The following is a 57671-nucleotide window of genomic DNA, read 5'->3' as shown; positions in this document are numbered from 1 at the left end:
TGCACCAAATCCCCCAATGATAACGGATAAAGCCAATGCTGATGAAACGACTTGCTTTTTCAATCTAACACTCCCCATTCCCCAAAAATTTTTGACACTTTTATACATTTCTGAAAAACAAAAATGATACCTGCCCAAAAATATTGAGAAACAGCTTTCTTACAATTTCATCCAAAAAAAGGACATCCTGTTAGATGCCCCCTTTTTCATTCATTATTGTTTTTTCATTTCAATTGCTAAATAATGAGATTGCTCTTTCGCTTGAATGTGAATATCTTCTTCAACCACTTCTGCTGCATCACGCATCACAAGTGTCTCACCATTTACAACGCCGCTTCCTTCAATTTGCACAAGATAAACTTGGCGTCCTTCACTAACAGGGAAGCTAATTTCTTTTCCTGCTTCTAAAGATAGAGAATATAAATTTGCATCTTGATGGATTGCAATTGGTGCATCACCATCAACTGGAGACACCATATGGAACCATGTATTTTCACGCCCGCTCCAATCAAATTTAAACTCACCGTAATTTGGTGTATGCCCAGCACGATCAGGTAAAATCCAAATTTGTAATAAACGCAATGTCTCATTTCCTAAATTGTGTTCACTATGAAATACACCTGTACCTGCACTCATATATTGAACATGTCCACGCTCAATTGTCCCTCGATTTCCCATGCTATCTTGGTGTGTTAATTCTCCATCTACAACGTAAGAAATAATCTCCATATCGCGATGCGGATGCATATCAAATCCTGTCTGTGCTGCTACTAAATCATCATTAATAACACGAAGCGCTCCAAATCTCATATTGTCTGGATTGTAATAATCCGCGAATGAAAAATGAAAATGTGTATTTAACCAGCCGTGATTTGCTCTTCCCATATTTTTATGATCAATTTTTTCAAACATATCCTTCACCTCATATTATCTCGAATTCGAGATATTTATTTAAAATTTTTTTATTGTAACTTTCGAAGTAATTCTAATAATTGCTTTTGCTCATTGCGATCTAGCTTACCAAATTGTTCTGCTTAAAATGTCTCTTGCGGCGGAAGAGCTTCTTCATATAAAGCTCTTCCCTTTTCTGTTAACGAAAGATATTTTGTAGTACCTTCCTGTTCCCGCCTAATCCACTCAAGCTGCTCCATCTTATTTAAGAGCTGCGTAATATTCCCTTTTGTAACAAATAGCTTCTTCCCAAGCTCCTGCTGTGTTAATCGATCTTGTCCTCCGATTTGAGCTAAAACATCAAACTGTGCAGCAGATAAACCCCATTGTTTCAAATGCTGATTTGTCTCGCGAACGCTTCTGTTATAAAAGCGCGATAAACGGAACCATAATAATAATCCAAGTCTTTCTTCTGCTTTCATTCCATCACCTTGCTTGATACACTTAGTTTAGAACTAAACTTTATAAAAGTCAATTACTTTATTTTAGTAAGTTATAAACTATGATATAGTGGTGTTCCCCCACTATATCCTAGTTTACATTCCTTCTCATATATTCATTCATTTTACGCTCCGCGAATGCACGAGCATCTTTCTCAATCCACCGTACCTCATACACTTCTTTTTCCACATACAATACGTTATTCTCATGCTGCATCGAATGCCGAAATTCATGTAGTAAAGTTTTGAGCACTTGCTCATATCGTTCCCACATGCAAACAAAAATTACTTGTTTTTCTTTATGATAAAAACCGTTCAAAGGAAATAAAAATTCTTCTTCCTCTTCTCCTAATTTTACAAGTACGTCATTTGTATCACACGTATCGCAAAAAATAACTGGGACTTCTCGTCTCTCAATCAGTGAAAACACATCCTTTTTCACCTGCTGAATATCCCACGGAAATTCTGAGTCCAGCACGTACCAATTCCCAGCTTGCTGATATACGTTTTGAAACTGGAGTTCCATTGCCCTCCATTCTCCTTTCCAAATTCCCTTTTTCTATATATATGCCACCATATAGGAAAAAATAAACACATATTGCAATATAAAGTGAAACTTTAATCAGTGGCGTTTTCTTCATCCCTACTGATGATTAGCCCTCATCAATCTGGCTTTTACGGGCCAAGTCACATTATATCTATGTAAATCCATTTTAATGTTTCGACATCTAACTCCCTGCTATGCAGAATAAAAAGTGACCTACACTCGTTTGCTCTTTCTGTTTTTACTTCGCATGTGGCAGAAAAAGGCCCTGACCGCTTCTAGGCATGGCCAGATGCTCTCTTCCACCTAAAAAGAGGGGTTTTTATGTTGGTTTTTCAATTTGTATAATATATATAAATCCATTTTAATGTTTCGACATCTAACTCCCTGCTATGCAGAATAAAAAGTGACCTACACTCGTTTGCTCCTTCTGTTTTTAATTCACATGTGGCAGAAAAAGGCCCTGACCGCTTCTAGGCATGGCCAGATGCTCTCTCCCACCTAAAAAGAGGGGTTTTATGTCGTCTTTTTAATTGATGTATATAGTAAAAAAATGTTCAAAAATAATGTTTGAAAAAGACTTGATTTATATCGTTTACTAGATTATAATAATTATAAATTAGTAAACGATATAATATAATAACTCAAAAGGGGATTGATCATATGAACACACAAGTAATCGTAGTATTAAACAAACAGGTAGCAGACTGGAACGTATTATTTACAAAACTACACAACTTCCATTGGTATGTAAAAGGACCTCAATTCTTTACACTTCATGAGAAATTCGAACAATTTTATACAGAAGCAGCTGGACATATCGATGAAATCGCAGAACGTATTTTAGCAATTGGTGGTAAACCAGTCGCAACAATGAAAGAATACTTAGAACTATCTTCTGTTCAGGAAGCATCTTACGGAGAGACTGCCGAAGGAATGGTTGAAGCAATTATGAAAGACTACGGAATGATGTTAGATGAATTGAAAAAAGGGATGGAGATCGCACAAGACGCTGACGATGAAATGACGTCTGATTTACTACTTGGCATCTACACAGAACTAGAGAAACACGCTTGGATGCTACGCGCATTCTTAAATCAATAAGAAAAACAAATATAAAGGCATCCCAAAACGAGAGGGATGCCTTTTTTTATATACGCTCTATTTTTCCAATTAAATACATAAAAATACGCATGTTCTTTTCTATGAAAAAGGACCATACACATTTTATTCGATTGCTTACTTATTGATTATGATAGCTGTTTCCACTTATTCCCCATTACAGGTCGTTTATAATTTTTCATGTTCGCCAATAATTCTTCAGCAGTAGTTGCTGAAACAATTAACCCTTTGTTTGATGGATTCATAAATCCTTCTTCTGCAGCACGATCTACCATTTGCAGAATTGGACTATAAAAATCTTTAATATTTAATATCCCAACAGGCTTGTCATGAATTCCAATTTGTGACCAACATACAACCTCGAATAACTCTTCAAATGTTCCATAGCCACCTGGTAAAGCGATAAAAGCATCAGCAAGTTCTCCCATTTTCGCTTTACGCTCATGCATTGTTTCCACTTCAATAAGTTCCGTTAACCCTTTATGAACAATCTCTCCGCGGAATAAGCCACGCGGCATAACACCTGTTACACGTCCGCCTAAACGCAGCACTTCATTAGCTATCTCACCCATTAAACCAACACATGAACCACCGTATACTAATTCACAATTATTTTGCACAAGTAATTCCCCAAGCTTAATTGCTTGTTCCTTAAATTCAGGTCGTTCTCCTAGATTCGAACCTGCAAACACACAAATCTTTCTCATATCCACACCCCAAAACTATATATTGTCATGATACAATGAACATTGTACAACATATTGAGGGGATGAGAAAGAAATGAATATTGTCGAATTTCAAAGATGGGTTGAGGAATTTTACGAAAAACGAAGCTGGTCACAGTATAACTCTTTTATTCGCTTAAATTTCCTAACGGAAGAAGTTGGAGAGGTTTCACGAGTTGTGCGTGCCATTGAAATTGGACGTGATCGCCCAGATGAACAAGCAAAGCAAACTGAAGAATTAAAAATTGAATTAAAAGAAGAACTTGGGGATGTACTTGCCAATCTCATTATTCTTTCTCAAAAATATGATTTAGACTTACAAGATATTATGGAAGCACATGTGGAGAAGCTGTCTAAACGTTTTGAAGAAAGTAAATGAGAATATTTATCAATTATGATATAATGTTTCTGACATAGTACAAAGGAGGATTTTAATGTTATCTACCAAATTACACGATGCGCTTAATGACCAAATGAACTTTGAATTTTACTCTGCCCATGTTTATATGGCGATGGCTGCTTACTGCACAGCAGAAAGCTACGATGGGTTCGCGAACTTTTTCCTTGTCCAAGCAGAAGAAGAGCGTTTCCACGCAATGAAACTTTACAATTACATTAATGACCGCGGAGAGCGCGCTATTATTACTGGATTCGAAAACCCGAACAATGAATACGAATCTGTTTTAAGCGCATTTGAAATCGCACTTGAGCATGAACGCGAAGTAACAAAGCGTATTTACAACTTATCCGATATCGCTTGGGATGAGCGTGAGCACGCGACAATTACATTCTTAAAATGGTTCGTTGACGAACAGGTTGAAGAAGAAGCTTCTTTCGATAGCATCATTCAAAAACTAAAACGTATTACAAGCGACTCTAACGCTCTATTTATGTTAGATGCGGAATTGGAAAAACGTACGTTTACTCCTCCTGCTGAGTAATATCCTTATCACCTTAACTAGTTTGTTAAGGTGATTTTTATTTTCCACTCTAAATCCCCTCTTACCTTAACACTGGATTAAAATCAGCTTAATTCTTCATGCATTCTACATAGGACTACCAATATAAATGCTATTATTTTTAAAGAAAAAACAAAAATAAGAGGAGAAAAAACTATGAATCAACGTGTAGAAGCAATTGATGCCGTTCGTGGCTTTGCTTTATTCGGTATTTTGCTCGTCAATATAACATTAATCCAATTTGGAATGTTTAGCGGCGAACAACCTACTTATGTTTTTGGAAAAATCGATGAGGGCGCCAACTGGTTTATACAATTTTTTGGAACCCATAATTTCATCTCCCTATTTTCTTTTTTATTTGGACTTAGTATCATAATGCTGCAAAAAAGTATTCTCGCAAAAGAAAAGCGTTTCTTTCCGCTTTATATCCGCCGCCTTAGTATTTTACTAATCCTTGGATATCTTCATGGTACTTTTGTTTGGGATGGAGATATATTATTTGCTTATGGAATTATAGGAATCCTGTTAATGATGTTTATAAATCGAAAACCAAAAACATTACTCATTTGGGCATCCATACTACTAGTACTAACAATGCTCATGTCTTATCCCGCCCAATCAGATGTAGATATGGCCAAAGACTTTGCACCTTATATTGCAAAAGAACAACATATTCATGAAACTGGTAGTTATATAGAACATGTAAAATTCCGTATGAATGAAGATCCTTTTGAATACATAGGAATTACTGGATTTTTCGGAACGTTTTTCATAACACTTTTCGCATTGATTTTCATGACTCCACTATTCCTACTAGGAATGTATGTTGGAAAAAAAGGGTGGCTTTTTGAAATAGATAAATATTTACCTTCTCTCAAAAAAATCTGGCTCATCAGTGGTATTTTCTCTTTCGCTGTAAAAATCTTAGAGTTATTAACAAAACAACCACTTCTTATTATGTTAAAAGACAGTGTTACACCAATAAGCATGACTCTTTTTTACGGAAGCTCGATTATTCTATTATTTCATTACAAAAAAGCATCACGTTTACTAACGTATATGGCTAATATGGGGAAAATGTCTGTTAGTAACTATTTAGCACAATCTATCATTGCGACAACAATTTTTTATGCGTATGGACTTGGCTTATATGGGAAAATAGGCTATTTCTGTGGAATTATATTAACAATTGTCATTTACGTCATCCAATTATACACTAGTACCTATTGGTTACAAAGGTATCGCATAGGTCCAGTTGAATACGTCTGGCGACTTGGCACTTATTTAAAAAGGCCTGCTTTTAAACGTAAGTTAAAGAAAGTAAGTTAAACAAAAAAAGCAATGAGCCCAAGCTCATTGCTTTTTTATTTTATAGCATAACCCCAACGATAACCGCTGATAATATACTTACTAACGTTGCACCGTATACAAGTTTTAATCCGAAAGAGGATACAACGTTTGCTTGTTTTCCATCGATACTCTTCGTTGCTCCTGCAATAATCCCAATAGAAGCGAAGTTCGCAAATGATACAAGGAAGATTGATAAAATACCTACTGTACGAGCTGATAAATCGCCAGCTACTTTTCCTAAATCAATCATCGCAACAAATTCGTTTGTTACTAATTTTGTTGCCATAATTTGTCCTGCTTGCAGCATTTCTGATGTTGGAATACCCATAATAAATGCTAATGGTGAGAAAATGTATCCTAAAATGCTTTGGAATGTAATTCCGAAAATAGAATCAAACACACCGTTAATTGCTGTAATCAATGCAACGAAACCAATCAACATTGCCGCTACTGTAACTGCAATAGAGAATCCAAGCATAATGTACTCGCCTAGCATTTCAAAGAACGTTTGCTTCTTATCGTCTTGTAATTCTAAAATGTCTTCTTCTTCACTAATATCATAAGGGTTAATAATATGAACGATAATGAACCCACTGAATAAGTTTAATACAAGTGCTGTTACTACATATTTTGGTTCAATCATCTTCATATAAGAACCGACAATTGACATCGATACCGTTGACATAGAAGATGCACAAAGTGTATATAAACGATTTCTTGGTAATTTGCTTAATTGATCTTTTACTGTAATAAATACTTCACCTTGACCAACAATTGCAGCTGCTACTGCATTATATGACTCTAATCTCCCTAAACCATTCACTTTACTTAATAAGAAACCGACTGCACGAATGATAATCGGTAAAACTTTAATATGTTGCAAAATCCCAATTAATACTGCTAAGAAAATAATTGGTAATAATACTGTTAAGAAGAATGGTGCTTGTCCATCATTTGCTAAGCCACCAAATACAAAGTTAACCCCAGCTCCTGCATAGTTTAAAATCGCACCAAATCCATCTGAAATTCCTTTTACTAACACATACCCAATCTTTGTATTTAATAAGAAGTAAGCCAATGCTAATTGAATAACAAGCATAATTGCAATTGGTTTATACTTAATTTTCTTTCGATCTGAACTTACAAGGTAACCTAGTACAAATACAACAAGTAAACCGACTAGAAACATAACTAGTTTCATGTGTGAATCCTCCACTTCTCATGAGTTATTTGTTGTCCAACGAATGACGTCTGACCATTATTGCTAAAAAAATAAGAACCTCGAACATACTATTTACTTTAAACTGGAATCTAAAATCAGTAAGCGTTTACATAAATTGCAATTTATAATTAGTGGTCTTTCCTTCTCTACTCGATTGAAAGTATGAAACTGATACCACCCACAAACAAATTGTAAGCGTTATCTAGATGAAATGCAACATAATTTTTTCAATAAATCATATGTTAATTTCTCCCTCAAATCTCTACCATTGATATTCTGGAATACAAAAAAGCAATAAGCCCTCGCTCATTACTTTTCATTTTTATAACATTATCCCAACAATAATTGCTGATAAAATACTAACTAACGTTGCACCATATACAAATCTTAGTCCGAATGAAGAAACAACGTTTGATTGATTTTCATCGATTCCCTTCATATAAATCCACTTTCATTTTTCGACATCTAAATTCCTGCGATGCAGAATAATAAGTAATCTACACTCGTTTACTCCTTCTGTTTTTACTTCGCATGTGGCAGAAAAAGGCCCTGACCGCTTCTATGCATGGCCAGGTGCCCTCTCCCTCCTAAAAAGAGGGGTTTTTATGTTGGTTTTTCAATTTGTATGATATATATAAATCCATTTTCATTTTTCGACATCTAAATTCCTGCGATGCAGATTAAAAAGTAACCTACACTCGTTTACTCCTTCTGTTTTTACTTCGCATGTGGCAGAAAAAGGCCCTGACCGCTTCTATGCATGGCCAGGTGCCCTCTCCCACCTAAAAAGAGAGGTTTATGTCAGTTTTTAATTGATGTATATATAAAAAAGAGCATCAGATTCGCTCTGATGCTCTCTCCTTATTATACAGCTTGTTCTTCTTTTTCTTTTATTACCACAGAATCTTCCCAGCACTCTGTATTCTTTAACCCTGGAATAGAGCTTGCACGGAATACTGGATCTTTTCCTTGCTTCTTTTGTTTTACATAGTCTGCCAAGGCAGCATATGCAAATTTACCAAGTAATGTAATTGCAATTAAGTTTGTGATTACCATTAACCCCATAAATAAGTCTGCCATATTCCAAACAACTTGAAGCGTTGCAACAGAGCCAAACATAACCATTCCGACTACTGCAATACGATAGACTGTTAGCCATGCCTTACTTTTCTTAATAAATTCAATATTCGTTTCACCATAGTAGTAGTTTCCTAGAAGTGAACTGAACGCAAATAAGAAAATAATAATTGCTAAGAAGCTGCTTGCCCATGGTCCAATTTGTGAGCTTAGCGCCTTTTGCGTTAATTCAATTCCTTCTAAATTCGTTGCCTTATATGCTCCAGAGCATAGTACGATAAATGCTGTTGATGTACATACTAAAAATGTGTCTACTAAAACTCCAATTGTTTGAATAAATCCTTGTTTAGCTGGGTGCGTTACATCCGCTGTCGCAGCCGCATTTGGCGCACTACCCATACCTGCTTCATTCGCAAATAATCCGCGCTGGATACCATACTTCATTGCCGCTCCAATACCGCCACCTACAGCTGCATCTAAACCAAACGCACCTTTAAAGATTTCTGTAAAGACATCTGGAAGTAAATAGAAATTTTTAATAACAACAAAGATAGCTACTGCAATGTAAATGATTGCCATTGGCGGAACAATCATTTCTGACATGCGTGCAATACTCTTAACACCGCCAAAAATAATAACCGCAATTAATCCAGCTAGTACAATCCCTACAATATAACGCTCTAAACCGAAAGCATTTTTAAATGCTAATGTAACTGTATTCGCCTGTACTGAGTTAAAAATTAAACCGTAACTAATTGTGATAAGAATAGAAAACCAAATTCCCATCCAGCGTTTATTTAAACCTTTTTCCATATAATAAGCAGGGCCACCACGGAATCCACTGCCATCTTTTGTTTTATAAATTTGTGCAAGTGTACTTTCTACAAAACTTGAAGATGCCCCAATAATAGCAATTACCCACATCCAAAATACTGCTCCAGGACCTCCCATAGAAATCGCTAATGCCACACCTGCTAAGTTACCAATCCCGATGCGGGCTGCGGAACTCATACAGAAAGCTTGGAAAGAAGATACACTACCCTTCTTACGCGTCTTTCCAGTTAAACCATCACCCATTAATCGTACCATTTCCCCTAAATGGCGAATTTGTACAAACTTCAATTTAAAAGAAAAATAAAGACCTAAGCCTATTAACATTGCAATCAGAATATAAGACCAAAGAATATTGTTCGTTACCCCAACGAACTTCTCTAAGATGTTAACCATATATTGAAATCCTCCCTTTCCTTTTCCATAAGTTGAATTATATTCAAAAAATACTCAAAAATCAACAATTTTCGACAGGATATAACTTCCATGCGTTAGATTTTATGACATGAACATGTAATATTCGAGAACAAACGACTTTTTTTATTTAAAAAATGATAAAACATGAATTTGTTTTCTAAACAAAGCAATTGACAAAAAACAAAACCTGTAACTATAATAGTTACATTAAGGTGATAAACAACTTGATGTAAAAATATCTATTCATTTTCAGACATACATTTTAATACTTATTTCATAAAATTTTTGGAGGGATTCCTTATGAAAATCGGAATTATCGGAGCAAGCGGAAAAGCTGGAAGTCGCATTTTAAAAGAAGCTTTAGATCGCGGACATGAAGTAACTGCAATCGTAAGAAACGCTACAAAAATTACAGAAGGCAATGTAAAAGTTTTAGAAAAAGACGTATTCGATCTTACTGCTAACAATCTTCAAGCATTTGATGTAGTTGTGAATGCATTTGGTGCTCCAGCAGGTCAAGAACACCTTCACGTAGATGCAGGTAACGTATTAAGTGAAGCAATGAAAGGCGCACCTCATACAAAATTACTTGTTGTTGGCGGTGCCGGGAGTTTATTTGTAGATGAGGAAAAAACAACACGCGTGTTCGACACGCCAGGTTTCCCAAAGGAGTACCTTGCGACTGCTCAAAACCAAGGAAAAAATCTAGAAATCTTACAACAAACAAATGATATTACTTGGACATTCATCAGCCCTTCTGCACTATTCGCATTAGGAAAACGTACCGGCTCTTACAAAATAGGTAAAGATCACCTTCTTGTTAACACAAAAGGTGATAGCTATGTAAGTTACGAAGACTTCGCTGTAGCTGCACTTGATGAAATTGAAAATCCAAAACACGTAAACGAACGCTTCACAGTTGTTTCTGAAGCTGAGTAATAAAGAAGCACTGGCGTTTGCCAGTGCTTCTTTATCTTTTATATGGTGTAGAAGGTTTATTCGGTTTCTGTGGTACACCAGCCTTTTTCCAGCTTACTGCTAATTCTGGGCTTGTTTTCTCTTCACTGCGTTCTAATAGAACTACCGCATCTTGAACTTTCGGTGTTCCCTTATACGAAATTCCTTGTAATTTCGTTAAGTTCCCCGATACTTTAAAGCTAAATTCACCAGCTGGCGTCTCTTTCGGAATTAAAATACGGAACTTTTCACCTACATTAAATTCCGTTTTTGCTTCACCTTTTTCATTTACAAACTTCACGCCTTGAGGTGCACCCGTTGCTTGTACTTTGTATGTGCCGCTTTTCGCGTTTGTTTGCACTGTATATAAGCCGGTTTCGAAGAACTCATCTTTTAGTACTGCCTCTTGTTTTTCTGACGGCGAAACACTCATCGTAATTTCCTGTACTTCTTCACTGCTATTCGCTTTTGCAACAATGTCTTTCGCTAATTTCTCTACATTTTTATTACGAAAATCTAATTCATTAATATCTATTTGTTTCAGCGCATTCCACACAGCAAGCTGCGTCGCATAATGCGCTTCTCTCCAATCAGAAACCCCTAATTCTTGCGGACTTTTTAGTGGGTACCCGTTTAATAACACGCGGTATACACCAATATCCACCTTACCTATCTCAGGTAAATCTTGACCACTTGGTGATTTCAAATCTACATTCAAGCAAAAGGCAATTTTTCCATCCGCTGTTTTGATAAGTTCTGTTCGGATTGGTCTCTTTTTTGCCTTACTATAGCTCCAATCCATTTCGTACTTTGTATGATCCATTACTTCTGCGAATGCTTTTTGAAGTGGAAATAATAAGTTCGTAAATACAAATAAAACACTCAAAAAAGCAACCAATAGTTTAAACGATTGTTTTATATTCATGTTTACAACCCCTTATAAAATAACAAATTTACTACTGTATAGTATTTAGTTAGAAAAATTTTTTATGCATGACATTCACTTAGATTCCTGCAAAATAAAAAAGCATAGGCTATGCCTACGCTTTTTGGCGTCAAAATTATTTAACTTTCTTGAAGAAGCAAATTCGAACGTACTAATGCTCCACGCACTTTGATTCCAATCCACGCCGCTAACGCAGCCTTTATCACACCTACAATTAAGAAAGGAACAAAACCACCCATGAAAGCTGCCTGCCAACCTAGGGAAGCCACATACTTTAGAAATACAGTCCCGATTGTTAATGTTACAAGCATTCCTAAAATATTTGCTAATAATGAATTCCAAAATGTAAGTTTCATCTTTTCTGTTAAAAGCCCAATTAAAAACGCTGTTGGAATAAATGCTAATAAAAATCCTCCTGTGGGACCAAATAAAACAGATAACCCTCCACTAAACCCTGCATAAACAGGAATTCCAGTAGCACCAATTAAAACATATAACAATACCGATAAAGTGCCATAGCGCGACCCTAAAATTGTAGCAGTGAGCCCAATTGCTAGCGTTTGTCCTGTTATCGGAACAAGCGGTAGTGGGATTGTAACTTGGGCTAAAATACCAATAATAGCAGCAAATAGTGCAGTAACAATTAACATGCGGAAATGATTTGTATTATGATTATTCATATATGCCTCCCTAAGAAAATTTAATATTATAAATTTAAGATATCCTATTTAATATACAGAGTAAATACGTTGTTTGAATATTTAGTTTTTAACAAACAAAAAGAAGAGCACAAATCTGCTTGCACTCTTCTCTTTCACTTGTTCCATATCCTCTTTTATTAATTTAAAAAAGGAAAAAACAAACACTTTTTGCTCATTTTTTCCTTTTTTCCTCTATAATTAAGTACATTTTAAGTAACCGTAAAATAAAATATATGCTTTCTTCCCTTGTCAGTACTAGGTTATGGACTAAAAGTCAAATAATTAGGGATCATTTTTATGTTAACCTGGGTGCATATAGTATATAATAAAGGATATATATTATATACACTTTCCGATAAAGGAACTTTCCATTATCCGGACAAGCCATGTATCGGACAAGTTCATAAATAATAGGTAAGAAATTATGGTTTTGGATTTATGATTGCCTTCTACTTGTAATCATAAATTTAAAAGCATTTTATTGCGTTTTGTGAAGCTTTGTATAAAGTTTTGCAAATTCTTGCTGCCTCTTACCTGCTACACGGGGATGTTTATTCCCAAAAAAAATAAGAGTATTGTTATCGTAAAGGAGAATTGGAGATGCCAGAAACTATCACTCAAACAAAGCCTGAACAAGAAACTTTACAAATTTCTGCTAGCCAAGGACAACTTGATGTACTTGATCAGTTGTTAAAACCTGAGGTACAAGAGTCATTAACTACACTAGTAGAACAGCTTCCAAAATTAACTGAGCTTGTTAACATTCTAACTAAGTCTTATGACTTTGCTCAAACTGTTGCTACTGACGAAGTATTAAAAAGCGACACTGTTGGTGCAATCCAAGAGATTGTAGAACCTGTAAAAGATACAGTGAAATGCGTGGCAGCAACTGCTATCGAAGCAAAAGATCGTGCAGAAGCAAGCACTGAAGTTATCGGTCTTTTCGGTCTGTTAAAATTACTAAAAGATCCACAAGCACAAAAAATGTTCCGCTTTGTAAACGCTTATCTTCAAATTAGTGCAGAACGCAATAATAAATAATTTATCTTATAACAACAATTAGTAAAGACGGGGGATATCATACTATGTCAAAACAAATTGTCATCTTAGGCGCTGGTTATGGCGGACTTCTAGCCGCTTTAAATGTACGTAAATATTACAGCAAATCAGAGGCACAAGTTACAGTGATCAACCAATACCCAACACACCAAATCATCACTGAACTACACCGCCTTGCAGCAGGTAACGTTTCTGAGCAAGCAGTTGCAATGCCACTTGAAAAACTTTTCAAAGGCAAAGACATCGATCTTAAAATTGCAACAGTTGAGTCATTCTCAGTTGATAGCAAAGAAATTAAACTAGCTGGTGGCACTACTTTATCTTACGATGCACTTGTAGTTGCTTTAGGAAGTAAAACTGCTTACTTCGGTATTCCAGGACTAGAAGAAAACAGCATGGTATTAAAATCTGCTGCTGATGCAAACAAAATCTACAAACACGTTGAAGACCGTATTCGTGAATACGCTAAAACGAAAAACGAAGCTGATGCTACAATCTTAATCGGCGGTGGCGGATTAACTGGCGTTGAGCTAGTTGGTGAGCTTGCTGACATTATGCCTAAACTTGCAAAAAGCCATGGCGTAAACCCTAAAGAAGTAAAATTACTTCTTGTTGAAGCAGGCCCAAAAATCCTTCCAGTATTACCTGACCATTTAATTGAACGTGCAACTACTAGCTTAGAAGCACGCGGTGTTACATTCTTAACAGGTCTTCCTGTAACAAACGTTGCTGGCAATGAAATCGACTTAAAAGACGGTCAAAAAATCGTTGCTAACACATTCGTTTGGACAGGCGGCGTACAAGGTAATCCATTAATCGGTGAATCAGGTCTTGAAGTAAACCGTGGTCGTGCAACAGTTGATGCATACCTACAATCTACTTCTCACAAAGACGTATTCGTTGCTGGAGACAGCGCTGTTGTCTTCGGTCCAGAAGGCCGTCCATACCCACCAACTGCACAGATCGCTTGGCAAATGGGTGAGTTAATTGGATACAACTTATACGCAGCACTAGAAGGCAAAGCATTCGAAGAGTTCGCACCAGTAAACTCTGGAACACTTGCAAGTCTAGGACGTAAAGATGCTGTTGCTACAATCGGAGCAAGCTCAACTCCACTTAAAGGCTTACCAGCATCATTAATGAAAGAAGCAAGTAACGTTCGTTACTTATCACACATTAAAGGATTATTCAGCTTAGCTTACTAATCCAAATGCTGGCCCAAATCATGTTTCACCATGATTTGGGCTTTTTTTATCCATAGTCATCTATATATTTTTATTCGGCATGAAAGCCAGATACACCTCTTCCATATTCTTATATATACTGACTTTATTATGACGAAATTGTGTATAGAATCTTCATCTTCAATTTCTAAGAAAATAATAAAAGCAAGGGAGAACTCCCTCGCTTTTACAAAGTTTACTCTATTCAAATGCAATCTATATAAATCCATTTTAATTTTTCGGCATCTAAACCCCTGCTATACAAAATAAAAAGTAGCCTACACTCGTTTGTTTTTTCTGCTTTTACTTCGCATGTGGCAGAAAAAGTGACCGCTTCTATACATGGCCAGATGCTCTCTCCCACCTAAAAAGAGGGGGTTTATGTTGGTTTTTTAATTGATGTATATATACATTTAAAACTTCACCTAGTTAAATATCAACTATAAAAAATTACTTTTCCTTCATTCTTGTAAAAATAACATCATACATATCATTCCCATAGTTTAAAGATCTTTTCACACGGGAAATTGTAGCTGTACTAGCTCCTGTCTCTTCTTCAATTTCATGATACGTATTGTTATTATAGAGCATTTTAGCCACTTTAAATCTTTGGAATATTGTCTTCATCTCATTCACTGTACATAAATCATCAAAAAAACTATAACACTCATCTACAGTTTCCAATGCTAAAATCACTTCAAAAAACTCATCTAGATCTTTTCCACGTAATTTATCTATTAGCATATGCCTACCTCCATTTTTATTAGAGTAGTCGCTGCGCCACAATAACCTTATTTCTTACATCAAAGTTTATTTTAGCTTCTACTAGGATTAAATATGTCCATTTCATATCCCTCTATATAAAATACATATACTCTAAATCTGTACGTAATCGACTCTCAAATATAAAATTTCTCACAAAATGAATAGCACTATTACATGTTTCTTTAAAGATCACACCCTTAAAATATATTAGAAAAATAATCCAATAAGGAAATTTATTTATTTTTAAACCTTATTAACACTTTAAAGGGCATAAGATATTATATCACTATTTTTTATTTTTGAGATAGGCACCACTATTACATATTCATGGCTATTTTTTGTCTAAAATATGTCCCCCCCCAAAAAAAAAACATGCTTTCAAATAAAAAAAGCTGGTATTTACCAGCTTTTTTATTTACATTTTTCACCAACAAATATGTTAACTAACTTTTCTTTGTTCTCCTAATTGACGCTTTCCATCCCCTATAAAACCAAAAATAACATGAAGGACTGGAACTACTAAACAAAATACAGTGAATGGCAAATATTGCAATGTAGAAACACCAAGCGTACCAGTAATAAACACACCACTTACTCCCCATGGAACTAATGGATTGACTGCAGCGCCGGCATTCGCTAAAATTCCTGATAAATTTTTAGGATCTAAATGAATTGCCTCAAACTGTGATTTAAATGCTTCACCTGGCAAAATCACTGACAAATACTGCTCACCTAAAAGAATGTTAATACCAATAGAACTGAGTGCAGTCATTAACATTAAATTTCCTTTTGCACTTACCATGCTTGAAATTTTGGAAATTAGCTTTTCAATAATTTTTACTTCTACTAATAGTCCACCAAGTGTTAAAGCAAGAAGAATAAGAGAAACAGACCACATCATACTTTGCATTCCCCCGCGTGTAAGTAGCAAATCTACATTTTTCACACCTGTTTTAGAAACAAATCCATCTTGCATAAGGGCAGCAATTTGGCCAAAGCTAGTATGCGGATGGTAAATGTAACAAATCACAATGGTCATTGTTATACTCATTAATAATGTCGGAATAGCTGGCACTTTTTTTATTGCACACAAAAATAATACGAGTACTGGAATTAATGTAAAGATTGAAATAGTAAAAGATGAATGGAGTGTATGAATCAGTTCTTCTATTTCATTTCCCGCCGATACCGATGCTCCATGTCCCACAAATATAAAAAAGATAAGAGTTATAGCAAAGGCTGGAATAATTGTCCGCATCATGCTACGAATATGTTCAAATAAATCTACTTCTGCAATAGCAGCAGCTAAGTTCGTTGTATCAGATAGCGGTGAAATATTATTCCCTAAGAAAGCACCTGATATAATAGCCCCCGCAATCATCGCTGGGTTTAACCCCATCATTTGCCCCATTCCTAAAAATGCAATACCTACAGTAGAAATGGTTGTAAATGAGCTACCTACCATTACACCTACAAGTGCACATATCACAAAAACAGAAGGTAAAAAGAATTTTGCGGATAAAATCTGGAATCCATAAATCATGATAGTCGGAATTGTTCCTGCCGCGATCCAAACACTAATTAAAATTCCAATTAACATAAATATAATAATAGGAATTAGGCCTGGTAAAATTCCATTCTGAATCCCTTTATGGATTGTATCCCAAGAAACACCTTTCACTCTTGCAAATAGCACAACAATTCCTATAGCAATTAAAATAGGCACTTGTGGAGGCAAACTTAAACCAATAATACAAGTTCCTATAATTGCTAATAAAACAACTAAAAGAAAGATACTTTCTTTAAGTGTTACATCTCTTTTCATTTTCATAAACTCCTTATCATTTGAATTGTTATAGGGTTCTATCAACTCATCCATTTACTATTAATGTTTGTGAACAATTGCACATTCAATATCTAAACACTATATTGAAAAAGAATCAATGGAAATAAAGTAAAACTTTCATCAATGAGTTTTTTCCGTCCCCTGCCTATCTTCCTCGCTTCTCTCTATATCTTGAGGCGGGGGCTTACTGATCCAAGATAGTGAAATAAACTACGAAAGGGCATAAACAATACTTTGGATGAGTATATATTACTTACAAATCATGCCAATGGATGTTTATGCCCTAATTTTATTTACCTAAAAATATATAACCGTTAACGCAACTCAGCTTTATTGTATGCACCGTGCCAAACTGGACCAACAAATGTATTAAAATCAAATCCTCTTTTAATTCCTTCTGTCGTGAAGTCTTTCGCCTTCGCTACGGCTTCTTTTACCGAAAGTCCTTTAGCTAGTCCAGCTGTAATTGCTGCTGCAAAAGTACACCCAGCACCATGGTTGCAATTCGTATGAATTTTCTCGACTTCATAAAGTACAAAATCTGTTCCATCATAAAGTAAATCGATTGCCTTATGATCTGCTATAGATTTTCCACCTTTTATTACAACATTTTTAGCACCAAAATCGATAATTTTCTTTGCCGCTTCTTTCATATCATTTACCGTTTTTACATTTGGCATCCCAGATAACTGGCCTGCTTCAAATAAATTTGGTGTGACAATTGTTGCCTTTGGTAAAAGAAGATCACGCATGGCAAGTCCATTTTCAGGATGCAGTGGTTCGTTTTCTCCTTTACAAACCATAACCGGGTCAATGACAACATTTTGCATGCCATATGTTTCAATTACATCACTTACGAGCTCAATCATCTCTATAGATCCAAGCATTCCTGTTTTCATCGCATCTAATTTGCCGCCGGAAAAAATTGTTTTCAATTGCGCTTGTACAAGTTCCTTATCAATCGGATGAACATGATGATGCCAGTTATTATCAGGATCCATTGTGACGATTGTTGTAAGGGCAGTTAGGCCAAACGTACCATACTCTTCAAATGTTTTCAGATCCGCCTGTAATCCTGCTCCTCCACTTGAATCAGAACCTGCTATCGTTAATACTTTTTTTACCATCACGTTTTCACTCCTCAATTGATCTTACCTAAATCAATAAAATCAATTATATATAAAGATGAATGCATAACGGATTTTTAACGTTATGCATTCATTCTATTAAAATAGTTTTCTACTAAACTTATTTCATTTCATTGTAGATTGCTTCAAGTTTAGCTTGAATTGCTTTTTCTAACTTAACAGCATATTCTTCAAATACATCTTTATCATGAGCATATGGAGATAATGCACAAGCACGAAGCACTGTTACTTTACCTTCGCGATCCCATTCTCCTTCGCTAAATCCAAGACTCTTCACGAATGGAAGTGGGCTATTACCGTAGTCAGGAGTAGCAAAATCAGTATGAGATGTAATAAACTCATTATTATATAATCCGCCTTTAACATAAGAAGCGTGATCGAAGAAATCATGATTTAATTTGTTCATTTTTTCTAAGTCTGTATTACCTTCTTCATTAAATACGTAGTCAACCATGTTAAAGTCAGGTTTTGTTAATGGATACACACGAATTGTTTTATCGCCAACTTTAAATTCTTTATCACTTAAGAAGTCATAGAAACGATAAGCTCCTTCGATACTTGCACCAATTAATTTACCATAACCAGTTACATTTAACGGTAATACTTGATGAGCTGTCCAAACTGCAGCTGCAGTTGCACCTGCTTTAGAACCTTCAAGAATATATGCACCTAATAATGCTGGAATATCTGCACCTTTTTCGAATACATAAGTTGCAAAGTAAGAAATAACATCGCGCATTCTAATATCTTTAATAACAATACCGCCCGCAGAGTACGGAATATATCCCATTTTGTGTGGATCAATTGTAATTGTTTCTGCTTGGTTCATTGCTTTAAATGAATGATAAACTTCTTTTGTTAACCATTCACATTTTTCAGTGAAAATGTTGTGTTTTGCGTACACTTCTTCGATTTGGTCCCATTCGATAAATTCGTTATTTTCATCTAAGAAAATAGAACGAGCATAACCACCATAAGCAGCGTCTACGTGAATGTAGAAATAGATGCCTTCTTCTGCTAATTTTTCACGAAGTTCTACCATTTTATCAATGCGATCTATTTGACCTTCTTCTGTTGTACCAATAACCCCAACAACACCTAGAACAGGAATTTGCTCAGCTGCTAGTTCGCGAATTTTTTCTTCTAATTTATTAATGTCCATACGATAGTTGTCATCAACATCTACTTGCTCTACACAATCAAGACCAACACCGATAATATCAGCAGCTTTTAACCAAGAATAATGTTTTGTTTGTGGAATTAACCATTTACCTAATTTTTGTAGGTTTTTACCACTACGTGCAGAGTGAGCTTTAATTTCATCAATTTGTTCAGGAATTTGATCTAAAATAGCTAGAATTTCTTCTGTAGACATATTCAGTAATTCCCATTCAGATTTACCTGCAACAAATTCAGGAGCCACTTCTTTAATCGCAAGTGGTAAGGATTTCATATTACGTGCATACCATAAGCCCTCTAGGTTAGCAATAGAACCATCTGCGCAAATATGTCCCCAGCTTTCACCTTTTTTATAGCTCATAAGTGCAGCAAATTCATGTCCCACTTCTTCTTCCATTTGAGAAGTACCTGGTGAAGATTCATATGCTACGTTATTACCATTCCATAACATTGCTGCTGTATAAGCGATGATAGAAGGCATTAATGTTTCAGAGTTCATATGTCCCCAGAAACGGCCAGCAGTATGCCAAGGTAAAGAGTTCGTACGTAATTTAGAAGATAATACATTGAACACACTGCGCATATGATCTGCAGTTTCTTGGAAATTTTTAGAGCTTCTATCTTGAGGTGTAATCACCGGTAAATCTTGTGGCATATAGTTTTGTCTCCAACCAACATGCTCATCTACCATTTTTACTAATAATTCTTTAAATAAATCTACATTTTCACCTTTATCTCCTAAGAATAACGCTTTTAAATTAATTTCTGGCATTTCGTATTTCATTTTCATTTCCTCCATTTTAAATTAATTTATATTAATATAAGGAATTATTATTTTAGTTAGCTTGTTTTAAACATTCTTCTGTGTGATCTTCTTTCTTCCACTCTGGTTTCTTACATTTGTTAATAATAAGAGCAATTCCAATCATAACTACTGTAGCGGCTACTTGATAAACTACGTAACCAGTATACTGACTTGGTTTTAAAATGGATGGTGGAATTAAACTTACAATAATCGTAAGTACAATACCTATCATTGAGACAATAGATATAAACCACATTAATCCATTTCCTTTACTACCTAATCTAAATGGTCTCTTAACATCAGGCATGTTATAACGTAAGCGAATTGCTGAAATCGCAATTAAAGCATATACGATACAATATAGAATCGTTGTTGTGATTGTAATAATTAAGAATGCACTATTAACATCCGGAACGACTACATATAAGAAAGATACTAACGAAATAACGATTGCTTGGATCATTACAAACGTGATTGGAATACCTTTCTCTGTTCTCTTTTGGAAGAACTTCGGTAAATTCCCTTCCTCTGCCACTTTAATCATAGATTTACTTGGTCCAAGTACCCATGCACTTAGCTGTACTAAAACACCAATTAAAATCATTAATGAAATGATGTTAACAAAGATAGATGGAATTCCTAAATCTTCACAGAAAATCAAGTATGGTTGTGTAATATTAGCTAACTCTAAATGACCGCGTGGTACTGCGTTAGAAACTGTTAAACCAGCGATAATATTAAAGATTACTAGTAAAACAACAGAAGCGATAACAGCAACTGGATAGTTGCGTTTCGGATTTTCAATATTATTTGCATGTACAGATGAGATCTCTACCCCCGCAAAAATAAAGATAATCCCTGATAAATACGCTAAGCTTCCTAAATCTTTTAAATTAGGTATTAAATCACTTGGTTTAAAATTCCCTAAGTAACTATTTGGCTGAATTCCATTTTTGATCATATAGATAACACCTAGAACTACGAGAATAACAAATGGAATATATACACCAATAACAGCGCCCCAGTTGCCTGCGATTTTTACCATATCAAACTTAAGGTTTAATAAAGTCACACCCCAGTATGAAATTAAAATTACCGCAAAAATAAAGTAGTTATTTGAAGATAATTCTGGTTTATTAATAACGTAACCGAGTAGAACACCAACAGTTGACGAAACCATTACCATCCCGAAAAACATTTGAACCCATAATAACCATGAGGTAACAAATCCCCATTTTTCTCCTAATGCATTTCTAACCCAAACTTGTGGTCCACCCTCTTCAGGAAATCCTGTCGAAAGCTCGGCTGACATTAGTGCAATAGGGAGAGCAAATACAACTGCAGCAATTAACATATAGAAAATTTGCGTCCACCCTGTAATAGCTAGTGTCGGTACACTACGTACAGTGCCAAAGAATGCCATCGTAATACCAATTAACCCAAAAAGCGTTAATTTTTTTGTCTTGGCCATAACTATATCCTTCTTTCCTTTATTTAATTTTTATAGAATCCATTACCGCAGATATATGAACTGAACTAATACGCTAATTTTCAAAGGAAATACATTTTTTGAAAACTAGGGTATTAAAACAAACTATCTGCTCTAAACTTTGTAGATCTATTAAATCCTCCTTTTCTTTAAAGGTTTTATTATTTTACAGAATACATCCCTTCGCTTTCCATCAAACTAGCCAACAGAATAATATTCATAAAATAATCATTCCTTCTCTAAAAAAACTAGTAACAAAACATAAGATAAAATTTGTGAACAATTACACAAATCAACTTACGATGTCAGTTTACTCCTGCACTTTTGTTTTGTCAACGCCCAAATAAACCTTGTTATAACAGTTTTTATTGAGTTTTATTAAAAACTTTTTATTTAAAGCATCAAAGGTTTAACGCTTTTATCCGCTAAAGCGTTAAACCTTTGATTCATAAAATAAGAATATATAATTATGAATAATTTCGTATTTTTATTCACACAAAACAATAAATAAGTACAAAAAAGAAGAGTGAACTTTTTCACTCTTCTTTTAAAAAGTTATTTTACAAGAGGATTTTTCTCCTCTTCTCTTAGCCCTGGATACCATTGTAGCATATTGATAAACGCATGACTTGCAACTGAATCGTCTATACAGAATTTATCCATATCAAAATGGAAATTATTCCTATCCATCAATTGGTCCGTTACATTTTTTAACAATTTACTATATCCAATTAAACGTCTAGATGTCATTATTTTACTTTCTTGAAAAGAAGCTTCACTTTCCTGTTCACGAAAATTTAACAATTTCTCATGAGGAATTTCACATCGGTCTTCTTTCGCTTTCATTACTTTTACCTTCACATATAAACCTTGCTCTATTCCTAATGCCCTGCTCCACAAAGAACTCCAACTATCGCGCTTAATATAGTATCTCCCTTGAAAATAACTTTTTATCATTGGAACAAGAATATGAATTCTCGGATGATACCTGTCTCCTTTTTTCAAAATATCCAGCATCCGAAAATACCCTAGATGCACTTGTTTTACAGACTTATACTTACATAGACGATTGAAGGCAATTAACATTTGATCTAACTTCTCATTAATTTCTTCCTCGTTTACATTTTCTAATCCCAAGTCTACCAATAGCCAATTTACTTGCTGTGTTTTATTAATTTCTGTTATCACACGGTGATTAAAATATGCTAATTCTAATGATCTTTCCCAAGATGAAAGCATAATTAAATTCCTCGCTTCCACTCCGTATTAGAATTTATTCTCCTAATTTCACCAAGCTGTAATTCTTTTTCCCTTTACGAATAATAATAAATCTTCCATCAAATGAATTTTCCACTGTAACATCTGTATTTACATCCGTTACTTTATCTCCATTCATTAAGATTGCTCCATTATTAATATCTTCCCTTGCTTGACGTCTAGAAGGTTCAATCCCTAAATCTACTAACCATTCAACGATATTTTTTGTTTCCTTTGTAGCTTGGAAAGTTGGCATATCTTTAAAGCCTTGTTCGATTTCATCCGCAGTTAATGATTTAATATCTCCACTAAATAACGCCTGTGTGATTTTTACTGCTTGTAAGAATGCATTCTCACCATGAACAAATTTCGTCATTTCTTCTGCTAATACTTTTTGCGCTTCACGTTTATGAGGTTCTGTTTGAACTTTAACTGCTAATTCATCGATTACATCCTTCGTTAGGAATGTGAAGAATTTCAAGTATTTCATTACATCACGATCATCAGCGTTTACCCAAAACTGGTAGAATTCAAATGGTGTTGTTTTTTCAGGATCTAACCAAATTGCTCCTCCTGCTGTTTTACCAAATTTCGTCCCATCAGATTTTAATAATAACGGAATTGTTAGGCCAAATACTTTCGCTTCCGGTCCTTCTAATCTGCGAATTAAATCTAAACCACTTGTAATGTTACCCCATTGGTCACTACCACCAATTTGTAATTGTACGCCTTCTTCTTTGTATAAGTGGTGGAAGTCCATGGATTGTAGAATTTGGTATGTGAATTCTGTGAATGAAATACCAGTATCTAAACGACTTGCTACAATATCTTTTGCTAACATACTATTTACACTAAAGTTTTTACCGTAGTCACGTAAAAATTCGATAATGTTGATTTGATGTGTCCAGTCGTAGTTATTTACCATTTTCACTTCACTATTGCCGCCAAAGTCGAATAATTTTTTCATTTGCGCTGTTAATGCGTCAACATTATGTTGTACTTGTTCTAATGTTTGCAGCTGACGCTCCGTTTGTCGTCCACTTGGATCCCCAATTGTTCCTGTTGCTCCACCAATTAAGATAACTGGATGATGTCCAGCTAATTGGAATCGTTTCATCATCATAAACGGAATCAAATGTCCAATATGCATGCTGTCACCAGTTGGATCTACACCACAGTACAAGGAAATCTTTTTCTCTTCTACTAGTTTGCGTAATCCTTCTGCGTCTGTTTGTTGATTAATGGCGTCACGCCATTCCAATTCATCAATGATGTTCATATCTTTCCAGCTCCTTTAGTTTTTTAATTTTTCTTACCTCAAATTAGCAAGAATAAAAAAAGTCCCCATGTCTACACTAGACATAGGGACGATTCTTAACCGTGTTACCACCCAGATTGCACAAATAGTATCCATTCTCCTATTTATGCCACTCTTAGCAATAGTATCGATTGCTACTCCGCTTAGCATTACCTAAGATACTCCAGAGTGTAATTCACAAGTTTGTTTGTGCTAGGTTCCATCAACCCCTAGCTTTCTCGATAACAGTGACAAACTGCTACTGGGCTCTTTCAACGTATTTGATATATTAAATTATAGTCATTATAGTGAATTAAAATTTTATTGTCAATTCTACAGAAAAATGTTTTGAAAATATCCACATTTTCTTTTTTGTTATACCACAAAAATAAAGTGAAGAATAAACCTATCCTTCACTAATTAAAATCCTATGAAGATCAAACGTTTGAAAGGGTTCATACTCTATTTATTCCAGCTTTCATTGAAACCTTACATCCATAAATAATATTTTAATAACACTTTTATAACTTTTAAAATAAACACCTACTGCTTTAAAAATTATACTAAATCTTCTCCAATAATTCTTACTTCTCTTTCTAACGTAACATCGAATTTCTCTTGAACAGTTTTTTGAACAAAATGAATTAAATCGATATAGTCTTGCGCTGTTCCATTATCAACATTCACCATAAACCCAGCATGTTTTACGGAAACTTCTACACCACCAATTCTCTTTCCTTGTAATCCAGAATCTTGAATCAACTTACCAGCAAAGTGGTTAGGCGGACGCTTGAAGACACTACCGCATGAAGGGTATTCTAATGGCTGCTTCGATTCTCTTTTATACGTTAAATCATCCATCTTTTCTTTAATCTCTGCATATACACCCTTCTCAAGTTCAAATGTAGCCTCAAGTATAATGTAATGGTTATTCGCAAATGTACTTTTACGATATCCGAAATCAAAGTCGTCTTTTGAAAGAGTAAGCAACTCTCCCTCTTTTGTCATAACAACCGCTTTTGTTAATACATATGCAACTTCGCCACCATACGCACCTGCATTCATATATAATGCTCCGCCAACTGACCCTGGTATACCACAAGCAAATTCAAGCCCCATTAAAGAATGCTCTAGCGCCGTTCTTGAAACATCAATAATAGCAGCACCACTTTGCGCTACAATTGTTTGTCCATTCATAGTAATATCCGTTATATGAGTCAAACTCAATATGATTCCACGAATACCACCGTCTTTTATAATGACATTAGAGCCATTTCCCAAAAACGTAATTGGAATGTTGTTTATATTCGCATACTGTACCACTTGCTGAATTTCAGTATAAGTAGTAGGTATAACAAACACATCTGCTTTTCCTCCTACTTTTATATGCGTATGATCCTTTAGCATTTCATCTTGCTTCACATGTCCTTCAGGTAATATTGTACGTAAATATTTATATACTTCCTGCATATTCATTCTATGATTCCTCTATTTCTATTAATAATTAATGGCCTATCCTCTCGACAGTTCCAGCATTCTTAAAACTATTTCTCTTATTCTCTTCCATTCCGCTTACAAATTCATTCACTGCACTATATAAGTAGGTAATCGGCCACCACATAGATTACCTGAATAGTTTAGTAAGATAGTTTCTCTCTCTATCTTATCAAAAAATCGAGAAGAAAACTTTACCTTCAAAAATTTTCCGATATAGCCAAGTTTAAGATATATATACATCAATTAAAAAACCGACATAAAACCCCTCTTTTCAGGTGGGAGAGAGCATCTGGCCATGTATAGAAGCGGTCAGGGCCTTTTTCCGCCACATGCGAAGTAAAAACAAAAAGAGTAAACGAGTATATGTTACTTTTTATTCTGCATCGCAAGGATTTAGATGTCGAAACATTAAAATGGATTTATATAGAAAAAAACTAAACTTAATCTTTTCCTTTACAAAATTCTATTATATCGCATGTCAATGTGAAAAAATATGTTTAAAGATGGAACTTTTCAAACTGATAAGAATGTCTATATTTTGTCATATCAAAAATAGATATTACAAAACTGTAAGGCCCTTGTAATATAAAAGGATGCCTCCTTATATGTTAAGGGCATCCTTTTTTGGATTATTTTAATTGAATTTTAACTGGCGGTAATGGTTTTTCAGGATGATATGGTGACATTTCTACTTCTAGCACATAATTTTTTAGACTAAAATTCTTTACACCATATTCCCCATCCAACTTAAATGTCGCTTGAAACTGTAATTTCTCCTTATTCAATACCTTTACATCGCTGCCCTTTATAACATGACCAATTGGTGCAAATTCTTTATCCACATATGAAGAATCCTTTAAATTCATAACTTCTCCGTAATTGATCAATTCGTCCGTAGATTTATGTTTCGTATCAACATTTTGAAGTGTATATTGCACAATTAATCTCTGTTTTTTATGCTGAATGCTATTCACGACAATCTTTAAATCACTACGAGTACTTTGTATTTCAAATGGTGTCTTTTGATTTAAAGACTGAATAGGTGGCTTTTCAGACAATCTCACATTTGGATAAAGCATGATAAATTCTGCGTTCTCTGGAACTTTTCCAAAAATAGATCGTTCATCAGACTCTATCTGATTCCCAACCTTTTCTCTACCAAATTCAATACCTGACGTTTTAAAATCGATTTCATGTCCCTTATCATCAGTCACTTTTCCAATTCTCGCTAAATCATTTTCTCCTATAAGTGGATAAATAGCTTTATAGTCAATCGCAACGGATCCTTTTCCAACTGTAATCTTTTCAAAGTTAAATGTATGTTCTTTATCTTCACTACTTACGGATTGCTGAGGGTTAACGATTTTATTTTCTAATTGCTGTACAGGGATATCAAATTTCCAAACCCCTTTTGTGTCCCCGATAGACGTAATCGTAATGGGTAACGTTGTATTTTGAGGAAGCTCTTTTTCTGGATAATTAATGTGAATATTCCCAAACCAACCGTCTTTTGTGATTTTCCCATCAAATGAAGCTGCCCTCCCCCATTTCGGACTTCCATCAACTAGTTTAAAGTCATAGTAAAAACCATTGGCAAAAGTATTCTTTATCTCTACTTCGTCTGGATTATCTACTTTAAATGTAATCCCAATTCTACCACCATCATAATACACACTGTTCATCGTTACACTAATTCCATTGCTTACCGCTTGCTGATTTAGTTCAGTTACAAGCTTACTTGCTGACAGATTTTGACCAATTGAATCATGAAAATGCGAATAGATTTTCCCAATAATCGGAACTTCCGCTAATACACGAGTCATTTGTGGAAATACAAATCCTGAGCCTAGTATCCCTATACAGATTGAAGCTGCAGTTAACAAAGCAATTTTTCTTTTCTTATATATCTTTTTGACTGGTTTTTCTGCCTTCGCCTTAGCAATACCTTTTTGTATAGCCAGATTCAATTCTTGTTTCGGAACATCAATTTTATTTACTTCGTCATCAAACCACTGCTTATCCAATCCTCATCACTCCCCCCTAATAATTTTTTTAGAGATTTTCTTGCCCGATGCAAATACGTTTTGACTGTTCCCTCCGGTATATTCATTTGCCAAGCAATTCGATTAATCGGAAGATCATAATAATAATATAAAATGATTACCGTTTGATAATTTTCATCCAACCTTTGAATCGCTTCCTGCAAATCAATATTTTGTTCAATTTGATGTAGTTTGTTCGGTACCTCACCATATGTATTTGCTTCTCTTCCGTCCTCTATCTTCTTCACTTTTTTCTTTTCACCTAATAGCTGATAAGCATTATGTATAAGAATACGTGTCAACCATGTCAAAAAATAGCTTGGCTTCTTTAATTGCTCTATAGATAAGTACGCTTTATACACGGTTTCTTGCACAATATCTAGCGCATCTTCTTTATTCTGCACATACAGATAAGCAGTGCGATATAGCTGGTCTTGATATAGACTAATAAGCTGTTCGAACGCTGCATCGTCACCTTTTCTTGCCTTTTTGACTAATTTTATTTCATCCATCGTATCCCCTCCTTTCATTTATTAGATAGATAGCAGGGAAGTTTGGTTTCAAATTTTTTTTTGTTCCATACAAAAGAGCACATCCAATCGAATGTGCTCTTTTCCTATCACATACTATTTATCGTTTTCCTCTTTTTCCCTATCAAACCATAATAGTTCATCATCATCCACATCACCATTATAATTGATGAGTATCTCTTCTCCTGCTTTTATGTCCTTGTAAGCATAAAATTCAAATGTATGGTTATCAAAGTTAATTTCATACGTCGCATTCGGTTTATAAGCATGGTTAAACAGCATACCGTATCCTAAAAGGATTGCAGAATGATTTATGCCATACTCAAATGCGTAGTCAGCAAGTAACGTTTTCTCTATAAATTGATGTTCCTCATTCGGATAAGAGATAACTGGCGCTTCATGTAGAAGCTCTCCTTTTTTTATATCACGCGTTGCAAATACTCCCCTATTGAATTCTCCATCACTAAGTGTAGAAGCCTTTATTTCAATCATGTTCGTCACCTATACATTTCTTTCTTTGAAGTATTTTATCTCCTTAAGATTGACAGATAATGAAGAGAAAAGCAATTGATTTTATTCAAAGGCCTTACCTACTGCAAAATATCCAAAGAAAGGAGCAAATGATTTTTTTGTGATTCTTTCTCAAGATGAGAAAAACATTTTTTAGCCATTCTATTTACTGAATCTCGCTTTCCTCATCACATACTTATATAAATCCATTTTAATTGTTGGGCACCTAAATTCCCTGCTATGCAGAATAAAAAGTAACCTTCACTCGTTTGCTCGTTCTGTTTTTACTTCGCATGCGGCAGAGAAAGGTCCTGACCGCTTCTATGCATGAATAGATGCTCTCTCCCACCTAAAAAAAAGAGAGTTTATTTAGGTGATGTATATATAGCAGTTATTTCAATTTGAACACAGCACTCACTGGGTTATGATCACTATTTTCAAACTTCAAATCTTTTCCTTGTACATTTACAATTTCGACATTTGGTGAAACCAAAAACCCATCAATAATGGTCACAAAGTTTTCGCCTTCTACATATTTCTTAGCGTCATCCCTTACTGTCCAAACTGACGAATCTACTGCCCATTTGAACCCACCATCTGTAAAATCTTTTGGCAATTCTACTAACCACTCAGGCCATACTTTTAAAAAATTAGGATCCTGTAATTGAACATTAGAAACTAACTGATTCCAATCTCCGCCTAATATTACGTAATCACCGTCTTTATAGCGTTTGTTCATATATTGTTTTAAATAATCCACTTGTTGTCTTCTTATTTTTCCGCCTTCATCATAAGCCGATAAATGTAAGTTTACGAGTCTTACATATTTGCCATTATCAACAGGAATTGTATGCTCAACAATCGCTCGATCTAAATCAAACAACTGCTTCGGCCAAGGCTCTATTCCTGGAAGCTGATATCTTGCCGCTTTTTGAATCGTATATTTAGAGAATGTTCCTAATCCCGCCTCAACATAACCCATTGGTTTTGCCAAAGGAACAGGGACCCACTGTACGTTATAATTATAGCTAAATGATGATGCATAATTTGGCAAGCCTTGTTTAAATACTTCATATTCATTTATATCGAAGGATCGTAACGCTTTTACATCTACTTCTTGTAATAACGCAAAATCAGCATCCTCTCTCTGTAAAAAAGAAAGCATATTTTTTAAATTCGTCTCTGTTTGTCCTTTACTACTAGAACGCGACCCCTCTCCTCCGTCCATAAAGAAATCTTGATCTTTATCTAAACCAGCATATCCAATATTAAATGTAGTAACTTTAAAATCATTCCCTTGCTTTAATACTCTCGCTTTATTATTCTCCACCTTTACTTCAGTAGCAGCAGCTGGTTCCACATCTGTAATTGTCATATACGCTAAAAATGCAGCGAGACCACCTGCTACTATTAAAACCAATATGAAAATCACTTTAAGAATCTTCTTCAAGCAAATGACTCCCTTTTATACAAATCCATTTTAATGTTTCGACATCTAAATCCCTGCGATGCAGAATAAAAAGTAACCTACACTCGTTTGCTCGTTCTGTTTTCACTTCGCATGTGGCAGAAAAAGGACCTGACCGCTTCTATGCATGGCTAGATGCTCTCTCCCACCTAAAAAGAGAGGTTTTATGTCGTTTTTTTATTGATGTATATATACATCAATATTTCTATCATCTTCTTACTGTTTCAAAATACATTTTTCTAAATCCTAAATCTCTTTAAATAATTTTCTATATTTTCAGTTAAATAAAATCATTCTACATATATACATGCTATTTTATCACATTGAAAACTATATATCATTATATTTAATTTTAACAAAACAAAGTAATATTATCCATATCAATAACGTGACAAATAACCACTATTTCCAATTTCTTTCACTTCACAATTGTTATACACATATAACTTTAAGTGCCGTGACAATATAAACTCTTCACTTCGGCAAACTTATAGAGTTTAGTTTTGTGGAATGAAAGATAATCAAAGTATCAGCATTATTTCCTATTCAAATTAACGACAATCGCTACTTTTGAGCAAGAATGTATTCAAAATTGCAAAATACAAATGCTGTTTATTTTTCACAAAACAAAACACATATTTGTTGGAAATCTTAAATATATTTAGTACACTAATAAATAGGAAATACATAGGGCGATGGAGTTCGCCATAACCGCTGCTTAGCTAATGACTCCTACCAGTAATATACACTGGTAGGAGTCTATTTGTTTTGAGCACTCTATAAGAGAGGTGAAGGAAATGGTATATATTATTGTTGGCATCGCAGGTATATTAGGTGCTCTTTCCCGTTATTATTTAGGACTTAATCTCGATATGCTTTGGCATCATATTTTCCCATTAGCTACATTATTGATTAATTTAATTGGATGCTTTGTACTAAGCTGGATTACTACTTATATTTCTCGTTTGGACGTCCTTCCTTCAGAGATTGTCACAGGAATTGGAACGGGGTTTATAGGATCATTTACTACTTTTTCTACTTTCAGTGTAGAGACTGTTAAATTAATCAATCATTCAGAATGGATACTTGCAATTTTATATGTATTATGCAGCATGTTGGGTGGTCTCCTTATGTCTAGACTGGGTTATAAATTTGGAGATATTTTATATGCAAAGCGTACTATCACAGCCAGAGGGGGAACTAAGTAATGACAGAGTATCATGCTTTATTGGTAGCGATTGGTGGTTTCTTTGGTGCCATTACCCGCTTTGGCATAAGCAATTGGTTCAAGAAAAGAAACGCAATATCTTTTCCAATTGCTACATTTCTGATCAATATAACAGGTGCATTTTTACTTGGATATATCGTTGGTAAAGGCATAGATAAAAGTTGGCAATTATTGTTGGGAACAGGGTTCATGGGGGCCTTCACTACATTTTCTACATTTAAATTAGAGTCTATCCAGCTTTTCACTAGTAAAAAATTTGGCGTTTCCTTCCTATACCTAGGCGCCACTTATAGCATCGGTATCCTGCTCGCATTCCTTGGAATGAAGTTAGGCAGAATATAGTATTACAAAACAAAGTAGTGAAATGAAAACGAAAGGGATCGTGACATTTTTTATGAGTCACCATCCCTTTTGTTTTATTATGTGGACGATTTGAGTAAATCACAATGCTACATTGTATACGTTGACCCAAATGGAATTGCTGAGAAATGAGTTAGATATATACCATGATGTACAACATGCACAGGATGATGATATGGCAAGAAAAGGTGGTGATTGTGCTGCATAGCTTGATAAACTGCATGGATCGTTGCCTGTGCTCCAGCTGCTGTAATCGCTGATGCAACTTGCCTTCCGTTGTCAAAATAATGATTTATCACAATCATTCATCTCACTTTTGTATGCATAATCAGATTACCTTTTACATGTTATGTCTATATCTCCAAGGAAGTGTTTCATTCCATGAAGATAAAAATTAATTATTTCATATCTAAATATTGATGCTGGAAAATACACATTCTGATTGCATTATGATAGTTACCATCGACGAAAAATTCATCTTGTAACTCACCTTCAATTATAAAACCGACTTTTTTGTAAATATGCGTAGCTTTTTCATTTTTTTTATCTACTACTAAATAAAGTTTGTGCATATTTAATACTGAAAAAGCGTAATCCATCGCTAAACGAGTTGCACACGCTGCATAACCATAACCTTGATACTTTGGATCGATGATAATTTGAAATTCTGTTCTTCGATGAATATAATCGATCTCCACTAACTCAACTAATCCAACCATATTATTATCTTTTTCCACTATAAAACGACGTTCACTTTGATCATGAATATGCTTATCATATAAATCCTGCAACTCCACAAAAGCTTCATACGGTTCTTCAAACCAATAAGACATAATATGTGCATTGTTATTAAGCTCATGAACAAATTTCAAATCTTCTCGTTCTAAAGGGCGTAGTTTCAGTTCTTGACTCATTTTCTTACCCCCAAAGATAAAATAATTTCTCCGTTTAGTTTCTCAATTTTTTTCATTTCAAAACGCTCCTTTACAGCTCTCTACTCACATTCTAAACCTTAAAGTAACTTAAAGGTCAAGGGGGAGTAACTATGCGTTTGTTCTCTTTTTCTGACTAAATTTATAAAAAATAGTGCAAACCAACCCTCGGTTTGCACTATTTTTTTACATATTTTATAGATTTGTTTTCATATACCGTACAAAATCATATTTAGTGTTTCTTCAAATCCCTCATATTAGATATATATAAAGCAATTACTAAAATGAGAATAGCTCCTGCATATAATAATGTTTCAAGTGGTTCTTCATGAGAAACAATAATTAATCGAATTAAAGCCGTAATTCCTATGTAAATAAAATATCGTAATGGAAAATGGTAATTTGATTTAAAATATTTAATAATTAATGCAATAAACTCAAAGTATAAAAAGTAAACAATAATACTTTCAACTAATTTATAAGATGTGTATTTTTTTGCTGAAAATATGTATTGTATAAATGTGATTGTTTCATTAATTAAAAAGATAGATAGAACAATGGATAATATGATAAGAGCTGTATTTAATATCCATTGTAAAACACTGGCAATAAATTCATCAACATTAAATGATCGCATTTCTTCTAGCACTCCCCTTGTAGATAAATCATACTTGTACATTATAGCAAAACTGTCCTACTAGACAAAAGAACCGTAAAGAGAATCCATTTCGTTCCCCCTTACGGTTATTCATGTTACAAACACGATTGAAGTTACTCTCACTCTTTTATAAAGGATTTCCATCGTCTATACTGGTGTACTTTCTTTTATTGGCTTAGGAATGTTTACTAAGTTAATCAGACTCTTGTTCTGTAATAGCTTTCCATCCGACAGCTGTTATACCAGCCTCTAAACTTAAGCGACTCACTATTTTTTCAATAAGCGCAGCTTTTTTTGAATCACAATGTAAAAGTGCTTGTACAACTACTTTTTTGCCATCTTCAATGTCTTCACTAAACAATTCTTTCAGACCAATTCCTTCTGTATGAACCATATGCATTAACAAGACTCTAATATGAGACTCATCTTTATCTAAACAGGTTGCTGATAACATGTAGCTCATATCTTCTTGCTGTTGATCTCGGGACTTTTTGTTCATAAACAATGCCACAGGTCGAAGGAAAATGTTTGCTAAAATAACCCCGAAAGCACCAATAATACCCACTTCTAAAAACCCAGCCCCAACAAGAGTACCAACTGCTGCAGCACACCATAACGTAGCAGCTGTATTTAATCCACGAATACTAAAACCATCTCGAATAATGACTCCACCGCCAAGAAAACCAATTCCACTTACAACCTGAGCAGCGATACGTGTAGGGCTTCCTTCTCCTGAAGTCATAACAGATAATAAAACAAACAAACAAGCTCCTAATGACACGAGAGCATTCGTGCGTAATCCAGCCATACGGTGCCGCCATTGCCGCTCCGTTCCAATACAAGCTCCAGCAAATATAGCAACAAGTAAACGGATTACAATATCTTGCCATGCCATATCTTTCACCTCCAACTATCTATACATAGAGAAAGGAGGACTGCAAAAGTAACCTCCTTTTTCATTCCATATTACTTTTTAACGATTATATGGTATAAAACGTTTCGCCACTTATTTTTGGTTTTAACATTGATTTTAATGGGAATTGCGCTTCTCCATTCACAATAGAAATATGCAATAGGAGTTCATGTTCAAAGTGCATATTTCTCACCTTCTTTCTGATAAAATTTCTGTTAAATCAGATTTACATGTCTAGAAAAGAAGATGTTATAACCAACTATGAAATTTTTTAATATATAATTGCTTAAGAAATTGCGTTAATACAGCATATCCTGCTAAAATTCCTACTAACCATGGAAAATAGCTAAGTGGAAGTGGCTGTAACCCCACAGCAGCCCCTAGTGGGGAAAACGGAACGTAAATACCAATAGCCATAATGAGTGCTGTTAATAATAGGACCGGAATAGCGGCCGTACTTTGGATAAATGGAATCTTTTGTGTTCGAATCATATGCACAATCAACGTTTGCGTAAGTAATCCCACTACAAACCAGCCGGATTGGAACAAGGATTGTTCTGCAACCGTATTGGCACCAAACACATTCCACATCACAATAAATGTTGTAATATCAAAGATTGAACTAATAGGACCAATACAGATAATGAAATTACGCAAATTTGAAGTGTTCCATTTTCTAGGCTTCTCTAAGAACTCTTTATCCATCTTATCCCATGGAATAGAAAGCTGCGATAAATCATATAACAAGTTTTGAATTAACAAATGAATAGCTAACATCGGAAGAAACGGAATAAATGCACTCGCTACTAATACGCTAAATACGTTTCCAAAATTAGAGCTTGCCGTCATTTTAATATATTTCAAAATATTCCCGAATGTTGTACGCCCTTCAATAATACCTTCTTCCAGTACATTCAGACTTTTTTCAAGCAAGATAATATCAGATGATTCTTTCGCGATATCTGTCGCTGTATCAACAGATATACCCACATCTGCATCGCGAAGTGCAACCGCATCATTAATACCATCACCCATGTAACCTACAGTATGACCATTTGCTTGCAATGCTTTAATGACACGTGACTTTTGCATTGGATTTAATTTCGCAAATACAGTTGTTCTTTCTGCTAATTTTGCTAATGCCTTTTCCGGTAAATGATCAATTTCATAACCAAGTACAGGTTCCCCTATATCCAATCCTACTTCTTTACATACTTTGAGCGTTACAATTTCATTGTCACCAGTTAAAATCTTAACCTGTACGCCTTGTTCTTGTAATGTTCGAATTGCAGACGCTGCGGATGGTTTTGGAGGATCTAAAAATCCAATATATCCTGCGAAAATCATATCTGATTCATCTTGAATAGAATAAGCTTTCTCATCATTAGATGCTTCAAGCTTATAAGCCACTGCAATTACACGCATGCCGTCCTCATTTAATTGTTCACTAAGATACTTAACCTTACTCTTTACTTCTTTCGTAAGAGGAAGTATTTCATCATGAATATCCGTATGTGTACAAATAGATAAAATTTCTTCTACCGCACCCTTACAAACCATTAAGTTCATCTTGCTCGTATCTTTAACAACTACGGACATACGGCGCCTAGCAAAGTCAAACGGGATTTCATCTACTTTATGAAATTCCTTTGTATCTAATTGATGTTTCTCTTCTGTATGCTGAATAACCGCTTTATCGATAAGGTTTTTTAATCCCGTTTGATAAAAACTATTTAGATAGGCTAGTTGTAATACACTTTTACATTGGTTTCCTGTTGGATCAAGATGACGGACTAATACGACTTTATCTTCAGTCAATGTTCCTGTTTTGTCTGTACAAAGAACATCCATTGCCCCAAGGTTTTGAATTGAATTTAGCTGTTTCACAATTACTTTCTTTTTAGACATTTGCACAGCGCCTCTAGCTAAATTTGCCGTTACAATCATCGGAAGCATTTCCGGTGTTAATCCTACAGCAACTGCAATCGCAAAGAAGAACGCTTCCTTCCAATCACCTTTTGAAATCCCATTAATAAAAAATACAATAGGCGTCATGACAAGCATAAATTTAATTAACAGCCAACTTACTTTATTAACGCCTTTATCAAAGCTTGTTTCCGGACGTTTACCAATTACACTCTTTGCCAATGAGCCAAAATAACTATTTGCGCCTGTTGATACAACAACAGCAATTGCAGTTCCACTTACGATATTTGTTCCCATAAAACATAAATTATCCATTTCAAGCGGATCGCCATTTCTTTTCGCATTAATATTCGAATTATGGAAATCTTCGTATTTTTCAACAGGCAAAGCTTCTCCAGTTAGAGCAGATTGGTTTACAAATAAATCTTTAGCTGAAAGAATGCGAACATCAGCTGGAACAATATCACCCGCAGAAAGCATGATAATATCACCAGGTACAAGTTCTTCAATAGGAAGTTCCCGTGTATGATTGTTATTGATATCCGCTTTTTTATCCATGTTATGTTTGAATTCTTTCGTTCTCAAAACAGTAGCTGTCGTACGAACCATTGCCTTTAATTTTTCTGCTGCTTGTTGAGAACGGAATTCTTGCAAGAAACGAATGGTAGCACTTAAGACAACCATGACCGTTACAACTATAGTTCCCTTCATATCATCAGTGAAGAAAGACAAGATTCCTAAAGCTAACAATACAAAGATGAATGGATTTTTAAATGATAGCAGCAATTGAACGTACCATGCTGGCGGCTTTTCATGTGCTACTTCATTTTTTCCATGTATATCAATACGTCTTTCAGCTTCTTTTTCAGAAAGACCGTTTGGCGTTGTTTCTAAAAAAGCTAATGCGGATTGAACATCTGTTGTAGCAACTTCTACTAATATTTCATTGTTTTGCTTAATTACTTCTTGATTATGAGAAGTTTGTTTGTTTCGTTTTGGTGTACCTTCATTTGTTTGATACATGTCTGTTTGGACATGTTCAAGTTGTTTTTTTTCACGTAACATCGGTAGTTTCCCCCTTTATACACGCAGGAGGAAATTCATTGTTTCTCGACTATCTATTTTTTTAGAGAGGGAGGAACAATTCGTTTCCTACCTACATGATGAAATATAAATGTTAAACATATGGGTATCGGGCTCGGTTCTCCAAGTGCCATCGTTCCCCACCTCCTTATCCGAATCATTTTTCTTGGATATGCTATGTTAAGATTGAGAGAAAGGTGTATTATTCCAACAAAAAAGGCCTTTACTCATAGACGAGTAAAGGCCTGAATATACACAAAATAAACACACTGATACCACCGCTAGTTCAAGCAGTCCATATCAGAATAATCGCACCTCTCCCTCGTCGAGCTTTAGCACTGTATAGCATAGGTTCAAACCAGCTACGTTAAAAAAGGCCTTCATTCCGACCTTTCCTGTTGACCCATTGGCGTCTCTCGACATTTTTGGGCAGCAGCGTTTCTCTATACAGGAGCCTCACCTAACAGAGTCATATTTAATTTTCATACATAATATACCCCCGCTAAAGAAAGGTGTCAATCGTTTTTTTATTTAATTTTAAATCATATAACAATTCAGTTTGATGTAAATATGATGCGAATCTTTGAAAAATCCATACAAATTTCTAACAGCATGGAAGGTAGCCTTTCCTTAACAAAAATACAACTATATAAATACAAATTGAAAATCGACATAAAACCTTTCTTTTTAGGTGGGAGAGAGAATCCGGCCATGCATAGCAGCGGTCAGATCCTTTTCCTGCTCCATGCCAAATGAAAACAAAGAGAGCAAACGAGTGCAGTTCACTTTTTCTTCTTCATGGCCGCGACTTATATGCCGGAAAATCAAAATGGATATATATATAGTATAAAAAACTTATTGATAGACTTCGCATTCGAGAGTACAGTCTTCACGTGCTAATCGATACTAGAATGAGAGTTCCCGTACAATAAAAAGGAAGCATAAGATTGCCGTAAATCATAGTTTTTTAAAAATTATTCTTGGGAATTTCGAAGCAAAACATTGCCATAAATACACTATTTTTATACAGTTAGCTGAGAAGCACTATTTCATTTTACCCCCCATTCTCTTAATACTTTTTTATGAAACAACCTTTGGTCAAAACCCAACCTTTATTTCAAATTTATTAGTAGATGATACAACTTCATGCCCAATTTCTACAATGAATGACTGTGTTAAATTAGTAGAATTGGCAAACAAAGTGGTTAATTTTTAAGAATTACAATATCGAATAAGAAGGTGTTAAAATGTCTAGCCATGCCAACTTACAGATAAAAAGCTATATTCATTCTCTTGAAAAACAGAGGACATTATACAAAAGAACCTTACTCATTGTTAGTATGTCTCAAATTTTTGGAGGAGCAGGTTTAGCCGCTGGGATAACGGTAGGTGCTCTTCTTGCTCAACAAATGCTTCAGACGGAAGCCTTTGCTGGATTACCAGCTGCTCTTTTCACCTTAGGTTCAGCAGGAGCTGCTTTATTAGTTGGGAGACTCACCCAGAGATTTGGTCGGCGTGTTGGTTTATTCACAGGCTTCTTAGTGGGAGGAATAGGAGCCCTTGGCGTAGTTATCTCCGCAATACTTAATAGTGTTTTTCTTTTATTTATTTCACTATTTATTTATGGGGCGGGGACAGCAACAAATTTACAAGCTCGATATGCTGGAACAGACTTGGCGAATAATAACCAGCGTGGGGCAGCTGTAAGTATAGCGATGGTATCTACAACATTTGGTGCCGTAGCTGGTCCTAATTTAGTCGAAGTTATGGGAGATTTTGCTCTTTCAATTGGTGTACCTGCCCTAGCAGGACCCTTTATTTTAGCTGGAGTGGCCTTTATATTAGCAGGGCTAGTCCTCTTCATTTTACTTAGACCAGATCCATTTGTTATTGCACAAGCTATTGAATCTTATAACAAAGAAAACAAAAAAGAAGACAAAACTTTTATCGTGAATCATGCAAGTAATAATAAGGGAATTATCCTGGGAGCAACCATTATGATTCTGACACAATTAATCATGGTTGCCATTATGACGATGACCCCTGTTCATATGGGGCATCATGGACATAGTATGGGAGCAATAGGACTTGTGATTGGTATTCATGTAGGGGCTATGTATCTTCCATCACTATTTACAGGTTATTTGATTGATAAAGTTGGAAGAATATCAATGGCAATTGCATCTGCAATGACTTTACTAGCTGCAGGTTTAGTTGGAGCATTGGGATCAGGCGAGAGTATGATTTCTTTAATTATTGCACTTTCTTTACTTGGTTTAGGATGGAACCTCGGCTTAATAAGTGGCACAACTTTAATTGTTGACCATACGCACTCTTCTAATCGAGCAAAAATTCAAGGTACAGCGGACGTTTTTATTGCCTTAGCAGGTGCGTCTGGAGGAGCTATGTCTGGGATGATCGTTGCAAATTCAAGCTACACGACATTATCATTAGTTGGTGGTCTGTTTTCACTGCTCTTAGTACCTGTAATTTTATGGTCTCGTAAAGCCAGATAATATCCTAATAAAAATCACCTTTTAGTCAAACTAAAAAGGTGATTTTTTGTGAAACTATATTAGAATTTTCTAAATTATAATTAATGAATATCATGTTTTTTGAAATTACCGCCCTTTACTTCTGCTACGTCATATACCGTAACAAAGGCATTTCCATCAATTTCATGAATGATTTCTTTCATTTTACTCTCTTCTAAACGGTTAATGACACAAGTAATTTCTTTAAATTGTTCATTTGAATAACCGCCGTAAACTTCGTTATACGTTGCACTTCGACCTAAGCGATCTCGAATTGTCTCTACCATTAATTCAGGTTCCTTTGTGATAATTTTAAATGTTTTAGAACCACTTAAACCTACTTCAACGATGTGAATTACTTTAGAAGCAATAAAGTAAGCAATTGCTGAAAGAATAGCCCCTTGAAGACCAAATACTGTTGAGACAACAATAAAAACAAACATGTTTAAAAATAAGATGAGATCACTTGTCCCAAAAGGTAATTTCCGAGAAAGTAATACGGCTAACATATCAATTCCATCTAATGCGCCACCATTACGCAATGCTAACCCCATACCAAAACCGATGATAATTCCCCCAACAACGGTAATTAGCAATGTGTCACCTTCAATAATAGTTGGTACTTGGTGCATAAGAACCGTACCGATTGCTAGTGAAGCAATACCGATAATCGAATAAATAGCAAAATTCCTACCAATTTGCTTATACCCTAACCAAACAAAAGGGATGTTAATGACTGCAATTAGAACTCCTAATGGTAATCCAAATAGTTGTGAGCTAACAATACTTAAACCCGTCACACCACCGTCTGAAACGTTGTTTGGGATTAATACCGCTTCTAGTCCATATGCTGTTATAAATGCTCCAATAATAATCATTAATATCCGTAAAATGATTTTTAGTTTATTGGGCTTGTGTTTTTTGATTGTACTCATATAACTCCTCCGTTTCACACTATTTTCTCTTTTCATTACTACACATTTTTGAATCAGCTAGACTCATTCCTAATAACTATTCTAACATATTCCCATCAGAATACTTATGAAACCTTTGCCTCTTTAAGTAGAATTCCTTACAATCTCTTCTAAAATGTAAAAAAGATATCCAATTTTCTTTTAAGCTGTTATTCAACAAAATGCCCCGATTGCAGAATGACAGAACAGGCATATTTTTAAATAACTTTATTGTTAATCATCTGTTTGTAACCTAACAAGGTAATTGTTTTCAGCAAAAAACCTCTTTATGTTCAAAGAGGTTTTTTGCTGTACATATACTAATATTTATTTTACGCCCATCTTTTCTTTAACTTTTTCTGGGAGTTCATCTTTCTTTATTTCTTCCCAGGATGTTACACCTTTTTTAGTGGCCGCTAACTTGATCTACATGTGCAATGTGTTTCCGTCCAAAAGCAACAACCAGCATGGCTAAGAATACAAATACAGCGCCAATTACGAAAGGAACATGTGGAGTATACGTTTCAGCAAGCTTATTTGCCAGCCAAGGTCCGATCGCTCCGCCGATGAAACGAACGAAGCTGTATGCTGCAGAGGCCGTAGCGCGCTCTACTGGTGCAACCTGCATAACCGCTGTAGTGATCAATGTATTATTCGTTCCCAAGAATAGGCCTGCGATGATAACGGAAACAATAATAACTGTTCTTGATTCTGTCCAAATTCCCATTGCCAAAAGAGTTAATGCAAACAAGCTTAACATCGCGCACATTGATTTAACCGTTCCAAATCTGGCTTGAAGCTTCGGAGCAACAAAGACGGATGTGATAGCGAGACAAATTCCCCATCCAAGGAACACATATCCCAATCCATGCTCATCCAATCCCATGACGAATGGAGCGTATGCCATTAACGTGAAAAATCCGATGTTATAAAGGAATGCTGTAACCCCAAGTCTTAATAATCCAGGGAATTTCAATGCTTTGATCGGATCAAGGATAGAGCTTTTTACTTTCGGCTTTGCAACCTGAGGCATTTTTAATAAAAGAGCAAAAAAAGCGATGATCATTAGCACGCTTACCCCATAGAACGGGCCGCGCCAAGAAATAGAGCCTAATTCTCCGCCAAGCAGCGGGCCTACGGAAATACCAAGCCCGATGGCTGCTTCATACAAAATGATTGCTTTGGTGGTTCCGCCTACAGATAAACTTACTATCGCAGACAACGCTGTGGCAATAAATAATGAGTTACCAAGTCCCCATCCGCCTCGGAAAGCGACAATTTGCCATATTCCGTTTGAAGAACCCGCCAGTGCCGAAAAGACGATGATAAATAGAATGCCGGTCAATAAAGTCCATTTAATGCCAATCCTGCTGGAGACAACGCCAGTGATCAGCATCGCAATCCCAGTGATCAAGTTATAGCTTGAAAATAGTAAGGAAACCTGGCTTGGAGTAGCATGAAGTTTTTCTGCAATCGCAGGTAAAATAGGATCGACAAGTCCTAAGCCCATGAAAGAAATGATTGCGGCAAAAAAGATAACCCAAACGACAAGCGGCTGTTTGGCCGATTGGTTTTGGGCACTAAGTGAATATTCTTGATTTGAATTCATCCATTATAAACTCCTTTATATATGGTTTTGAGGCGAGTTCAATCTACTGTTTACAGTTCCCTGATTGATATCCCCTTTATATTGGAAAAGCTATGATTGCAATTTCGTTGCAAATATTAGTATAAAACTTTTTAACCTTAACGTCAACGTTAATTGAAATGGACAAAAGAATGATTTCATTAATAACTCCCTCTTCATCGTTAGCGTAAACCGTTTGTTTTTTCTGAAAAATCTCTAGTTGTAGTATAATAGTCTTGAGCTTAAAAGCTCCATCCTGTTAGTGTAATAGTAAAAAATAAAGAAATATGGGAGCGAAATGATGGACGGAATAAAAATAGATGACGTAGCAAAGCAAAGCGGTTTAACGAAACGAACCATCAGATATTACGAACAAATCGGGCTGCTGCCTGCTCCCCCGCGAAGTGAAGGAGGCATAAGATTATACTCCCAGGAACATATTGACTTCCTGAAAAAAATCACAAATGCCAAAGAAGTAATGGGCTTTTCCCTTCAAGAGCTTCAGCAATTCATCGCGCTCAGCGACACGTTAGAGCTTCGCAAAGCGGATTACAGGCAAGTAAAAGGCACAAGTGAACAAACAGAAAAGTTAAGAAAAGTAGTACATACTATCGAAGAGCAGCTGAACTTGATCGAACAAAGAAAGAAAAACCTCTTAAAGGTCGAAGAAGATTTAGTCTCACTCAGGGATCGTGCGAAAGCAGCGCTGGTTCAATTTGAGGAAGCAGAATCTGTGCAAAAGGTGTGAGAAAAACGGACTTATTTTTGATAGTTTCATCTTGAAAATTACAGAACTTCTATTGGTTATTGCATTTTGTTTCTGATAAAAAAATCGCATATACGTGCATGAAATATACGGATAAAAACACCTTCTTTATTTGCAACATTCCTTATGATTAAGTTGAATTTTACTTCTTGTTCCTGCACAAAGGTGTTTTTTAGGGTAGGAAACACATCTCCATCAAGGTAAAGTAATTAAATACCCCCTGCCCATCAAGCTAATATTTTGAAATACCTCCAAAACAAAAATTTTATCCTTCACAGTTGTCTATTTTTTTGTTTTGGGGAACAATGAATTCTTAACTTGATGGCGATGTGGCGCTATCCCCAAATACTTTTCCTTATAATTTTTTAGAAGCATAACTTTGCCGTAAATAAAAAGAACCATAACCTTGCCGAAACGGCAAAATTATGGTTCAAATCACAATTAGGCTTTAATTAATGACTAATATTAGCAGTTGGGTATAATGTCGTTCCTCCAATTGAAACTTTTATTTCATTTGTTAATGGAACATTTTGTTCATTAATAATTGTTCTCCACCATTCCCATGCAAGACCTGTACATTCTCTCGCTAAGACTTTCACATTTTTTGAATTAGGTGGAAGTGGTATGACTGTAGAGAAATGAGCAGTTTTGTCTTTGTTGTTTCCTTCCCAAGTTTTATGGGTTAGTACTTCTTTTCCATTTTCATCATATGAGAATTCATCCCAAGATACATCAAATTGAGCAACATATGCACCATAATGATCAAGCGTCATTTTCGCACTAGAATATTCTGTAGATGTAGTCTCGATATAATCTGTATTGTTATGAACAGCAGCAGTTGAATTATCTTTTAAGAAAGAGCTTGTATATGAAATCGGGTATGCTGGATTTTTAGGACTTAATTCTGCATTATCTTTAATGATATTTCGTATTTCATCAAAATCTTTTGTAACAACCTTGTTATGCTCTTTTGCATCTCCGCCTAATACTACAGCAGTAAAGGTACTGTCTTCAAAAATATCTTTGTACTGTCCACTCGTTTCAACACTGTTATTCTTAAGTAAGGCTTTAAAGGCAGCTTGTACATCTTTGCTCTTAGAAGTTGTTTCTAATTTCACATAAATGGTTCTGCCGTAAGCTACATTTGACACCATAACAGGCGGAGCCGTATTACTTACCCCTTTACGAGTTAACTCTTCAAACGTAACACTATTATCAAACAGGTCTGATGGATTGTTAGGTAGTTCTGCACTTACGGTATAAAATATTTGCTTATATGCCGCAACCATCACTTTTTTCTCTCCATTTGCAACCGCATTAAAGTCAATATTCAGTCCATTATCAAGATATTTAGCGTTAACATTAAGAGCACTTGCTATCTGAGATTTACTATAAACCATAGATTCTGTATACTGCATTCTTGCAGGTAACGTATGTGCTGATGAATACTTTTCGTTCCAAGTAGATACTAAATCATCTACTGCTCCAGATACATTACTATATGTTGGATTTTGGACAGTTACTGTATTTTCTTTTCTCATGCCAGGTAAGTCTATACTAATATTCAAAGGTTTTCTCTTGGCCACTAATAAACTCGGCTGATTATCCGCAAAAGCTTTATTTGCAAGTTGTACTGCTCCTGGATAAGTACGATTAGTCATAGAATCAATAATCGAAATATCCACTGGTGAAGTTGTAAGTGATTTTTTCTGACGTTCAACTACTACAAATTTACCATTTGAATTTTTACCTTCTTTCGGCACAAAACTCTCTACTTTATCACCATTTACTGCTAAAATATCTCTACTATCATACTTTAAATTTGCTATGCCAGTATCTATGCCACTAGCATTTTTTGCTTGATCAGCTGAATTACCTGTTTGTGTTTCCGCGAAAGAAATAGATGAATAATTAATAGTGCATAAACTAACTAATAAACATGTTAGGAATTTTATTCCTTTGGTGTTTTTCTTAATTTTCAAAAAAATCAACTCCTACCTTCCTTTTTTTCGTATTAAAGTATGATAATTATTCATAAATAATTGCTAAATATTAAACTTACATAAATGCTTTTAAAAGTTCTTGAACTAATGGAAGTACTCCACCTACAAATTTTAAAATTGCCATTGCGATTGTCATATTATTTCCTCCTCTTTTGTTGTTACTAAGATGTGATTTATCTTTATGCCTCTATTATAGTAAGCGCTTACATTTTTATCAATACATTCTTATATGCAATATTACATACAAAAAAGAAGAAAATGAAAAAATAAGCTGAATTCCCATGAAAAGCTATAGAGAGATAAAATTTTCGTTTGGTGGATACTTAAAAATATTAGCTTGGTAAGTAAAACTTCTTAAAATTAGTTACTTGAAGAGGTAAAGCATTTCTTTGCATTTTATGAGTAATTTAAAAGTTTATTGTTGGAAGCATAAGTTGGCCACAAACTAAAAGAAGCATAAGTTGACCGTAACGGCCATCTTATGCTTCTTGTTACACACAAATGTGATTTAAAACATAATATTGTAACTCTTTAAATCATAAGCTTGTAAATGCATTTATAGCAGCATTTACAAGCTTCTTTTACTTTCCTTATTCCAATATTTATGACCGTAAACTAAATTTCGTTACTAACTTTCATTAAAATCATTCACTTTAGACAATTTTATGCTTTAAACACAAAATACTGCCATTATTATAGTTTAAACACAATAATTCATGTGAAAACAGGTCATATTAATTAGGTCTTAAAGGTAAATTTAATCCCTTAAGAGTTTCTCTCCATAGGTCTATAAAATCGTTATCAAATCCAATATTAAAATCCAATACCTCTTGAACCTTTCTCATGCTTGGATAAGTGCCATTATTATATAATAGATGTATTGTCTCAAATAACTTAATTTCTCTATTTTTCTTTAGAGTTATACTTCTTTTTGAGACAGCCTCTTTATTTTTTAACTTAATCTCTTCTAATAAATCATTAAAATGTATTTTTAAGGTCGGTCGTGTTACACCTAGTTCTTTACAAATATCAGTAATTGATACAGGCTCATTATTAATTCCCTCTAGAACTCTCTCGAGGAAAGCCTGAATGGCCTCAACATCAATTCTAACATTAGCTTTAAATAAAGTTTACGGAAATGATTCTATAAATATTCTACTAATTGACGACCCTGTCCAGACTATGGATGAGATAAACATGGCCTCTTTCGTTGAATTATTACGCAATGAATTTAGAGATAAACAAATATTTTTATCTACACACGAAGAAGATATTTCAAGATATATGAGATATAAATTTTCTAAGTATAACTTAAATACACTTCGTGTTAATGTTAAAGATAGATTACTTCTACCAACTGATAATTTTATTCTCATACAAATTGGCATAATCTACAAAAATATACAATTCTACTTTAGAATCATGTTCAAAGTATTTTAAGTATTAATATTAGCCATATGGCTGTAGTTGTTTTACTAAAATTGACACCAATATTTATGTACACTAAAGTTTTTAATTATTTTCATTCAACTTAAGAATTGCCCCAAAACAAAAAGTGAAAATTTCTCAATTTTATCGTTTTGAAGTAGTTTATTTTTTGTTAGCAATACCCCTAGATGTTCAGCGAATAGAAGTTCTTTCGCTACCTTGGTTATTTTACGAGTGGAAGGAATGGACTTTACCTTTGGTAGCAAAAATTTCACTGGCGTTAGCCAACTTGCCCTTTAGGAGTGGAAGTTTCAGGTTATTAATCTTTTGATTCTAACAACCTAATTCTTCTTTAATTTCTATCATTCGTTTTTTTCCCCAATCATACATCATTTCAACTATAGGTAGCAAAGTCATTCCGAGTTCAGTCATAGAGTATTCAACTTTTGGGGGAGACTCTGGGAACACTTCCCTGCGGATAATTCTATCTTCTGCAAGTTCACGTAATTGATTAGTTAATATTTTGTGAGATATTTTAGGGAAAAGTCTTTGAAGATCACTAAAACGATGTGGTCCTTCTACACCCAGGTGCCACAAAATAACTACTTTCCACTTCCCGCTAAGTACAGACAAAGTAAGTTCTTTTTCACAATTAAAATCACCATTTAATATCTTCTTTTTAATGTCTTCTCGTAATGTATCTGACATGTCTTCTTAACTCCTTATTTTCTTACGATAGTAACTTTTAGGTAACCTTCGTACAAAAAAGTTCGGTCTTCACAGTGTGAATAATCGAGGTTAAACTATATTTAATCTTAAAATTTTTTTTATTTAGAGGAGATAAACACACAATGAATAAAAACGCATTATTTATTATACCACCAGATCGCTTTAATGAAGATGAATTATTTCATCCAAAAGAAGTATTAGAAAATGCAGGAGTTAAAGTGACGATTGCAAGTACCAAAATTGGTGAAATTACAGGAGATAATCAAGGGAAGACAAAAGCAGAGGTTATTTTCTCTGAAGTTCCAGTAAATGATAACGATATTATAGCTGTTATTGGCGGTTCTGGCACTATAGATCATCTATGGGAAAATCAAACATTGATAAGTTATTTGAAGCAAGCTTATGAGCAGAAAATTCTTGTAACAGGAATTTGTGCTGGCTCTGTTGTAATAGCACAAACTGGTTTACTTTCCGGACGACAAGCAACATGTTATCCAGTAGATGTGATGATTAATGCATTGAAAGATAATAATGTAGAATATGTTGCACAACATGTTATTGCTCATAGTGATATTATAACAAGTGACGGTCCAGAGGGTGCTAAAGAGTTTGGGAAAAGCTTAGTTGAAGCACTAATCTAATTTTTATATTTAATTTTGAGCAATTTGTGCGGATCCCTTAGGAACTTACTTTCTAATGCTTCTTTAGATAGAGTGTTCTATTTTAAAAAAAAATTTTGGAATACTCAAAATAAAGATTCCGAGATGAAAAAGTACTCATTCATGAGTTTATCCAGCAACTAGCTATTTCAGTTGCTGGATAAATTCAATCAACACACTAAAGATGGTTGTATTTGTAGGGTTATTGCTAACAAACTACATAAATCAAAATAGTGCCTTCAATATGTTACAAAAGAACGAATGTCCTTGCTTTATTCGAAATTCATGGTAAGGATTACTTTATCTATGTTCATACCTAAGGTGATATTTTGTAAAAGGAATTTTTTAGAGAGAAGGTAACAGTATGTGTGGCTTTGTAGGTTGCTTATATGATAAACCTAGGGAACTTTCAACTGAGGATATTGTACAGTTTGAGATGATGAATTCAATGATTCTTCACCGTGGACCAGATGATGAAGGCTATTTCCGCGATGAACATGTACAATTTGGCTTCCGTCGCTTGAGCATTATTGACTTAAAGGCTGGCCATCAGCCATTGACATATGAAAATGAGCGATATGTGATTATTTTTAATGGCGAAATTTATAACTATGTAGAACTTCGAAATATGCTTTTGGAAAAAGGGGCTACATTTTCAACGCAATCAGATACAGAAGTACTAATTGCTTTATATGCAAAAATGAAGGAAAAGTGTGTAGATTACTTGCGTGGCATGTTTGCATTTGTAATTTGGGATCGTGAAGAAAAGCGTTTATTCGGTGCACGTGATCATTTTGGTATTAAACCATTGTTTATTGCACAAGAAGAAGAGATGATTTATTTTGCATCTGAAAAGAAAAGCATTCTTCATGCATTGAGGGATAAAGGTATAAACATTTCATCTTTACATCATTATTTTACTTATCAATATGCACCAGAACCACAATCTTTAAATAAGGAGATTAATAAGCTAGAGCCAGGACACTATTTTGTTAAAGAACCTGGGAAAGAAATTTCCTTCCATCGCTACTGGAAGCCATATTTTAATGCTTCTAATGTGTCAAAAGAGGGTCATATCAAAAAGATTCGTGATGTATTATATGATTCTGTAAAATTGCATATGCGAAGCGATGTTCCTGTTGGATCCTTTTTATCTGGCGGGATCGATTCCTCAATTGTTGTATCTATTGCAAAAGAGTTTAATCCTAATTTGCTTACATTCTCTGTAGGTTTTGAACATGAGGGTTTTAGTGAAATTGATGTGGCAAAGGAAACAGCAGACAAACTCAATGTGAAAAATCATAGCGTTCTTGTAACGCCAGAAGAATTTATGAATGAATTTCCAAAAATCATGTGGCATATGGACGATCCATTGGCGGATCCAGCCGCTGTTCCGTTATATTTTGTAGCAAAAGAAGCACGTAAGCATGTCAAAGTGGTTTTATCTGGTGAAGGGGCTGATGAATTATTCGGTGGTTATAATATTTATCGTGAACCGAATTCATTAAAGTTATTCCAGTATATTCCGTCATCAGGAAAACGCGCTCTAAAAGCGTTGAGTGGTGCATTACAAACAGGTTTCAAAGGAAAAAGCTTCATTGAACGTGGCTGTACACCTATCGAAGAGCGTTACTATGGAAATGCAAAAATCTTCAGAGAAAGTGAAAAAGAGGAGCTTATACAAAACTACAGTAATGCTGTAAACTACATGGATATAACCAAACCTTTGTACAATGAAATACGTTCTTATAATGATGTAAGCAAGATGCAATATATTGATATGTTTACCTGGTTGCGTGGTGATATACTTGTAAAGGCAGATCGAATGACATTGGCGCATTCCTTAGAACTTCGCGTTCCATTTTTAGATAAGGAAGTGTTCGATGTTGCATCAAAAATTCCAGATGATTTAAAAATTGCAAATGGAACAACAAAATTTCTTCTACGCGAAGCAGTAAAAGGCATTGTTCCGAATCATGTGTTAAAACGTAAAAAACTAGGGTTTCCTGTACCAATTCGTCATTGGTTAAAGAGTGAAATGTATGATTGGGCTGTAACTATTATTACAGAAAGTCAAACTGATCATTTAATTAATAAGCAATACGTTTTGAAATTGCTCGAAGCACACTGTATTGGAAAAGGGGATTATAGCCGTAAAATTTGGACAGTTTTATCATTTATGGTATGGCATCAAATTTATATAGAACATAAATTTGATACAAGTACATTTCAAGAAACTGTAAATCAATATATATAGACATATAAGGGAAATTCAAATTCCCAGCAAAAAATATTTTTAAACATATTAAAAAAACCTTCTTTCTCGGCTGTAGAAGCAAATTTACCTGGAATCCGGAATCCAATACACGAATCCGAGGAAAGTAGAAGATATACCTCATATTAAACAACTTTAAAGGGCAATACTACTTACAAACTGTAGTATTGCTCTTAGTTTTTTACATCAAAATGCAACGACTTTATTGTCTCTGTACACTTTCTGTATATTTCTACAAAAAGAATAGCGTTTTTTCGTTTTATGAATATAAATTTACTCTATCTTGATGAAAATTGCATTTAAAATACGTATTTTTTTAAAGAATCTCTGCAATAACGAATAGCCTCGTTATGCAGTGCGGTTGACTTCGCAATGAGATACACTTCCTGAGGATATAACAGATTTAAAGACTCATATGCAAGTTTATGAACCTTCTCTAAACCATCTGATGATTCAACGATTCGATCCGGAATAAATGCAATTCCTTGTCCGGATTTTACAAAATCTAGTAAAGTTTTACTGTGACCAACTTGTACAAAAGGTGTAAACGATTCACCGAATTCTCTAAAAAACCAATCATCAAAAGTTCTTCCCCAATCTAGATATACGATTGGATAGTTTATAATGTTATTCGAATTAAGTCTCTCATTGATATGAAAAGAAGAGGCACCATATAAGGAAAAACAATCATATCCCACTACTTCAATTTTAATATTATCATTTAATGGAGCATGATAAACTATTCCAATATCTATAGAACCATCTTTAACACCCTCCATTATTTGTGGAGAATGGTCTGTTATAAATTTAAAATGTATATTTCTAAAAACAGTATGTATATGTTCAACCCACTTAACTAAAACAGGATTCCATAAAGAATATGTTACCCCTAGACAAATTACTTTTTCTTTTGTTAGGTACTCTTTGGCAATTTCCTTTGTTTTCTCCATTATATATAACTGTCTCTCTAACAATGGTAATATTCTTTTTCCAAAATCAGAAAGTTCAACTTTTTTGTTTGAACGATAAAACAAAGGTTGTCCATAGTATCCTTCTAAATTTTTAATTCTTGTAGTAATTGTTGATTGAGTTACATGTAACTCATCAGCAGCTTTTGTAAAATGTCGATGATTTGCTACAGAAAGGAATGATTTAATTTGTTCATAGTCCAAAAATATCACCTCTTAATTCAAAAAATCAATTATTAGTATAGAATAATTCAATTAGACAATAATCAATAATCATTTTACACTAATTATTGAATAAAGAAATAGAAACGCAGTAAAACGAAATAAAATATTAATTATATTATTTGAAATTAGGAGATGGTTTACATTGAAATTAACTATTAAAAAAAATCCTAAAATAAATTATTTGCAATGCCTACGTTGTTATAACAACTATGATTTTGCTGATTTTTTTGAAGGCTGTCCAAGATGCTTGGCTGAAAATATGCCGTCAAGTTTAAAAATAATATATAAACAGGATGATACGACTTGTGCATTACCTTATAAATCTTACTTTTCTATGGGGGAAGGAAATACCCCATTGATTCCTATATTAATTGATAAAGAAGAATTTGGGGAAATTTTCATAAAATACGAAGGTCAAAACCCAACAGGCTCACATAAAGATAGAATGAGTTCTTTAATTGTAACAAGAGCTATTGAAACAGGATCCGAAGGTGTAGTTGTAGCATCTAGTGGAAACGCAGGAATTTCATTGGCAGCCTATGCGGCTTTCGGAGGTATAAAATGTATTGTAATTGCTTCGAAAAACTTAAATAATCGTATTCAATCATTACTTAAAGGTTATGGAGCAAACTTAATATTAACTGATACACCTGAAGAAAGATGGATTAAATTAAAGGAATATTCTGATAATGGATTTTACCCTGCCAGCAACTATTTAACACCTCCCGTTGGAAGTAATTTTATTGGAATTCAAGGTTATAAAACTATTGCCTATGAAATTTTGCAACAATTGCAAGGAAAAGTACCTACTAAAATCATTGTTCCAGTTTCTAGAGGGGACCTATTGTGGGGAATTTGGCAAGGTTTTAAAGAAATTACCCTAAATAAAAATACAATAAAACTTCCCAAAATGATAGCAGTTGAGCCCTTTCCACGTTTAACAAATGTATTAAATGGAGTTCACTATACAGAAGAATTTATTGGAGAAACTGGGTTGAAATCATTAGACGGAACAACGGTGACTTTCCAAGCTTTGAGTGCATTACAAGAATCTAATGGATTAGCAGCAGTAGTTACCGAAGAACAGGCAAAAAAAGATCAACAATTCCTATTAACAAAGGGTCTTTTTCTTGAAAATTCTTCGGCTACAGTAATCCATACGATAAATCAATTAAAGAATCAAAACCTCTTAAAAAAAGAAGACATCGTAATTGCTATGGGGACATCTTCAGGTTTTTTAGAAGTTTAAATTCATCCATCAAATTTAAATTTTGCAGAACCCCTTGAACAAAAAATGTACATTTTCACCTGGAGATGTACATTTTCTCGTTTTGGGTTTTGGGGTATTTGCTTTTATTAGCTTGATGGGCATGTATGGTGACCCCTGTATGAACTTTTAAGAAAAGTTTTTTATCCTTCTTTATTTCAAAACTACATTAAAGCATAATATTGTCACGTCAATTTTAAAGCATAAGAATGTAATTGTAACATTTTTATGCTTTAATCCACACACAATGTGACTTTACCCATAAAGTTGCCGCTAAAGGAAGCATAACTTTGCCGTGGATTAATTATTAACCCATAAGCTTGCCGTGAATTTTACAACAAGACAAATAAAAATACCTATTATCAGCATGAGGTATTTAATCTTACTATTTTATTCATTAGAACTTTTATACGACAAGTTCAGTAACTTTAACAATGGAATTTTAGTATACAGGCTTAATGATAAAAGTGCTTGTAGTGATATCCTTTGCTTTCTAAGCATAATTGCTTTTAGAGTCATAGGATGTATTCCTGCCGCTTTACAAAACTGGCGATGGTCACTTTGAAAAAGAATTGTTACATACTGTTCAAGCATTAAAGAGATCTCTTCTATTGTCGGAGGAACAATGTATGGAGCTACTTGTAACAATTCTCCTATACTTTTATTAATCCATTCATCTCTTTGAGTTATCTCATATTGCTTTTCCGAAAAATCATATTCTCTTTGTCCTAACCAATTACCACATGCATAACAATGACCCCCGAGACTGTCTAATAGCTACTTGTTCTCTCCTACATTTTGGATTAGGACACAAAGCTTCTAATTTTCTTTTATGCTTCAAACATACTGTGGCACAATCAAAATACCAAATAAATGGTTCATATATTTCTTCATCAACCTTCTTCCATTCATCAAGACAGTGGGGACACCACTTCTTATGAAAATTATATAAATTCTGAGAATATACAACTTCCTTCCAAGTTAGCATCGTCATGTACTTAAAACCTTTTTGTAACGTTAACAGTTCTAAGGATTCAGCAATTATCGATGTACTTTTTGCCATACTATAATAAGAAGTCTGATTGATAAAACTTCCCTGTTGAGGTTCTTTAGAAAGTAAGTTACGCTTCTCTGGATGCAAAAAAATAATATGAGAAACAAGGGTTCTTAATTTAACATTATGCGCATCAGCAAGTCTTTTAAGATAACTATTTAAGCATTCAACCATTGGAGTACCAATATTTATAGGTTTTATAGGATAGAAATAACTAACTGTTGGCTTTTTAGATATATCCATATTTTCAGCCTTCCATATAATCTTGTTTACCTACAGGATCTCTTTTTGGATTACGTATTCCTACCTTACGCCCTCTAGTCGCAACTGTTTTTTCCGCTTGCTTTTTCTCTCGATTACCCTTGCTTTGATTTTTAGCTAATAAACCTATATATCCATTTCCATATATCTGTTGAGCCTCTTTGTAGTCTTTTACCCACTGTCTCAAAGTTCTTTCAGAAACTTCACTACTAGGTATTTTTTCATTATTTAATTTTCGCTTAACTACATTTATTTTTCTATTAGCCCTTGCCAACTCTTCTGGTCCCATTTCTAATATATTTTCTATAAAGGGCGCATATTTTCTACTCTCCTCTTTTTCATTTTTGAGATCTATCCTACCGTTATTCAGCAACTCTATAAAATGTATTTTAGGTAATTCTAATACCCCATTTTCATCCGAATAAAGCGAGATGGATTGAAAACCTACATTTACAATCCTCCAAAGAATTCCGTCCCACATAACTGTCGCATTAACATCTATTGTTACAGCTGTTACAGGATGAATATTTTCAGTTTTTGTTGAATTAATACTTTCAAATGCCTTACTACGCTGTTCACTCAAAAAAATCGGTACATCATTAGAATTGGCAATTATATATTTCATCAGGTCCACATATATTTCATTCTTCACAATCAATGTATATACATCATCAGCATTTGTTGTTTTTAAAGAAGCCAGCAGTTCGGATAATTTCATTCCTAAATTCGAAGAAAGAATATTAATGATTTCTTTTTTCTTGTCTTCTGGTACTGTATAATCTCCATTCTTGAGATACGCCTCTAGAAATATAAGATTTCTGTGCACATTTATATCCATTTCAGCCGATGATCGAACAACAAAATCCAAACCTAATTGATTGGCTGCAATTTCTGCAGGTGGACATCTCCAGTTCCCATCTTCATCTTTTAAGTACCTTACTGGATCTTTTTCTGAAAGCTTAATTAGTTGTTCTTCGGTTTTCCATTCCTCAATCTGTGCACCATCTTTTCTTAATACTAAAAAATCTGGATTATAATAAAAAGATATTCTCTTACCATTTTCACGAGAATAATCTAACTTTAAGGTAATAGGTTGATCATAATATTCGAGTACATCATCATCATATTCCATTAGGTACATAGCAACTAGTTCAACTGTATAACTCTCGTATTGAATAGACATCCCCATTTTCTTACTTGGGTATTTCCCAGATACGTTTTTCTTCGAACTCCTAACACTACGAGAAGGCGGTGATGTCCGGATTTTTTGAATTGTACTAACCGCCTCTTTGGTAAAATCCAACAAAATACACCAGCTTTGAAACTCCTGTTCACTGAACATGACTTACCTCCTATCATTAGAAAATTCATTTTGCATCAATACATTTAAATACTCTCTTAACTTCTTATCTTTAAGTAACCCTGGCTTATGGGCAATTTCTTCTATCTTTCTTCTACTCGGATACACACCGTTCTTTCCTAGAACTTCAACACAGTTATCAATTATTAAGCAATTATCTTCATAAGCCTGTTTTGTTCGTCTTTTAATAAATTCTTTATTCTTTGCAGAAATAATCTTGCATAGGTCTGGAAAATGTTCGTAAAGCGTCCTTTTAGGGTAGCCTATCAACTTAGCTAATTCAGTCATAGATATAATATGTTCTGAATTGCTGGCATACTTCTCGAGCATAGCCAATGCTCGAGTGTGATCAAATCTGATTTCTCTTGTACCTTGATTCCGTGAAGCAAGCTCTGTATTCAAGGTAATTAGAGTTTTATTTTTATTTGTACTGATATCTTGGGTGTAGAAATAAACCGGTGAAATATCAAATAAGCTACATATTTCAAAAATCCTAGGAAGGGGTGGTAAAACTTTTCCTTTACACCAATCCCAAAGAGTCGTTTTTGCTAAGTTTAAGTTTTTCGCAAACCTTTGTAGATTCCCATCTTCATAAATTTCAACAAGGTAATTTAAATTTCTAATGATTTGTTGTCTATTTCCTGAAACCGATATTTCTTCTTTATGATTTATAAATTGTTCCGCCATTAAAGTTATTTTAGGATTATTATCCAGGTTATATAAATCTGGATCACTATCTTTTTCTATACCGAGCCATGTATTGTAATATACACAGTATCCGTTTTGACTTTTCCTGTGTAAAATAGGGAGATTTTTATTGCAAGAAGGACAATATATTTCTAAGCTGCATTTATGCTTAAGGCATACCTTAACTACCTCAAGCTGCCACAATAATGGATTATAATAACTTTCTTCATTATTCATTTGTTCTTCATAACATAATGGACACCAAGATAAATGATTCTTTAGTAAATACCGCGATGGAATTACGTCCTTTAATCCCATTAATGTCAATTGATCTAAATGCTTTACTCCTGTTAGATCTTCTAAAACAGTTACCATGTCTACAGCATTTTTTTCAAAAGTATTAATTGTTCGGGCACCATCGTAAAATCTATTCCCTCCCCTTTTAACACTGTTGATAAAAAATTCTTTATCAAGTATTGGTGCAACGATATAAGAAAGTAACGAGGACGGATAAACTTTATGTACTTCTGATAACCTAATCAAGTAACTTGTTAAGCATTCCATATAAGGACTCCCTACTCCCATAGGTTTGACTCCATATAATTGACTTCTTTTTGAATATGCATAATGCAATTTCAACACCGCACTTTTTAAGTTGTCCTATTATAAATATAGACACTGATTTCTGGACTTAAACCTTATGTTTTTTAACATAAAATAGATTTTAAGTAACAATACAGTTTTTACGTTTACAATAAAGTTGTTTCTGTAGTGCTTAAAGAAAAAATATACTCAAATTAAAAGATTACATGCTACTGAATTAAGTCTTTAATTATTGCTGTAAGATAAATAATAATGAATTAAAAAAGTTGTTGTTTTATACTAGAAAGAAGGGGAGTTTTACGGAGGGAATCAAAAATGGAAGTAAAAAAGCAATTGGTGATATGTACTTATTGGCAGAGTCCAAAAGATTCCAGTGTTTATATCAATATGTCTACATCACTAAAATGGCAATGTTCAAAAGGACATATTTGGAAGGCGAAACCCACTGGGATTAGCAACGGAAATGGATGCTCTGAATGCTATTGATTTTATAGAAAAAAGAGATGAAAACCTAGGTAGTATTACAAAAGTAAAAACTTAGATTTTTAGTGTTGCCTTGAAATAAAGTTTAATTAAAAACAACTTACAGATCCTTATTCTACAGAAAATAAAAATAAATTCATTTTAAAAAAAGTCTAATCAAAACAAATTTAGAATTTTTTAATTGAAAAGATAAAGCATCGAATCTTTTATAAATTATCAAGACCTAAATCTAAAAAATGGATAGGCTACACTGAACTAGACAAAAAAATTAAGGTCAAGTAGACTACAACTAATATATTTGAGGAGAATCTACTATGACGAAAAATAAAAGA

General features: G+C 34.4%; 48 protein-coding genes, 2 pseudogenes, 2 riboswitches and 1 other annotated feature (1 of these 53 running past the window's edge). Of the genes and pseudogenes, 14 read left to right on the top strand and 36 right to left on the bottom strand.

Annotated elements, in window-relative coordinates; genetic code table 11:
- The 4 genes and pseudogenes from ACIQ7L_RS15765 to ACIQ7L_RS15750 all read right to left on the bottom strand — a co-directional run.
- On the bottom strand, positions 1 to 63 hold the start of the coding sequence (locus ACIQ7L_RS15765) for a M4 family metallopeptidase (RefSeq protein ID WP_400570470.1). It extends 1587 nt beyond the left edge of the window; the window shows 63 of its 1650 coding nt (coding positions 1-63); its start codon is at positions 61 to 63; its stop codon lies beyond the left edge, outside the window.
- A 150-nt stretch (positions 64 to 213) separates the two neighbouring features.
- Entirely contained in the window at positions 214 to 912 is a 699-nt protein-coding gene (locus ACIQ7L_RS15760) for a pirin family protein (RefSeq protein ID WP_400570469.1), read from the bottom strand.
- A 50-nt stretch (positions 913 to 962) separates the two neighbouring features.
- Positions 963 to 1373 (bottom strand): annotated as a pseudogene (locus ACIQ7L_RS15755) (MarR family winged helix-turn-helix transcriptional regulator).
- Positions 1374 to 1482: 109 nt separating this feature from the next.
- Complete coding sequence (locus ACIQ7L_RS15750; protein WP_097899416.1) at positions 1483 to 1917, bottom strand: DUF3920 family protein; 435 nt, start codon at positions 1915 to 1917, stop codon at positions 1483 to 1485.
- Between the two features lie 681 nt (positions 1918 to 2598).
- Between ACIQ7L_RS15750 and ACIQ7L_RS15745 the strand changes: the two genes are divergently transcribed.
- Positions 2599 to 3039, top strand: a complete 441-nt coding sequence (locus ACIQ7L_RS15745) for a Dps family protein (protein ID WP_400570468.1) — start codon at positions 2599 to 2601, stop codon at positions 3037 to 3039.
- 146 nt (positions 3040 to 3185) lie between these two features.
- Here ACIQ7L_RS15745 and ACIQ7L_RS15740 read toward each other — a convergent pair whose 3' ends face one another.
- The gene (locus ACIQ7L_RS15740; RefSeq protein WP_400570467.1) at positions 3186 to 3764 is read right to left on the bottom strand and encodes an LOG family protein; all 579 of its coding nucleotides are present in this window, start codon (positions 3762 to 3764) and stop codon (positions 3186 to 3188) included.
- Positions 3765 to 3837: 73 nt separating this feature from the next.
- On the opposite strand from ACIQ7L_RS15740, the gene ACIQ7L_RS15735 reads away from it, so the two are divergent.
- The 3 genes from ACIQ7L_RS15735 (at position 3838) to ACIQ7L_RS15725 (ending at position 6070) form a co-directional block, all read left to right on the top strand.
- Positions 3838 to 4161 carry a MazG nucleotide pyrophosphohydrolase domain-containing protein gene (locus tag ACIQ7L_RS15735; protein ID WP_400570466.1) on the top strand — a complete coding sequence of 108 codons (324 nt, stop codon included), beginning with the start codon at positions 3838 to 3840 and terminating at the stop codon, positions 4159 to 4161.
- Positions 4162 to 4216: 55 nt separating this feature from the next.
- A complete protein-coding gene (locus ACIQ7L_RS15730; protein ID WP_016112449.1) occupies positions 4217 to 4723 on the top strand; it encodes a ferritin in 507 nt (168 codons plus the stop codon).
- Between the two features lie 174 nt (positions 4724 to 4897).
- The gene (locus tag ACIQ7L_RS15725) at positions 4898 to 6070 is read left to right on the top strand and encodes a DUF418 domain-containing protein (protein ID WP_400570465.1); all 1173 of its coding nucleotides are present in this window, start codon (positions 4898 to 4900) and stop codon (positions 6068 to 6070) included.
- A 40-nt stretch (positions 6071 to 6110) separates the two neighbouring features.
- Here the strand turns inward: ACIQ7L_RS15725 and ACIQ7L_RS15720 are convergent, their stop codons facing one another.
- Both ACIQ7L_RS15720 and ACIQ7L_RS15710 read right to left on the bottom strand, forming a co-directional pair.
- Complete coding sequence (locus ACIQ7L_RS15720; RefSeq protein WP_400570464.1) at positions 6111 to 7292, bottom strand: NupC/NupG family nucleoside CNT transporter; 1182 nt, start codon at positions 7290 to 7292, stop codon at positions 6111 to 6113.
- A gap of 885 nt (positions 7293 to 8177) precedes the next feature.
- A complete protein-coding gene (locus ACIQ7L_RS15710; protein ID WP_400570463.1) occupies positions 8178 to 9617 on the bottom strand; it encodes an alanine/glycine:cation symporter family protein in 1440 nt (479 codons plus the stop codon).
- Positions 9618 to 9938: 321 nt separating this feature from the next.
- Here ACIQ7L_RS15710 and ACIQ7L_RS15705 point away from each other — a divergent pair, with 321 nt between their 5' ends.
- Complete coding sequence (locus tag ACIQ7L_RS15705) at positions 9939 to 10577, top strand: NAD(P)-dependent oxidoreductase (RefSeq protein ID WP_400570462.1); 639 nt, start codon at positions 9939 to 9941, stop codon at positions 10575 to 10577.
- Between the two features lie 31 nt (positions 10578 to 10608).
- On the opposite strand, the gene ACIQ7L_RS15700 is transcribed toward ACIQ7L_RS15705, so the two are convergent.
- Positions 10609 to 11520 carry a thioester domain-containing protein gene (locus ACIQ7L_RS15700; protein WP_400570461.1) on the bottom strand — a complete coding sequence of 304 codons (912 nt, stop codon included), beginning with the start codon at positions 11518 to 11520 and terminating at the stop codon, positions 10609 to 10611.
- 140 nt (positions 11521 to 11660) lie between these two features.
- The gene (locus ACIQ7L_RS15695) at positions 11661 to 12221 is read right to left on the bottom strand and encodes a biotin transporter BioY (protein WP_400570460.1); all 561 of its coding nucleotides are present in this window, start codon (positions 12219 to 12221) and stop codon (positions 11661 to 11663) included.
- Positions 12222 to 12842: 621 nt separating this feature from the next.
- On the opposite strand from ACIQ7L_RS15695, the gene ACIQ7L_RS15690 reads away from it, so the two are divergent.
- Both ACIQ7L_RS15690 and ACIQ7L_RS15685 read left to right on the top strand, forming a co-directional pair.
- On the top strand, positions 12843 to 13283 hold the full coding sequence (locus ACIQ7L_RS15690; protein ID WP_400570459.1) for a DUF1641 domain-containing protein: 441 nt from the start codon (positions 12843 to 12845) through the stop codon (positions 13281 to 13283).
- A gap of 44 nt (positions 13284 to 13327) precedes the next feature.
- A complete protein-coding gene (locus ACIQ7L_RS15685) occupies positions 13328 to 14506 on the top strand; it encodes an NAD(P)/FAD-dependent oxidoreductase (protein ID WP_016112459.1) in 1179 nt (392 codons plus the stop codon).
- Between the two features lie 468 nt (positions 14507 to 14974).
- Here ACIQ7L_RS15685 and ACIQ7L_RS15680 read toward each other — a convergent pair whose 3' ends face one another.
- The 13 genes from ACIQ7L_RS15680 to ACIQ7L_RS15620 all read right to left on the bottom strand — a co-directional run bounded on the left by ACIQ7L_RS15680 (position 14975) and on the right by ACIQ7L_RS15620 (position 30339).
- A complete protein-coding gene (locus ACIQ7L_RS15680) occupies positions 14975 to 15268 on the bottom strand; it encodes a YerC/YecD family TrpR-related protein (RefSeq protein ID WP_000904078.1) in 294 nt (97 codons plus the stop codon).
- Between the two features lie 460 nt (positions 15269 to 15728).
- Positions 15729 to 17114 (bottom strand): Na+/H+ antiporter NhaC, encoded by a 1386-nt coding sequence (gene nhaC, locus ACIQ7L_RS15675; protein ID WP_400570458.1) that lies wholly within the window; start codon positions 17112 to 17114, stop codon positions 15729 to 15731.
- Between the two features lie 335 nt (positions 17115 to 17449).
- On the bottom strand, positions 17450 to 18265 hold the full coding sequence (pdxK, locus tag ACIQ7L_RS15670) for a pyridoxine/pyridoxal/pyridoxamine kinase (protein ID WP_400570457.1): 816 nt from the start codon (positions 18263 to 18265) through the stop codon (positions 17450 to 17452).
- A 118-nt stretch (positions 18266 to 18383) separates the two neighbouring features.
- Positions 18384 to 20246: a tyrosine decarboxylase gene (gene tdc / locus ACIQ7L_RS15665; protein ID WP_400570456.1), complete on the bottom strand. Its 1863-nt coding sequence runs from the start codon at positions 20244 to 20246 to the stop codon at positions 18384 to 18386.
- A gap of 52 nt (positions 20247 to 20298) precedes the next feature.
- Positions 20299 to 21738, bottom strand: coding sequence for a tyrosine-tyramine antiporter (tyrP, locus tag ACIQ7L_RS15660; protein WP_335359835.1), 1440 nt, complete (start codon positions 21736 to 21738; stop codon positions 20299 to 20301).
- A 573-nt stretch (positions 21739 to 22311) separates the two neighbouring features.
- Positions 22312 to 22995, bottom strand: coding sequence for a protein rep (locus ACIQ7L_RS15655; RefSeq protein WP_400570455.1), 684 nt, complete (start codon positions 22993 to 22995; stop codon positions 22312 to 22314).
- A 34-nt stretch (positions 22996 to 23029) separates the two neighbouring features.
- The gene (gene tyrS / locus ACIQ7L_RS15650; protein ID WP_400570454.1) at positions 23030 to 24292 is read right to left on the bottom strand and encodes a tyrosine--tRNA ligase; all 1263 of its coding nucleotides are present in this window, start codon (positions 24290 to 24292) and stop codon (positions 23030 to 23032) included.
- An 81-nt stretch (positions 24293 to 24373) separates the two neighbouring features.
- Positions 24374 to 24595 (bottom strand) — a binding site (T-box leader).
- Between the two features lie 273 nt (positions 24596 to 24868).
- Positions 24869 to 25786 (bottom strand): UDP-N-acetylmuramate dehydrogenase, encoded by a 918-nt coding sequence (gene murB / locus ACIQ7L_RS15645; protein WP_400570453.1) that lies wholly within the window; start codon positions 25784 to 25786, stop codon positions 24869 to 24871.
- Between the two features lie 650 nt (positions 25787 to 26436).
- Entirely contained in the window at positions 26437 to 27831 is a 1395-nt protein-coding gene (locus tag ACIQ7L_RS15640; RefSeq protein ID WP_400570452.1) for a DUF4179 domain-containing protein, read from the bottom strand.
- Entirely contained in the window at positions 27801 to 28361 is a 561-nt protein-coding gene (locus tag ACIQ7L_RS15635) for a sigma-70 family RNA polymerase sigma factor (protein WP_400570451.1), read from the bottom strand. Before ACIQ7L_RS15635 ends, ACIQ7L_RS15640 begins: the two co-directional genes overlap by 31 nt.
- A 114-nt stretch (positions 28362 to 28475) precedes the next feature.
- A complete protein-coding gene (locus tag ACIQ7L_RS15630; RefSeq protein ID WP_400570450.1) occupies positions 28476 to 28871 on the bottom strand; it encodes an SET domain-containing protein in 396 nt (131 codons plus the stop codon).
- Positions 28872 to 28969: 98 nt separating this feature from the next.
- Positions 28970 to 29050, bottom strand: a complete 81-nt coding sequence (locus ACIQ7L_RS15625; protein ID WP_400570592.1) for a DUF4077 domain-containing protein — start codon at positions 29048 to 29050, stop codon at positions 28970 to 28972.
- A 230-nt stretch (positions 29051 to 29280) separates the two neighbouring features.
- On the bottom strand, positions 29281 to 30339 hold the full coding sequence (locus ACIQ7L_RS15620; RefSeq protein WP_400570449.1) for an endonuclease/exonuclease/phosphatase family protein: 1059 nt from the start codon (positions 30337 to 30339) through the stop codon (positions 29281 to 29283).
- A 700-nt stretch (positions 30340 to 31039) separates the two neighbouring features.
- A riboswitch (Fluoride riboswitch) is annotated at positions 31040 to 31099 on the top strand.
- 55 nt (positions 31100 to 31154) lie between these two features.
- On the opposite strand from ACIQ7L_RS15620, the gene crcB (ACIQ7L_RS15615) reads away from it, so the two are divergent.
- Positions 31155 to 31565, top strand: a complete 411-nt coding sequence (gene crcB, locus ACIQ7L_RS15615) for a fluoride efflux transporter CrcB (protein WP_400570448.1) — start codon at positions 31155 to 31157, stop codon at positions 31563 to 31565.
- Positions 31565 to 31927, top strand: a complete 363-nt coding sequence (crcB, locus tag ACIQ7L_RS15610; protein WP_400570447.1) for a fluoride efflux transporter CrcB — start codon at positions 31565 to 31567, stop codon at positions 31925 to 31927. Before crcB (ACIQ7L_RS15615) ends, crcB (ACIQ7L_RS15610) begins: the two co-directional genes overlap by 1 nt.
- A gap of 107 nt (positions 31928 to 32034) precedes the next feature.
- On the opposite strand, the gene ACIQ7L_RS15605 is transcribed toward crcB (ACIQ7L_RS15610), so the two are convergent.
- The 5 genes from ACIQ7L_RS15605 to mgtA all read right to left on the bottom strand — a co-directional run bounded on the left by ACIQ7L_RS15605 (position 32035) and on the right by mgtA (position 37397).
- Positions 32035 to 32250: a DUF3947 family protein gene (locus ACIQ7L_RS15605; RefSeq protein WP_400570446.1), complete on the bottom strand. Its 216-nt coding sequence runs from the start codon at positions 32248 to 32250 to the stop codon at positions 32035 to 32037.
- Positions 32251 to 32343: 93 nt separating this feature from the next.
- Positions 32344 to 32859: a spermidine N1-acetyltransferase gene (speG, locus tag ACIQ7L_RS15600; protein ID WP_400570445.1), complete on the bottom strand. Its 516-nt coding sequence runs from the start codon at positions 32857 to 32859 to the stop codon at positions 32344 to 32346.
- Positions 32860 to 33109: 250 nt separating this feature from the next.
- The gene (gene psiE / locus ACIQ7L_RS15595) at positions 33110 to 33514 is read right to left on the bottom strand and encodes a phosphate-starvation-inducible protein PsiE (RefSeq protein ID WP_097897419.1); all 405 of its coding nucleotides are present in this window, start codon (positions 33512 to 33514) and stop codon (positions 33110 to 33112) included.
- A gap of 214 nt (positions 33515 to 33728) precedes the next feature.
- A complete protein-coding gene (locus ACIQ7L_RS15590) occupies positions 33729 to 34430 on the bottom strand; it encodes an MgtC/SapB family protein (RefSeq protein ID WP_400570444.1) in 702 nt (233 codons plus the stop codon).
- 267 nt (positions 34431 to 34697) lie between these two features.
- Positions 34698 to 37397 carry a magnesium-translocating P-type ATPase gene (gene mgtA / locus ACIQ7L_RS15585; protein ID WP_400570591.1) on the bottom strand — a complete coding sequence of 900 codons (2700 nt, stop codon included), beginning with the start codon at positions 37395 to 37397 and terminating at the stop codon, positions 34698 to 34700.
- 369 nt (positions 37398 to 37766) lie between these two features.
- Positions 37767 to 37932: riboswitch (M-box (ykoK) riboswitch) on the bottom strand.
- Between the two features lie 772 nt (positions 37933 to 38704).
- Between mgtA and ACIQ7L_RS15580 the strand changes: the two genes are divergently transcribed.
- Positions 38705 to 39973, top strand: a complete 1269-nt coding sequence (locus ACIQ7L_RS15580) for an MFS transporter (RefSeq protein ID WP_400570443.1) — start codon at positions 38705 to 38707, stop codon at positions 39971 to 39973.
- 80 nt (positions 39974 to 40053) lie between these two features.
- Here ACIQ7L_RS15580 and ACIQ7L_RS15575 read toward each other — a convergent pair whose 3' ends face one another.
- From ACIQ7L_RS15575 to ACIQ7L_RS15570, 3 genes and pseudogenes are all read right to left on the bottom strand, one after another.
- On the bottom strand, positions 40054 to 40926 hold the full coding sequence (locus ACIQ7L_RS15575) for a YitT family protein (RefSeq protein ID WP_400570442.1): 873 nt from the start codon (positions 40924 to 40926) through the stop codon (positions 40054 to 40056).
- Between the two features lie 345 nt (positions 40927 to 41271).
- A pseudogene (locus ACIQ7L_RS28170) lies at positions 41272 to 41352 on the bottom strand (YxeA family protein); the annotation flags it as partial.
- Positions 41351 to 42553 (bottom strand): MFS transporter, encoded by a 1203-nt coding sequence (locus ACIQ7L_RS15570; RefSeq protein WP_400570441.1) that lies wholly within the window; start codon positions 42551 to 42553, stop codon positions 41351 to 41353. The pseudogene ACIQ7L_RS28170 and the gene ACIQ7L_RS15570, both read right to left, overlap by 2 nt.
- A 319-nt stretch (positions 42554 to 42872) precedes the next feature.
- Here ACIQ7L_RS15570 and ACIQ7L_RS15565 point away from each other — a divergent pair, with 319 nt between their 5' ends.
- Entirely contained in the window at positions 42873 to 43319 is a 447-nt protein-coding gene (locus ACIQ7L_RS15565) for a MerR family transcriptional regulator (RefSeq protein WP_400570440.1), read from the top strand.
- 470 nt (positions 43320 to 43789) lie between these two features.
- Here ACIQ7L_RS15565 and ACIQ7L_RS15560 read toward each other — a convergent pair whose 3' ends face one another.
- Both ACIQ7L_RS15560 and ACIQ7L_RS15555 read right to left on the bottom strand, forming a co-directional pair.
- A complete protein-coding gene (locus ACIQ7L_RS15560) occupies positions 43790 to 45328 on the bottom strand; it encodes a thiol-activated cytolysin family protein (RefSeq protein ID WP_400570439.1) in 1539 nt (512 codons plus the stop codon).
- Positions 45329 to 47101: 1773 nt separating this feature from the next.
- Positions 47102 to 47476: a winged helix-turn-helix transcriptional regulator gene (locus ACIQ7L_RS15555; protein WP_400570438.1), complete on the bottom strand. Its 375-nt coding sequence runs from the start codon at positions 47474 to 47476 to the stop codon at positions 47102 to 47104.
- A gap of 143 nt (positions 47477 to 47619) precedes the next feature.
- On the opposite strand from ACIQ7L_RS15555, the gene ACIQ7L_RS15550 reads away from it, so the two are divergent.
- Together ACIQ7L_RS15550 and asnB are read left to right on the top strand one after the other, a co-directional pair.
- Positions 47620 to 48138, top strand: coding sequence for a DJ-1/PfpI family protein (locus ACIQ7L_RS15550; RefSeq protein WP_400570437.1), 519 nt, complete (start codon positions 47620 to 47622; stop codon positions 48136 to 48138).
- Positions 48139 to 48520: 382 nt separating this feature from the next.
- Positions 48521 to 50413: an asparagine synthase (glutamine-hydrolyzing) gene (gene asnB / locus ACIQ7L_RS15545; RefSeq protein ID WP_400570436.1), complete on the top strand. Its 1893-nt coding sequence runs from the start codon at positions 48521 to 48523 to the stop codon at positions 50411 to 50413.
- Positions 50414 to 50730: 317 nt separating this feature from the next.
- Here asnB and ACIQ7L_RS15540 read toward each other — a convergent pair whose 3' ends face one another.
- Positions 50731 to 51603 (bottom strand): LysR family transcriptional regulator, encoded by an 873-nt coding sequence (locus ACIQ7L_RS15540; RefSeq protein ID WP_400570435.1) that lies wholly within the window; start codon positions 51601 to 51603, stop codon positions 50731 to 50733.
- 163 nt (positions 51604 to 51766) lie between these two features.
- Between ACIQ7L_RS15540 and ACIQ7L_RS15535 the strand changes: the two genes are divergently transcribed.
- Positions 51767 to 52873 (top strand): pyridoxal-phosphate dependent enzyme, encoded by a 1107-nt coding sequence (locus tag ACIQ7L_RS15535; protein ID WP_400570434.1) that lies wholly within the window; start codon positions 51767 to 51769, stop codon positions 52871 to 52873.
- A 754-nt stretch (positions 52874 to 53627) separates the two neighbouring features.
- On the opposite strand, the gene ACIQ7L_RS15530 is transcribed toward ACIQ7L_RS15535, so the two are convergent.
- Genes ACIQ7L_RS15530 through ACIQ7L_RS15520 form a run of 3 tightly spaced genes read right to left on the bottom strand, consistent with a single transcriptional unit; the run spans position 53628 to position 56838 of the window.
- Complete coding sequence (locus tag ACIQ7L_RS15530; RefSeq protein WP_400570433.1) at positions 53628 to 54188, bottom strand: TniQ family protein; 561 nt, start codon at positions 54186 to 54188, stop codon at positions 53628 to 53630.
- A gap of 4 nt (positions 54189 to 54192) precedes the next feature.
- Positions 54193 to 55548: a TnsA endonuclease N-terminal domain-containing protein gene (locus tag ACIQ7L_RS15525; RefSeq protein ID WP_400570432.1), complete on the bottom strand. Its 1356-nt coding sequence runs from the start codon at positions 55546 to 55548 to the stop codon at positions 54193 to 54195.
- Positions 55549 to 55551: 3 nt separating this feature from the next.
- Complete coding sequence (locus tag ACIQ7L_RS15520) at positions 55552 to 56838, bottom strand: TniQ family protein (protein ID WP_400570431.1); 1287 nt, start codon at positions 56836 to 56838, stop codon at positions 55552 to 55554.
- Positions 56839 to 57671: the final 833 nt, after the last annotated feature.

Origin of the sequence: Bacillus sp. NPDC094106 (genome assembly GCF_044764345.1) — a bacterium.
Taxonomy (GTDB): domain Bacteria; phylum Bacillota; class Bacilli; order Bacillales; family Bacillaceae_G; genus Bacillus_A.
The sequence above is the reverse complement of the archived record's forward strand: the minus strand, read 5'-3'. Positions and strand labels throughout refer to the sequence as shown.

Coding starts and splice junctions, on each gene's coding strand:
- ACIQ7L_RS15760 (WP_400570469.1), bottom strand. CDS start 912: ATGTTTGAAAAAATTGATCATAAAAATATGGGAAGAGCAAATCACGGC.
- ACIQ7L_RS15750 (WP_097899416.1), bottom strand. CDS start 1,917: ATGGAACTCCAGTTTCAAAACGTATATCAGCAAGCTGGGAATTGGTAC.
- ACIQ7L_RS15745 (WP_400570468.1), top strand. CDS start 2,599: ATGAACACACAAGTAATCGTAGTATTAAACAAACAGGTAGCAGACTGG.
- ACIQ7L_RS15740 (WP_400570467.1), bottom strand. CDS start 3,764: ATGAGAAAGATTTGTGTGTTTGCAGGTTCGAATCTAGGAGAACGACCT.
- ACIQ7L_RS15735 (WP_400570466.1), top strand. CDS start 3,838: ATGAATATTGTCGAATTTCAAAGATGGGTTGAGGAATTTTACGAAAAA.
- ACIQ7L_RS15730 (WP_016112449.1), top strand. CDS start 4,217: ATGTTATCTACCAAATTACACGATGCGCTTAATGACCAAATGAACTTT.
- ACIQ7L_RS15725 (WP_400570465.1), top strand. CDS start 4,898: ATGAATCAACGTGTAGAAGCAATTGATGCCGTTCGTGGCTTTGCTTTA.
- ACIQ7L_RS15720 (WP_400570464.1), bottom strand. CDS start 7,292: ATGAAACTAGTTATGTTTCTAGTCGGTTTACTTGTTGTATTTGTACTA.
- ACIQ7L_RS15710 (WP_400570463.1), bottom strand. CDS start 9,617: ATGGTTAACATCTTAGAGAAGTTCGTTGGGGTAACGAACAATATTCTT.
- ACIQ7L_RS15705 (WP_400570462.1), top strand. CDS start 9,939: ATGAAAATCGGAATTATCGGAGCAAGCGGAAAAGCTGGAAGTCGCATT.
- ACIQ7L_RS15700 (WP_400570461.1), bottom strand. CDS start 11,520: ATGAATATAAAACAATCGTTTAAACTATTGGTTGCTTTTTTGAGTGTT.
- ACIQ7L_RS15695 (WP_400570460.1), bottom strand. CDS start 12,221: ATGAATAATCATAATACAAATCATTTCCGCATGTTAATTGTTACTGCA.
- ACIQ7L_RS15690 (WP_400570459.1), top strand. CDS start 12,843: ATGCCAGAAACTATCACTCAAACAAAGCCTGAACAAGAAACTTTACAA.
- ACIQ7L_RS15685 (WP_016112459.1), top strand. CDS start 13,328: ATGTCAAAACAAATTGTCATCTTAGGCGCTGGTTATGGCGGACTTCTA.
- ACIQ7L_RS15680 (WP_000904078.1), bottom strand. CDS start 15,268: ATGCTAATAGATAAATTACGTGGAAAAGATCTAGATGAGTTTTTTGAA.
- nhaC (WP_400570458.1), bottom strand. CDS start 17,114: ATGAAAAGAGATGTAACACTTAAAGAAAGTATCTTTCTTTTAGTTGTT.
- tdc (WP_400570456.1), bottom strand. CDS start 20,246: ATGAAATACGAAATGCCAGAAATTAATTTAAAAGCGTTATTCTTAGGA.
- tyrP (WP_335359835.1), bottom strand. CDS start 21,738: ATGGCCAAGACAAAAAAATTAACGCTTTTTGGGTTAATTGGTATTACG.
- ACIQ7L_RS15655 (WP_400570455.1), bottom strand. CDS start 22,995: ATGCTTTCATCTTGGGAAAGATCATTAGAATTAGCATATTTTAATCAC.
- tyrS (WP_400570454.1), bottom strand. CDS start 24,292: ATGAACATCATTGATGAATTGGAATGGCGTGACGCCATTAATCAACAA.
- murB (WP_400570453.1), bottom strand. CDS start 25,786: ATGAATATGCAGGAAGTATATAAATATTTACGTACAATATTACCTGAA.
- ACIQ7L_RS15635 (WP_400570451.1), bottom strand. CDS start 28,361: ATGGATGAAATAAAATTAGTCAAAAAGGCAAGAAAAGGTGACGATGCA.
- ACIQ7L_RS15630 (WP_400570450.1), bottom strand. CDS start 28,871: ATGATTGAAATAAAGGCTTCTACACTTAGTGATGGAGAATTCAATAGG.
- ACIQ7L_RS15625 (WP_400570592.1), bottom strand. CDS start 29,050: ATGGCTAAAAAATGTTTTTCTCATCTTGAGAAAGAATCACAAAAAAAT.
- crcB (WP_400570448.1), top strand. CDS start 31,155: ATGGTATATATTATTGTTGGCATCGCAGGTATATTAGGTGCTCTTTCC.
- crcB (WP_400570447.1), top strand. CDS start 31,565: ATGACAGAGTATCATGCTTTATTGGTAGCGATTGGTGGTTTCTTTGGT.
- ACIQ7L_RS15605 (WP_400570446.1), bottom strand. CDS start 32,250: ATGATTGTGATAAATCATTATTTTGACAACGGAAGGCAAGTTGCATCA.
- speG (WP_400570445.1), bottom strand. CDS start 32,859: ATGAGTCAAGAACTGAAACTACGCCCTTTAGAACGAGAAGATTTGAAA.
- psiE (WP_097897419.1), bottom strand. CDS start 33,514: ATGCGATCATTTAATGTTGATGAATTTATTGCCAGTGTTTTACAATGG.
- ACIQ7L_RS15590 (WP_400570444.1), bottom strand. CDS start 34,430: ATGGCATGGCAAGATATTGTAATCCGTTTACTTGTTGCTATATTTGCT.
- mgtA (WP_400570591.1), bottom strand. CDS start 37,397: ATGTATCAAACAAATGAAGGTACACCAAAACGAAACAAACAAACTTCT.
- ACIQ7L_RS15580 (WP_400570443.1), top strand. CDS start 38,705: ATGTCTAGCCATGCCAACTTACAGATAAAAAGCTATATTCATTCTCTT.
- ACIQ7L_RS15575 (WP_400570442.1), bottom strand. CDS start 40,926: ATGAGTACAATCAAAAAACACAAGCCCAATAAACTAAAAATCATTTTA.
- ACIQ7L_RS15570 (WP_400570441.1), bottom strand. CDS start 42,553: ATGAATTCAAATCAAGAATATTCACTTAGTGCCCAAAACCAATCGGCC.
- ACIQ7L_RS15565 (WP_400570440.1), top strand. CDS start 42,873: ATGGACGGAATAAAAATAGATGACGTAGCAAAGCAAAGCGGTTTAACG.
- ACIQ7L_RS15555 (WP_400570438.1), bottom strand. CDS start 47,476: ATGTCAGATACATTACGAGAAGACATTAAAAAGAAGATATTAAATGGT.
- ACIQ7L_RS15550 (WP_400570437.1), top strand. CDS start 47,620: ATGAATAAAAACGCATTATTTATTATACCACCAGATCGCTTTAATGAA.
- asnB (WP_400570436.1), top strand. CDS start 48,521: ATGTGTGGCTTTGTAGGTTGCTTATATGATAAACCTAGGGAACTTTCA.
- ACIQ7L_RS15530 (WP_400570433.1), bottom strand. CDS start 54,188: ATGGATATATCTAAAAAGCCAACAGTTAGTTATTTCTATCCTATAAAA.
- ACIQ7L_RS15525 (WP_400570432.1), bottom strand. CDS start 55,548: ATGTTCAGTGAACAGGAGTTTCAAAGCTGGTGTATTTTGTTGGATTTT.
- ACIQ7L_RS15520 (WP_400570431.1), bottom strand. CDS start 56,838: ATGGGAGTAGGGAGTCCTTATATGGAATGCTTAACAAGTTACTTGATT.